Genomic DNA, 55,324 nt, shown 5'->3' with positions numbered 1-55,324 from the left:
AAAGGGCAAGCGCCCCGTGGCCAAGCTGCTGGACTTCGGCGTGGCCAGCGTGGACCGCTCCAGCCTCACCGAGCAGGGCACCTGGATGGGCACGGTCAGCTACATGGCCCCGGAGTACCTGGAGAGCGGCAAGGCCGGCCCCGCCTCGGACATCTTCGCCGCCGGGGTCATCATCTTCGAGATCCTTTCGGGTGGGGACCGGCCCTTCACGGGCGACGGCCCCACCGCCATCCTCAACGCCATCCTCCACAAGCCCCCCCGCGAGCTCCCCCCGGACCACCTTCGCGACGTGCCCCGGGCGGTGGTGGACGTGATGGACAGGGCCCTGGCCAAGGACCCCGCCCTGCGCTACGCCCACGCCGAGGACCTGGCCTCGGCCCTGCGCGAAGCCCTGGCCGCCCCGCCCCAGGCCCCGGCCCCGCCCCAGCGCATCGTGGTGGGCCGGGGCGGCGGAGCCACCTGCCTCAGCCTCCGGGTGGCCCTGCGCAAGGCCCGGAGCGGGGCGATCATCGAGGTGCTCCCGGGGGTCTACCGGGAGGCCCTGGTCATCGACAAGGAGCTCACCCTCCAGGGCGCGGGCGACCCCGCCCAGATCGTCGTGGCGTCCCCCGCGGGCCCCTGCCTCACGGTGGACGCGCCCCGCTGCGACGTGCGGGGAATCACCTTCCGGGGAGAGGGCTCCGGGCCGGCCGCGGACCTGCGTTCGGGGCACACAACCCTGACGTCCGCGCGCGTCACGGGCCCCGGCCTGGGCCTGAGGGTCCACGCCGGGGCCCAGGCCACGGTCCTGGACTGCGCCTTCGAGGACCACGCCGGCGGCGCGGTGGAGTTGGGGCCCCGCAGTTCCTCCCGGTTCACGCGCTGCGAGTTCAAAGGCAGCGGCTCGGCCGGGGTGCTGGCCTTGGAAGGGGCCGAGACCACGCTGGAGGACTGCCAGGTCACGGGCCATGGACTGGCCGGGGTGCACGCCACCGAGGGCGCCCGGGTCCAGCTCACCGGGTGCCGGGTGGCGGAGAACCCCGGGCTCGGACTGTGCGCGGTGGACGGGGGCCGGGTGGACCTGGCCTCCTGCGAAGTGGCCGGCAACGGCCAGCCCGGGCTCCTCCTGCACCGGGGCGGCTCCGCGCGGCTCACGGGCACCCGGGTGGTGGGCGGCGCGTCCCTGGGCATCGCCTGCCACCTGGAGGCCGCCCTGGCCATGGACCACTGCCTGGTGCAGGGCAACGCCGCCGGAGGGCTGCTTCTGGCCGCGGGTTCCCTGGCCCCGCTCCTGGGCGAAGGGAACACCCTCGAAGAGGTTTCCGTCCCCTAGGGCAGGAGTTCCTCCCATCCCGTGCCCGCCAGGGCCAGGCCCTTGTATCCGGGGTTGCCCAGGAGGTCCAGCATGGGGTCGGCCTCGCGGGTGACGAAGGCGATGGGCAGGTCCCCGAACGACCGCAGCAGTGGTTCCAGGCGGCGCACGGCGCCGACCGGCTCCAGGCCCTCGGCGCGGCTGGGCTCCAGGTCCACCACCAGGATCCGGATCGGCGCGGACCCGGGGTCCTTCCAAAGGGCGTGGGCCCCGTAGAGGTCCGGGGCGGTCTCGAACCGCCCGTACCCCGCGGCGCGCAGGTTGCTTTCGAGGCGCTGGCGGTCCTCGCCCGGGGGGCCGACCAGGAGGAGCCGGGCGCACCTGCGGTCCAGGGCGGCCAGGGCCTCCAAGCCCGGCGCGGGGGTCGCCGGAACGGGGGCCGGGGGCGCCGGCTCCCGTTCCGGCGCGAACGCCTCGATCAGGTCGGCCTCGGGGCGGTAGCCGCCCGAGGACAGGCCGCTCTGGCGGTCACGCAGTTCCAGGAACCGGGACAAAAGGAGCTTGTCGGCCTCGCCCATGCCCATGAACTGGATGCCCAGCTGCAGCTCGGAATCCGCCTGCTGCACCCGCACCACCTGCCCGCGGAGCTCCAGGCGATCGCCCTTGGGAAAGCCGCTGACCCGCAGCAGACTGAGGATCATCCCCTGGTCGACGAGCGCCGCGTGGGGCGAAAGGGGCATCCCGTCGTCGAGCCGGACCATGCGGTCCACCCGGAAGGCCAGGCCCCCCATGGACATGCTGAGCAGCGGCCCCGTGAAGCCGTGGCCGGGCACCTCCGAGTCCTGTCCGGCCACGTAGAAGTTCTCCCGCGGGCGGAAGGGGTAGCGCTTCCAGAGCCGGCGATCCGAGGCCGTCAGGGATGGCGGGCCCTGGAACCGGTACTGCAGGTAGCCTTCCCGTCCCACGAACCGCAGGCGCCCCTCCAGACGCTTGCCCAGGGTGGCGAACACCAGCTCGAAGAGGGCGCCCTCGGCCAGGGCCGGCGGCAGCGGCCTCAGCAGCTTCAGGACCAGGTCCCCGGACCCGGCCTCCACCTTCAGCAGGACGGCGGTGTACGGCAGGGTCCGGGTGCCCTCCACCTTGATGGGGAATTCCGCCCCGGTCGCCGCGAGGTCGCGGAGCGCCTCGGCGATGCGGGCGGGATCGCGGATCTGGGCGCCGGTGGACATTCAGCCCTCCGCCGCCCGGAGCGTGGCATGGGTCGGGCCTGCAAGGATTCGCACCGATCCACGATACCCCGCCCCGGCGTTGTCCGCCACCCGCCGGCGAGGTTCAGAGCGTCCGGAGGGAAAAGGTCACGTCGAGCCGGATGGGGGCCTGGGCCCGCATGCGCTCGGGCACGTGGAAGCGCCAGAGGAGCACCGTCTCCACGATCTTGGGCCAGGTCGCGGGGGGGCCCCCCAGGGGCGTGGCCGACAGCGGCACCCCGTCGGCCCCGATGGAAAGGCGCACGAGGACCGAGCCCGTGAGGCCGCGGACGGTCCCCTTGACCACCGGGATGGGCTGGGAAACGATGCGGAACTCGTCGTCGTCCACGGGCGTGGCCAGGATCCTCCGGGCCGGGGAGGCCGCGGAGGAGGATCTGGGGCCGCCGCCGTCCCCCCGGGCCATGCCGTTGCCGCCCCGGGCCAGGGGCAGGCCCGGGGGCACGTCCAGGACGGTGGCTTCCGTGGGCAGGCCCCGGGGCGCCAGGTCGAGATCCGGCGTGAAGCTGGAGGCCCGGGCCAGGCCCGGCTGGAGGTCCCGGTACCTCAGAAGGTCCGGATCCACGGTCCCCGTGCCGGCGGGGTCCCCGGGCCGGCTCGACGGCGGGGCTTCCGGCGGGACGCGCCCCGCGGGGGCGGGTTCCACCACCTGGTCCGGCGCGAGCCGGACGCCCAGGGTCCGGATCCGGTCCGGGCCCACGACCCGCATGCGCGCGGCGCCCAGCGCCCACACCAGGGCCAGGGTCAGGCCCGCGGCCAGGGTCAGGCTCAGGCCCCGACGACCCTCTCCGACGCCCGAGAGGGCCAGCTCCAGGTCGAGATCCGGCTCGAAGAGCTTTTCCATGGGTTCATTAGGCCACCAAACGGCGCATCCGTCATGGCCGGTAGATGGCGAACAGCGTGATGTCGGGGTTCGTGAAATTGCCCGCGTCCTCGGAGATGCCGAAGCGCCACCGGGGCAGGTCCCGGTGGGCCACCACCCAGTGCTGCTGAACCCCGGGCAGGTCGATCCAGGCCACGCCGGTCTTGTAGGGGCTCTGGTGGTACTGCAGGGTCACGTCCAGGGCGAAGCCCCGCCAGAAGCCGGGCCCGTCGTCCCGGTACCCGAGGCCCACCCAGCCCCGGCCCAGGGTGCGCCGGGGGATGGCCTCCCGGAAGGCGCTTCCGGCGGGAAGACCCAGGTACACGCCCTCCAGTTGGCCGTGCAGGGTCCAGCGGCCCCAGGCGCGCCAGCCGGCCACCCCGGCCATCCCGTTGATCCCGCCGTCCGTGGACCAGTCCCGGTCGCTGCCGGTGGGAAGCTGGAGACTGGCCCCCACCCGCCCGCCGGCGGTGCGGTCTCCGAAGCCCACCGCGTAGGCCACGTCGGTCCCCAGGAGGCGCGTCGCGGGCCGCCGCAGCTCCGCCACGGTGCGTCCGTTCGCCACCAGCTCATAGTCCAGGCGGTTCCGGGGCACCTGGTTCCGGCCCCCGTCGGGCAGCGACAGGGCCTTGTGGAAGGCCGCGACGGCCGCGTCGCCGATCCCCCCGGAGCTGTTCACGCCGCGGAAGCGCACGTTCACCCGCCCGGGTCCCAGGGGCCAGGCCAGGTCGGCGGTGAGCTGCCAGTCCTCCCCGTCCAGCACCGCCCTGGAACGCCCGTCCGCACTGGTCTCGCTGCCCGTGCGCAGGAACTGGCTGCTGGCCTCCAGCGCCAGGGAATTCACCCCCTCGGGCAGCGGCTCGGGAAAGATTCGGAACCACACCGCCCGGTTGTTCATGGGCGTCTCCTGCCCCGCCGCCGCCAGCCCCGCCAGGGCCAACCCCGCCGCGCGCGCACAGGTCCATGTCATGGGCCACTTCCACATCCGCCGACCTCCTGGGCGGGCGCCGGCCCGCGCCGGGCACCCCGCCTAGCAGGGTAGCGGCCCACACCGCTGGCTCGCCCGTGCCTGTGACGGGAAGCACAAGGCGACCCCAGGGTCTTGTATTTGAACCGTCTTGATGGTGAAGTTGAGATTCAGTCGCTTTCGCAATCAGAAACCAACCGCTTTCGTACCAGGAGATGCGCCATGAAGCGCCTCGGCCTCGCCCTGTCTGCCCTGCTCACCGCCTCGCCCCTGGGGGCCCAGACGCCCCCCGCGGACCCCGTTCCCAAGGCCTGCCGCCCCCTGTTCAGCACGTCGGCGGGCCTCACGGACCCGGGCGTCGTGGAACTGGAGATGGGCGTCCAGCGCATCTCGAACCGGGACGGCTCGGAGGACCGGTTCGTCCCGACCCAGCTGAACTTCGGCATCAACTCCTGGTTCGACCTGCGCCTGGGGTGGAGCGGGCCGGCCCTGCGCAAGGACTCCCAGGGCGAGCGGAAGTCGGGCGGCAGCGACCCCGTGATCGGCGGCCAGGCCCTGTTCCTCAGCCAGGCCCGCCACGGGGTGGACCTGGGCTTCGCCCACTGGCACAAGCTGCCCCGGGCCAGCGTCGCCAAGGGGATCGGCACCGGCCGGCACGACGACACCCTGCTCCTCACCGCGTCCCGCGTCCAGGGGAGGTGGCTCCTGGACCTGAACGCGGGCGCCAACTGGATCGGACGCTGCTCGGGCGAAGGGCGCATCCGGCAGGCGGCCCTTTCCCTGGCGGTCACTTACGCCGTGACGCCCCGTTGGAACGTCACCCTGGACACCTACGCCCTGGCGGCCACGGAGCTGGGGCCCCACGCGGTCAGCAGCGTCCTGGCGGTGCGGCGCGACCTCACCTCCGACCTCTGCGTGGACCTGGGCGTGGAAGCGGGACTCACGCAGGGGGCGCCGCGGCTGTCCCTGAACGCGGGCCTGGCCTGGCGCCTGGGCCGGATCTTCTGACGGTGCGAGAAAAGGAGTAGCGACATGGCGATCGTGGCCCTGGCGGGCAACCCCAATTGCGGCAAGACGTCCCTCTTCAACGCCCTCACGGGCGCCCGGCACCACGTGGGGAACTGGCCCGGCGTCACGGTGGAGAAGCGCAGCGGCACCTTCGAGCAGGCCGGCCTGCCCCTGGAAGTGGTGGACCTGCCCGGCACCTACTCCCTGTCGGCCCGCAGCGAGGACGAGCGCATCGCCTCCAGCTTCCTGGCGGAACCGGCGGTGGACGTGATCCTCAACGTCCTGGACGCCTCCAACCTCGAGCGCAACCTCTACCTCACCACCCAGCTCCTGGAGCTGAAAAAGCCCATGGTGTTCGCCCTGAACATGATGGACGACCTGGAGCGCCAGGGGACCCGGGTGGACCTGGAGGCCCTGGCGGCCCTGCTGGGCGGGCCGGTCATCGCCACCGTGGGCAACCGCGGGGAAGGCATCGCGGAGCTGAAGGCGGCCCTCCACCGCGTCGCCACCGGGGCGGATCCCTCCCTGGACCCCAGCCTCTGGCCCCCCCGCGTCACCTACGGGGAGGACCTGGAATTCGAAGTGAGGCGGCTGGCCGAGGAGGTCAGCCGGGATGAGCGGCTCGCGGAGCACCTCCCCGCGCGGTGGCTGGCCCTGCGGCTCCTGGAGGGCGCCACCGACGCCCTGGAGCAGGCCACGGCCAGCCATGCCCGGCAGGCCATCCGGCAGCAGCTGGAGGCCAGCACGCGCTTCCTCGAAGCCCACCTGGGGGCCGACTGCGCCACGCTCATCGCCGAGCGGCGCTTCGGCTTCGCCCGGGGCCTGATGGCCGAGGTCATGGTCCGGAAGGACCGCCAGGGCCGCACCCCCACGGACCGCATCGACGCCGTGCTCACGCACCGGTTCCTGGGAATCCCCATCTTCCTGGGGCTGATGGTGGCGATGTACGCCCTCACCTTCGTGGTGGGCAGGATCCCCCAGGACTGGATCGCCGGCGGGTTCGCCTGGCTCCATGACGCCGCCGCGGCCCGGCTCCCGGCCGGCGAGCTCACCAGCCTCCTGGTGGACGGGGTGATCCCGGGCGTGGGCTCGGTGGTGGTCTTCCTGCCGGTGATCATGATCCTCATGGGGTGCGTGTCCTTCCTGGAGGACACCGGCTACATGGCCCGGGCGGCCTTCGTCATGGACCGGCTCATGCACCTCATGGGCCTGCACGGCAAGAGCTTCATCCCCCTCATCATGGGCATGGGCTGCAACGCGCCGGCCATCCAGGCCACGCGGACCATCGAGGCCCGCAGCGACCGCTTCATCACCATCCTGGTCTCCCCCCTCATCTCCTGCTCCGCGCGCCTGCCGGTCTACATCCTCCTGGCCGGGGCGTTCTTCAGCCCCATGGGGGGCGCCGTGGCCGTGGTGGCCATGCACCTGCTGGGCTTCGTGCTGGCCATCGCGGCGGGCAAGGCCCTGCGCCTGAGCCTGTTCCGCAACGAGAACACGCCCTTCGTCATGGAGCTGCCCCCCTACCGGCTGCCCGTGCTGCGCACCACGCTCCTGCACATGTGGGAGAAAGGGTCGGTCTTCCTCCGCAAGGCGGGCACCGTGATCTTCGCGGGGGCCACCCTGGTGTGGTTCCTCAGCAACTACCCGGGCCTCACCAACCGCGCCTGGGCCGCCGAGCTGCGCGCCCAGGAGGAGGCCGTCCTGGCCCAGGGCCTGCCCGAGGCCGAAACCCAGGAGAAGCTGGAGGACCTGGCCTTCGCCCACAAGGGCCGCATCATGAACTCCAGCCTCGCCGCCCGCTTCGGCCACGCCCTGCGGCCGGTGTTCCGCCCCATCCTCGACCCGGACCACACGCGCCCCGAGGCCTGGAAGGACGGCGTGGCCCTCACCGCCGGGTTCGTGGCCAAGGAGATCGTCGTGGGCACCATGGCCGTGGTGCACCAGGCCAAGGCCGAGGCCACCGAGGGCCCGGACGGCAGCCCCCTGCAGCGGACGCTGCGGGAGCGCTCCGGCCTGACCCCCCTTACCGCCCTGGCCTTCATGATCTTCACCCTCATCTACACGCCCTGCCTGGGCACCGTGGGCATGATCCTCAAGGAGACCCGCAGCTGGCGCTGGACGGGCTTCAGCGTCGCCTACGGCCTAGTGCTGGCCTGGCTGCTCTCCTGGGGCACCGTGACCGTGGGCCGGGCCCTGGGGTTCGCATGAGCGGACAGATGATCGGCGTCCTGGTCCTGGCGGTGCTGGCGGTGTGGCTGCTGGCCAGGAAAGGGAGGAAGAAGGGCTGCTGCGGGGATTCCTGCGCCTGCGGCAGGAAGCCGGGGGCGCGGTGAGCACGGCCGGGGAGCGCGTTCCATGCTTCAATGGAGTGTGGTCACGATGACGGAACCCGCCCCGGAATGGCGCGGCCAGCCCGGAGACCCCGCCCTGCGCGGGGCCCTTGGCGCTGGGCTCCCGGGGGGCGCGGCATGAGGCGCCTCGTGGCCATCCTGCTCCTGTGCCTGGCCTCCGTCTACCTGGGGGCCACGAGCCTGGATCCCTGCGCCGAGAGCGTGAGGGACGACTGCGCGCCGGTGTGCCATATCTTCTGCGCCGACGGCTGCGCCACGGTTCCGGTGCCCGAGGCCCCGGTCGCCCCCGCCCCCGACGCGCCGCCGCGCCCCCGCTACGAAGCGGAGCGGGCCGAGAACCTCGTCGACCTGGTCATCGAACCGGAGAAGGAGCCGCCCCGGATCTGAAGGATCCGGCCGCCGACCCACCCCGGCAGGGCCTCGCCCTGCCCGCTCCCAACCCATTCGATGCTGGAGGATCCCGTGCGGACCCTTTCCCTCACCCTGCCCTGCGTGCTCCTGGCGCACGGGGCGGCCCAGGCGCCCCTCACCTACCCGGATATCCAGGCCAAGGCCCGGCCGGCCCCCGCCCAGGGGCGCGCCGACGCCCTGCTGGCCGAACATCACCTTCGCCTGCAGGAAACCCGGGGCTTCCTCCGGGACGGGCCCACCCTTTCTCTCTTGGCGGGACCCCGCCGCACGCCCGGCGAACCGGGAACCACCGACAAGGCCGTGGACGTGGATCTCCCGCTCTTTCTCTCCACCCGCGTCCGGGCGGAGCTGGAACGCGCCCTCGGCCAGGCGCACCCCGTGCTGAGGGAGGCCGCCCACCGGGAGGGGATGTTCCGGCTGCGGTCGGCCTACCTGGACGCCTGGCTCGCCTCCCGCCTGCGGGGCCTCAGGGAAGCGGACTGCGCCACCGTGGAGCGTTGGCTGGGCACCGCCCACGCCCGCTTCGAAGCGGGCTCCGATCCGGCCTTCCAGACCGCCCTGGTGGAAGGGGAGCTGCTGAAGGCGCGGCAGGACCTGGATGAGGCCTGGGCCCAGGAGGCGCGCTCCTGGGGCGCCCTGGCGGCCCTGGCCGAGCTGCCGGCGCTCCCCCAGCCCCTGGCCGACCCGGGTCCCCTCCCACCGGTTCCCGCCGCGGACCTCCAGGCGCGCCTGCACGAAGGCCCGTTGCGCAAGGCCCTGGAGGCGGAAGCCGGGCTGGAGGAGCGGGGCCTCCGCCTGAAGGAGGCCCAGGACCTGAGCCGCTGGAGCCTCCGGGGCGCCTATGCCGCCGAAGGTCCGGAAAAGGTCGCCCGCATCGGTGTAGCCGTTCGCCTGCCCCGGCCGGGGGAGGCCCGCGCCATCCGCAGCGCCACCGAGGCCCGGATCCAGGCCAACCGCGCCGCGTCCCGCCAGGCCCTCGCCGAACTGGACGCCCGCGCCCAGGGGGCCGTCACCCGCCTGAAGGCAGCGGGCTCCGGCCCGGACGTCCCCGACTTCGGCGCGGCCATCGAGGCCGTGGGCCTTCGCCTGCGCGAAGGGCGCGAGCGCCCCTCCGAGGCCCTGCCCATCCGCCGCCAGCTCCTGGAATCCCAGATGGCCGCCCTGCGCCGCCACCACGCGCGCCAGCTCCTGGCCGCCGAACTCGATGCCCTGCTTGCCGAGGTGAACCGATGAACCGCCATGCGATGAGCATTCCGATGACCCTGCTGCTGATTGCGGGGATCGGATGTTCCAAGAGATCCGGAGCGATCCAGGAATCCGCCAAGCACGAACCCGAGGACGAGCACGCCGGCGCGCACCTCCCCCTGAAGGACATCCGCGGCCTGCGCTTCCTCGTGGTTCCCGAACCCCGGGCGGAAGGGGCGTGGTACCCCGCCGAGGCCATGGGGGACGAGGCGGCCCAGGCCATCCTCAGCAGCCCCGTGAAGGGCATCGTCACCGGGATCCAGGCCGCCCCGGGCCAGCGGGTCGCCGCCGGCGTCGGGCTCATCACCCTCCAGAGTCCCGAACTGGCGCGCCTCAAGGCGGACTGGTTGTCCAGCCGCGCGAAGCGCGAACGGGCCGACGCCGAACTGGCCCGGGAGCAGCGGCTCTTCGAGGCCCAGGCAGGCGCCCGGCGGGACCTGGAGGCGGCCCGGAGCGAAGCCGCCACCGCCCGCGCGGATGAGGATGCCGCCCGGCTTGCCCTGGAGGCCCGGGGACAGAAGCCGGAGGCCGCGGGGGCCACCCTGATGGTGAGGGCCCCCAGGGCGGGCACCGTGTCGGCCTACCGGGTCCAGCTGGGACAGGGGGTGGAGGCCGGCCAGGACCTGGGAGGCTTCCAGGCCTCCGCCGCGGCCATTGCCCGCCTGGAGCTTCCGCTGCCCGCGCCGCAGAACTGGCGCCCCGGCACCACCACCGAAGCCCGGAAAGCCGACGGCCAGCGCTGGGTCGCCCGCCTCGAAGGCGTCCCCATGACCCTCACCGCCGACACCCGGCGCCTGAGCTACCGCCTTCGCCTGTCGGGAGGCCCCCTGCCCATCCCCGGCACGCCGCTGGAGGTGCGGGTTCCCCTGGCCACGACGGTCGTCCTGCCCCAGGGCGCCCTGCAGCAGGTGGAAGGCACCTGGGGCGTCTTCGTGAAGGAGGGCGAGGAGGCGGAGTTCCGCCCGGTGCGCCGGGGCCCCGAACTGGGCACCGACGTGATGGTGCTGGAAGGCGTAAAGCCCGGCGAGACGGTGGTGGGCGAAGGCGCCTACCTCCTGAAGTCCCTCCAGATCAAGCGCAGGAGCGGAGGTGAGAGCCATGACCACTGAACCCACCCCGGTCCACGCGCCCCAGCACCGCTCGCTGATCCGCCTGTGGTTCGACTGGATGCTGCCCCGCAAGGGCTGGGTCTTCGCCCTGGCCCTGGTGTGGGCCGTCGCCGGCGTGGCCAGCTTCGCCACCCTGAAGCGGGATCTCTTCCCGGACCTCACGCTTCCCAGCCTCAACCTCCTCATCCAGAGCCCGGGCCGGGCCGCCACGGAACTGGAGCTCACGGTCGCCCAACCCATCGAACAGGCCATCGGCGGCTTGCCGGGCGTCCAGCGGGTGGTGAGCACCGTGCAGGCGGAAGTCGTACAGGTGGTGGTGGCCTTCGAAGGGGACACGGACCCCTGGAAGGCCCGGCAGCTCATCGCCGAGCGCCTTTCCGGGGTCACCGGCGGCTTCCCGGACGGGACCCGGGCGCCGCTCATGTCCAGCGCGGCGGGGCGGCTCCAGGAGATCATGGAGGTCGTCCTGGAGGGGCCCGCCACGGACCCCATGACGCTGCGGGACCAGACGGAGCGGGTGCTCATTCCCCGGCTCCAGGCCGTGCCCGGCGTGGCGCGCGTGGAGCGGCTGGGGGGCGAGGAGCGCCAGCTCCAGGTCATCATCCAGCCCGAGCGCATGCGCCTCCAGGGCGTGACCCTGGACCAGGTCGTCCAGGCGCTGGAGGGCAGCAACCAGGACACCGCCGCCGGCGTCATGGAGATCCAGGACAAGGGTTGGTTCATGACCGTCGCGAGCCTGGCGGCCGGACCCGAGGCCGTGAAGAAGCTCCGGCTCAAGACGCCCCGGGGATCCATCCTCCTGGGCGACGTGGCCGAGGTGCGCGAAGGCGCGGCCTTCCGGCGCGGCCTGGCCCGCCACCAGGGCCACGAGGACGTCAGCCTGCGGGTGGTCAAGCAGCCCACGGCCGAGGTGCTGACGGTGGCCCGGGACACCCGGAAGGCCCTGGACGAGCTCCGGCGGAGCCTGCCCGAGGGCATGGAACTGACCCTCATGTACGACCAGGGGAACCTGGTCACCCACGCCCTGGACGGCGTGACGCTGGCCCTGCTCCTGGGCGGGATCTTCGTGGCCCTGGTGCTGGTGGTCCTGCTGGGCAACCTCCGGGGCGCCCTGATCGCCATCGCCGTGCTCCCGCTGGCCACCCTGGGCGCCGCGCTGCCCCTGCGGGCCGCGGGCCTGGGCCTGAACGCCATGACCCTGGGCGGGCTGGCCATCTCCGTGGGCCTGCTGGTGGACGCCGCCGTGATCATGGTGGAGAACCTGGCCCACCGCCTGCACGCGCACCGGGACCACCTGGAGCCCCGCCGGGTGGCCCTCACCCGGGCCGCGGCCGAGGTGGGCGTGCCCATCCTCACGGCGGTGATGGTGATCCTGGCCGTCTTCATCCCCCTGCTGGCCATCGGCGGCCTCGCGGGCCGGCTCTACGCGCCCTTGGCCGTGGCCATCGCGTCCGCCATGACCCTCAGCCTCCTCCTGAGCTTCACCCTGGTGCCCGCCCTGGTGGAACGGTTCCTGCCGCCGGGCTCCCGCCTGGAGGAACCGGGCCTGGTGAAGGCGCTCAAGCGCCTCTACCGGCCGTGCCTGGAATGGGCCATGCGCCACGGCGCCATCGTCCGCGTGCTGGCCCTGGGCCTCACGGTCCCGAGCCTGTGGCTGGCCATGAACCTGGGCACCAACTTCCTGCCCACCCTGGACGAAGGCGCCGTGCTGCTCAACAGCCTCCTCCCCGCCGAGACCAGCCTCGCCGCCGTGGACGAGGCCAACGGCCAACTCGAGCAGAAGCTGGTGCGCCTCCAGGGGGTGTCATCGGTCTACCGGCGCACAGGCCGCTCCGAATTGACCGAGGACCCCATGCCCCACACCATCTCGGACGTGCTCGTGGTCCTGGACGGACGGCGCCGCACCTCCGAGGTCCAGAAGGAGGTGGCGGAACTGGCGGAGGAACTGCCCTACCCGGTGGAACTGACCACCCCCATGCAGCTGCGCATCGCCGAAGGCATCGGCGGCACCCCCGCCGACATCCAGGTGAAGTTCTTCCACCCCGACCTGGCCTCGCTCCAGGCGGCATTGCCTGCCGTGCAGGAGGTGCTCGCGAAGGTGCCCGGCGTGGCCTCCGTCACCCCCGAGGGGGCGGGAACCCTGCCGAAGTGGACCGTCGTGCCCGACGAGGACGCGCTGCGGCGCCTGGACGTGCCCAGGCCCCTGCTGGCCAGGACCCTGAAGGCCGCGCTCCAGGGGTGCGAAACCGCCCCGCGCTTCGAGGGGCCCCAGCGCATCGAGCGGGTGGTCCGCTTCCCGGATGACGGACGCACCAGTCCCGAGAACCTGAAGCGCCTGCCCCTGGTCCTGGACGACGGCCGGGTCGTGGAACTGGGCCAGGTGTCGCGCTTCGAGGAGACGGGAACGCCGAGCCTCATCCGGCGCGAGGCCGCCCAGAGGCGCCTGGCCCTGAACGTCCGCACCACCGGCGACCTGGGCGGCACCGCGGACCGCATCGATTCGGCCCTGAAAGGGATCACCCTCCCCAGGGGCACCGTCGTGAAGCTGGGCGGCAAGATCGAGGAGGCCCGGGAGACCCAGAAACGCCTCGGGGTGGCCATCGGGGCGGCCCTCGTCCTGGTGGTGGGCCTGCTCTACACCGCCCTGGGCCGCTGGCGGGAGGTCATGGTGGTGGTGCTGACCCTGCCCGACGCCTTCGCCGGAGGCCTGTTCGCGCTCTGGCTCGCGGGCGAATCCTGGAACATCAGCTCCATCGTGGGCATGATCGGGCTGTTCGGGGTGGCGGTGCAGAACAGCCTGGTGCTAATCACCCAGGCCAAGCACCTGGCCGCCTCAGGCCTGCCCTTCCACGAGGCCCTCAAGGAGGCCAGCCTCGGCCGGGTGCGCCCCAAGCTCATGACCGCCGGCGCGGCCATCCTCGGCCTGATGCCCATGCTGTTCGGCATCGGTGGCAGCGAACTGGAGCGCCCCCTGGCCATCGTCATGGTGGGCGGCCTCGTGACCAGCACCCTCTTCACCCTCCTTGCGCTGCCGAGCTTCTACGCCTGGGTGGGGAGGCCGCGGCCGGAGGCCGGAGTCAGCAGTTGAAGGTGCCGAGACAATCTGTTTGAGGCGAAGGCCAAGATGCTCTTGGATAGGGGCTTGGGACGGGTGGTCGAAGGCCGTCCTGATCCCGTCTTCGAGGCCGTTTGAAATGGAAAGACTATCGCCGAGGCGCCGGGACGCCGAGGTTCGCCGGGAAAAGATCTTCTTTATTTCGGCGATCCTCGGCGTCTTCGGCGCCTCGGCGATAGGCCCTTTGATGGAGTTTGCCGGATTCACCGGGTAACAGGTCGGCAGCAGCAGACTTCAGGCATCTGGTTGCTGAGGCTCTCCCCGGCTTGCTTTGAAGTTGGAAACCCTCGGCCAGAAGACGCTCCAGGGCCGGCGCCACCGAGGGTGCCAGGAGCGTACCGTCGCTGCCGTACCGCGGCTCAAGCCCCACGCTGACGGCGAACCGGTCCCAGGTGCGCGCGAAGGCGGCCCAGCCCCCGGCATGTCCCCGCATGACCGACACCGCCGCCCATTCGTTGGCCAGGAGGAAGTGGACCGGTTCCCTGCCGCAGGACAGCAGGAGGGTGGCCGCATCGGCGTAGTCCGCGGGAAGCCACAGCCCACCCTGGCGATGGAGGCGCAGCAGCTCGTTGCGGATCCGGCCTCGGTTCCAGGCCGAAAGACGGACCCGGCCCAGGGCATCCAGGCGTGGGCGGACGACGCTGCGGGCGGGGTCGGTCTCCCAGATAGCCTTCCCCGTTGCGTCGGCCCGGGCCCGGCCGTGGGCCTCGATGACGGGCCAGGCGGCCTCCCCGGCCTGGGCGGGACCGTGGGTAGCCGCGAGCCCCAGAGGTGGAACCATGCAATCCAGTCGCAGGCTGTCCGTCACCGACCAGGGGCCCCGATCCACCTCCCGCAGGTCCAGGTGCGGTTCCGGCCCCCCGCCGTACTGCGTGCCGAACCGCTGGGGCCGCCCCAGCCTCTGAAGCAGCCGGTCCTCGGCGCAGGCCATGATGCCCGAACCGCGGCCATGGAAGGCTGAAAGGAGGCCCATCTCGCGCGCCACCAGGGTGTCGTCCACCGTGTCGCCGTGCTGGAAGATCACCGAGACGTCGTGAAAGGTATGGGGGTCGCGGATCCGGTCCTGCAGATAGGCCAGGGCCGCCCGGCACCGGCGGATCTTGTCCTCCCGCAGGAACCCCTGGGCGCGCGCAGGGTCGTCGTAGGCCCCGGAGATTCGGCAGGTCTGGTCCTCGGCCAGAAGTCGGCGGATCTCCTCGTCCCCGTCCTCGGAGCGGCCCGGCATGGCCGCCGCAAGGACCAGGAGAAGGATGCGGGCGGGGCTCATGGCCGCCCCCGTTCCAGGACACCCACCAGTTCGGCAAGGATGGGCAACCCAGTTTGCCCCTCGATCCAGCCGAACTGTCCCGACGGGTTCACCTCCAGGAACACGTAATCGCCCACTGGCGTCACCACCAGGTCGAGCGCACCAAAGACCAGTCCCAGGGCTCGCATGAGGGCCCGGATCCGCCCGGCCACCTCCGCGGGCAGTTCGTGGACGGCGTGGAGAAGAGCCGCCGGATCATCGGCCAGGGCCAGGCGGAAATCCACCAAGGCCCTTGGATCATCCTGGGAGTGGATCTCCACCGGGAAGAGGCGATCTCCCACCACCGTGACCCGCAGATCGAAGCGCTTCGGGATCCTCCGTTGGAAGATGCCCGGGCAGTGACGCAGGGTTTCCAGGGCCTCCAGATCGCCGGAATCCAGGAGCCGGGTTCCGATCCATGCGGCCCGGTCCCCATAGTCGATCCGTGGCCTGTTCAGGAGCTTGAAGACGGTTTCGGGGTGGCTTGAGCAGAAGGCCCTGGCCTGGTCCGGGTCGTTCGTCACCAGCGTCTCCGGAATGGCCAGGCCCACCGCCGCCGCCGTGCGCAACTGCAGGCCTTTGTCGTCGGCACGCAGCTCTGCCCCCGGGCGGTTGACCACGAAGGCATGGTCCTCAAGCCACTCCCCCAGCAGTCGCCATGCGCATCGACAGGCCTCGTCGACGAAGGCCGCCTGGGCCGTTTCCAGGCCCGGCAAGGGGCGGAACGTCTGGGGATGCCAGATCCAGGCCGCAGTGATCTCGTTCAGACACACCTGATCCCCATCAGGATCCTTGATTCCGCATCCGGAAGGATCCAGCGGATCGAACGTCATGCTGGCGAGCTCCGGAAAGTCGGCGAGGTTCAGACGTGCCCAGGGCGTGCCCCGCTGGTGAAGGGTCGCCACGACCGCGTTGGCCGTGTCGTCCTGGGCGTCCGTAACCACCAGGACCCGGGTCACCGGTTGTCCAGGACGTGCGTGGTGTCGACCCGGGTTACATCGGAGCGTCCGCCGAAGTTGGTGATGGTCCCCGTCGTGTGCACCGCGGTCAAGCCGCAAGCGATGCCGCCCTTCGCGAGTGCCAGTTCCTCCTCGCTCATCCGGGACAGTCCCTTGAGGGTCGGGAGCCGCCGCCAACCCGAACGGTCCTCGAACGGAAGGGGACGCTGGGCAAACCGAAAGGGGAAGGGAAGGTCGGATCGTTCCATGGCGCCTCCTGGCACGGGGGCGGGTCGCCCCGGCTCCCACCCAGATGGCGCCTGGGTCCCGAAGGTTCTCCCTCCACCGCCCAGAACTTTCCTCCGGCTGGACCCACCCAGCGGTGGAAGACCGGTCCGCGGGGCCTCCCTGGGAGATTGCGATGGACGAAGGGAGCGGCCTGTTTCGCCCCGAGGCCCTGGAACACTACCTGGACCTGGAGGAGGGGCGCACCCTGGCGCGGGTCTCGCCGCCCTGGACCTGGATCCTGCTCTGGATCCTCCTCGCCGGCATCGGCGCACTGGTGGTCCTGGCCTGCGTGGGCCGGGTGGAGGTGAACGGCCGGGGCCGGGGCATCCTCCATCCCGAGGCGGGCATCCCCATGCTGCTCTGCCAGGTGGAGGGCACCGTAGCCGAGGTGCGGGTCCACTCCGGCCAGGAGGTCCGGGCCGGGGACCTGCTGGCGCGCATCGACGCGCCGGGAGTGCAGGCGCGGCTGTTCGAGGCGCGCCAGGGCGCCCAGGCGGTGCGCAATCACTTCCGGGCTTCCAACCGGAGCCAGGATCTGGCTTGGGACCGCCAGTGCCGGAACCTCCAGGCCCGCATGGCCCGCCTGGAGGACCAGATCGCCAACCAGGGCCGGAGCGTTGCCCGCTTCGACCAGCGCCTCGGGGCAAGCCAGGTGCTGGAGCGGGAAGGGATCCTGAGCCACGCCCAGGCCGACGAGGCCCGGGAGGCCCAGGCCCAGGCCCAGCGCACCCTGGGCGCCCTGGAACAGGCCCTGGAACTCGCGCGCCAGGAGCTGGCGAACCTGGAGCACCAGCGCCAGGACTGCCTGTGGTCGCGCACCCGCACCATCCGCGAGGCCGAGACCCGGGAGCGGAGCCTCGCCTACGCCCTGGCCCAGACCGAGGTCCGGGCGCCCCGGGACGGCGTCGTGGAGGCGCTGCTGGTGCGCCCCGGGGACGTGGTCGCCCCCGGCCGGGCCCTGGGCAAGGTCGTGCCCCAGGACCTGCCCCTGCGGGCGGTGTGCTTCCTGGCGGAGAAGGACCGGGCCTTCGTCAAGGAGGGCGACGAGGCCCGCCTGGAGATGGACCAGCTGCCCTACGCCGAATACGGCACCGTGCGGGCCCGGGTGCGGCGGATCAGCGCGGACCTGGCCTCGCCCTTCGAGGTGGCCGAGGCCCTGGGCGAGGCTCAGGCCCTTGCGGGGCCGGCCTTCCGGGCCGAGATGGACCTGCTGGACGCCGCCGCGGCGCGGCGGGCCGGGGTGCCCCTGCGCTCCGGCATGCTCATGAACGCCCGGTTCACCCTGCGCCGCCAGCGCCTCGTCACCCTGGTCCTGGAACCCCTGCGGAAGTGGCTGTCGTGAGGCGGAGGCGCAGGGTGGCTTTCGTGCCCCAGATGGAGGCCACCGAGTGCGGCGCGGCCAGCCTGGCCATGGTCCTGGGCTGGCACGGGCACCACGCCGCCCTGCCCGAACTGCGCGCGGCCTGCGGCGTCTCCCGGGACGGCGCCAGCGCCCTGGCCCTGGTGCGCGCCGCCCGGACCTACGGCCTCGAGGCCGTGGGCGTCAAGGCGGGCCTGGCCGATCTGCCGGGACTCCCTTGCCCGGCCATCCTCCACTGGGGCTTCGACCACTTCCTGGTGCTGGAGCGGGCCTCGGCCAGGGGCGCCGTGCTGGTGGATCCCGCCTCGGGCAGGCGCCGGGCGTCCCGGGCGGAGCTGGACCGGAACTTCACCGGCGCCGCCCTCCTGTTCCAGCCCGGGCCGGCCTTCCGCACGCGGCCCCGCACCCGGCCCAGCCTCGCCCGGTACCGCCGGGTGCTCCGGGAGAGCCTTCCCGCCCTGGCCCAGGCGGCCCTGGCCGCCCTGGCCCTCCAGGTGGTGGGCCTGGCCCCGCCCGTGGCCAGCCAGATCCTGCTGGACCGGGTGATCCTGCCGCGCCAGGAGGCCTGGCTCTGGGGCCTGGCGGCGGTCCTGGGACTGGCCGCGTCGGCCTCGACGCTGCTGGCCCTGGTGCAGGGCCGCGTTGTCCAGTCCCTGGCGGCGCGCCTGGACCTGGCCCTGGGCACCGGGTTCGTGGGCCACCTCCTGCACCTGCCCTGGGCGTTCTTCCTGCAGCGGGAGACCGGCGACCTCCTGGCCCGGCTGCGCAGCAACGCCGCGGTGCGCGACTTCCTGGGGGGCCAGGCGATGCGGGCCCTGCTGGACGGGGCCCTGGCGGTGGCGGCAGCGGCCCTCATGGTGGCCTACAGCCCCCGCCTGGGCGGCCTGGTGATCCTCTTCGGCCTGGTCCAGGCGGCCTTCCTGCTGGGGATCCGGGACCGCACCCGCCAGCTGGCCGCGTCGGAACTGGCGTCGGCGGGGCGGGAATCGGGGGCGCTGGTGGAGGCCCTCTCGGGCTTCGAGGCCCTCAAGGCCTGCGGCGCAGCTCCGCGGGCGGTGATGCGCTGGGCCCACCGGATGACCGCGCGCATGGACCACACCGTGGCCCGGCACACCCTCGACCTGGCCTTCGGCACCTTCATGACGCTGCTGCGGAGCGGCACCGGCGCCGTGGTGTTCCTGGCCGGGGGCCGGGAGGTCCTGGCCCAACGCATGACCCTGGGCGTCTTCACCGCCTTCCTGGCCCTGCAGGGCCTCTTCATGGCGCCGCTCATGGCCCTGCTGGAGGCCCTGGACCATCTGCTCTTCCTGGGCGTCCACCTCCAGCGCCTGGACGACGTGCTGGACACCCCTGCGGAACCTTCGGGAACCCGCGACCCGGGCCGGCTCCGCGGCGCCGTCCACCTGGAGGACGTGCGCCTTCGCCACGCCCCGGGCGCCCCCGAGGTGCTCCGGGGCATCACCCTCGACCTGCGCCCCGGGGAGAAGGTGGCCCTGGTGGGACCTTCGGGCGCCGGCAAGTCCACCCTGGCCCGGGTGCTCCTGGGCCTGCACCGGCCCACCGCCGGGCGCGTGGCCCTGGACGGCATGGACCTGGCCGGTCTCAACCTGGCCAAGGTGCGGGCCCAGATGGGGGTGGTGCTCCAGGAGCCCTTCCTCTTCGACGCCACGGTGGCCGAGAACCTTGCCCCCGGCGGATCGGTCCCGCCGCCGGACCGGATCCGCGCAGCGCTCCGGGCGGCCTGCGTGGAGGACGTGGTGGACGCCCTGCCGGGAGGCTGGCACTGCCGCCTGGGCGAAAACGGCGCGATCCTCTCCGGAGGCCAGCGCCAGCGCCTGTGCCTGGCCCGGGCCCTGGCCTGCGACCCGGCCATCCTGCTCCTGGACGAGGCCACCAGCTCCGTGGACCTGGCCACCGAAGCCCGCATCCACGCGAACCTGGCGGCCCTGGGCTGCACCCGCATCGTCATCGCCCACCGCCTGGCCACGGTGCGCGACGCCGACCGGGTGCTGGTGATGGAGGCGGGACGGATCGTCCAGGAGGGTTCCTTCGAGGCCCTGCGCCGGGCGCCGGGGCCCCTGCGGGACCTTGCGGCCGCGGCGGGCACCGATGCCTGACGCCCCCGGGCTGCCCCCGGGCGAGGCCCTGGCGGGCCTTCTGCGGCTCCTGGGACGGGACGCCGGCCCCGCTCCCGGGGACGGCGAGGACCTGGCCGCCGCCCTGGACCGCCGGGGCATCCAGGCCCGGCCGACGCGGATGCCCGCGGCCGACCTGGCCTGCCTGGCCATGCCCACCCTGGCGCGGCGCAAGGACGGCACCTGGCTGGTGCTGCGCGGCCGGGCCCGGCGGGGCTGGCGGGTCCTGGGCGCGGAGGGGCCTTCGGTGCTGGACGCCGCGGCCCTGGAGGCGGCCCTGGACGGCCTGACCCTGGACCTATCCCCCGGCCTGCCCCGGACCGGCAGCCTGTGGCGGCGCATCGCCGGCCTCATGGGCGGATTCCGCGGGCCCCTGGCCCTGGGCATCGCCGCCACGGTGGCCATCCAGCTGCTGGGCCTGGTGGCGCCGGCCCTCACCCGCGTCGTCATGAACCGGGCCCTGCCCGACGGCGACGGGCAGCTCCTGGTCCTGGTGGCCGCCGGCACCGTGCTCATGGCTCTCTTCCACGCCTGGATCGCCTGGGTCCGGGGCCGGGCCCTGCTGTTCTTCTCCCAGCGCGTGGGCGCCGCCGCCGAGCGCGGCTTCCTGGAGCACATCCTGGCCCTGCCCTTCCCCCGGCTCCGGGGGCGGTCCCTGGGGGAATGGCTCCAGGCCTTCGGCGCCTTCGCCTCGGCCCGGGACCTGCTGGCCGAGGGCACCCTGGGCGCCCTTCTGGACGGGGCCCTGGCCCTGGTGCTGCTGGCCGCCATGACCTGGATCCTGCCCGGCGCCGCCGCGACGGTGGCCCTGGCCGCCCTGGCCGCGGCCGCGGCCACGCTGGTCTCGGGCCGCGCCCAGGCGTGGATCCTCGAGCGTGAGACGGAAGCCGCCGTGGCGGAACAGGGGTTCCTCTCCGAGTGCCTCGCGGGCATCGCCACCCTCAAGGCCGCCGGGGCCGAGGACCGGGCCCTGGGCCGGTGGGCCCGCATGAACCGGCGGATCCTGGCCCTGGGCCTGCGCCGCGGCCGCATCGGCCTGGGCGTGGGCACCGCCCTGGGCGGCCTGGGCCACGGCGTCGACGCAGCCCTCCTGATCTGGGGCGGCCTTCAGGTCGTCCGCGGCTCCCTCGACCTGGGCACGTTCCTGGCCTTCCTCCAGCTGGCCTCCGCCTTCACCGCCGCCGTCCTGGCCCTGTCCGGCACCTGCCTGGCCTTCATGGCCCTGCGGCCGCAGCTGGCCCGGGCCTCGGACGTCCTGTCCCTGGAGGTCCCGGCGCCCCCGCCGCGCCAGGCGCCGTCGCCGCGCCCGGAACGCCTGGTCATGCGGGACGTGTGGTTCCGCTACGCCCCCGACCGGCCCTGGATCCTGAAGGGGTTCGACCTGGAGGTGGCGCCCGGGGAAAAGCACCGCCTGGCCCAGCCCTCGGGCTGGGGCAAGACCACCCTCCTGCGCCTCCTGGCGGGCCTGGAAGCGCCCACCCGGGGCGAGGTGCTCCTGGGGGATCGGCCCCCCGCCGCGGTCCCCCACGCCCTGCTCTACCTGCCCCAGTTCGTGGAGCCCTTCGGCGGCACCATCCTGGAGAACCTCGCCCTCCTCTCGGGCGGCGCCCCCCCGGAGGCCCTGGTGCGCGCCGCAGCCGCCTCCGGCTTCGACACGATCCTGGCCGGCCTGCCCATGGGCCTGAAGACCCCCCTGCCCCACCGCGGCCGCAGTCTCTCAGGGGGCCAGCGCCAGTGGCTGGCCCTCACCGCGGCCCTGGGGGCCGGCCGGGGCGTGCTGATCCTGGACGAGCCCCTGGCCAACCTGGACCCCGCGGCCGCCGCCGCCCTCCTGGGTCTCCTGGAGGCCGGCCCGTGGACGCTGGTGATGGCCGGCCACACAACGCCCCGCCCGGAACACCGGAGCGCCCCCGCATGACCGGCGGGAATCAGGCCTTCCCCCCCAGGGGAGGCGGATCCGGCTGGAAGGCCACACCGATGCGGTTCCAGCTGTTGATGAGCGCGATGGCGTGGGTGAGGTCCACCAGCTCCTTCTCCGTGAAGTGGGCCCGCACCTCGGCGAGGAGGGCGTCCGTGACGCCGTGGTCCGGAAGCCGCGTTAGCGCCTCCGTCCAGGCCAGGGCCGCCCGCTCCCGGGCCGTGAACCACGGGGCCTCGTGCCAACCCGGGAGGGAGTTCAACCGCCGCGGCGATTCCCCCCCTTCCAGGGCCTCGGTGGCGTGCATGTCCATGCAGTAGGTGCAGCCGTTGATCTGGGAGGCGCGGACCTCCACGAGGGATAGGAGCCCGTGCTCGAGCCCGCAATTCCGGGTGTAGCGCCATTGGGCCAGGAGATTCTCGTACGGGGCGGGGGCAAGGTCACGGTGGGATCGGGAAAGACGCAATTGAGACTCCTTTGCAGCCTCTACAGGATCGGACCTTCCGGGTCAGGAGGGAAGGGGTCTTCTGGGAGTTGCTGGAGCACGGGGCGTGCAATTATGCCTACGTCTCTCTTCCGGCCGTCACTCCAGCAACCCCCAAATCCCAGGGAACGCCATGGACCCCTCCGAATCCTCCCTCCCGGAACCCTGGATCCTGGCCGTGCGCGAGCAGGTGCGGCTTCGCCCCGCCATGGCCCTCGGGCTCATCTTCTCCCTGGTCGCCCTGGTCGGGCTCCTGGTCCAGGGACTGGGGGATCTGGTGCTGGGCGGGGGGCCGCCCTTCCTGCGGTTCGCCGTCCTGGGCGGCTTGGCCGGGCTGGGGGCCACCGCCCTGGGCGCCCTGCCGGCCCTGGGATTCCAGACGCTCCGGCAACGGACGGAGGACATGCTGCTGGGGGCGGCGGCAGGCATGATGCTGGCGGCCACGTCCTTCTCCCTCCTCCTCCCGGGATTGGAAGCCGGCGGAAACCTCGCCGGGAGCAAGGGGCTCGGAGCGGCCACCGTCGTGTTCGGCATGGCCCTGGGCGTGCTGCTCATGCTGGGCCTGGACGCGCTCACGCCCCACGAGCACGACCGAACGGGCCCCTGCGGGCCGGGGCACGCCCGCTGCGGCCGGGTATGGCTCTTCGTCTTCGCCATCGCCCTCCACAACCTGCCCGAGGGCATGGCCATCGGGGTGGGCTTCGCCCGCGGGGACCTGTCGGTGGGCCTTCCCCTCGCCACCGCCATCAGCCTTCAGGACCTGCCGGAGGGCCTCGCCGTGGCCCTGGCCCTGCGGGGGGCGGGCCTGACCCCCCGCCGCGCGGTGGGGGTCGCGGCGGCCACGGGGTGCCTTGAATTCCTGGGCGCGCTCCTGGGCATCGGCCTGGCCTCCGGCTTCCCCCTGGCCTACCCCGTGGGGCTGGGCCTCGCGGCGGGCGCCATGCTCTTCGTCGTCTCCCACGAGGTCATTCCCGAGACCCACCGCAACGGCCACCAGACCCCGGCCACCCTTGGCCTCATGGCCGGGTTCGCCCTGATGATGGTGCTGGATATGGCCCTGGGCTGACCCGCCGGCCCGGCGAAAAGCCTGCACTTCCCGGAGTTTCAAGCATTGCTGTTGAACGAGGCCGGGAAGAAGGGTTCAGGGGCTTCCAAGGGCCTCAGGGTTCTGTGCCCTCTGCTAGCGTCTTCAAAACCCTCTCGTAGGCGAACAACCGGTTTCGTTGCCCCCCCGTGATCTCCTTCAGCAGCCCGACTCCCACCAGGTGGTCCAGGGCCTTGTTCACCGTGGCCGGGGAGAGGCCCTCGGCCTTGCAGATCGCGCCGGAGGAGGCGATGGGGTGGCCCTGGAGGTAGTGGTGAATTTGAATGACCGAGGCCGCCACCCGGGTGCTCTGGATGGCCTTGCGGTCGTCGTTGAACAGGGAGAGGAGGCTCTGGCCCATTGCTCGATGCTCTATTCAAGGGCACCTCACGACACGCCGGCGATGGTCGCCCATCTAGGAAAACTTGGGGCCTATTGGGTGGTCCTCCTACTCATGATGCAGATGGCATCCCTGGATATGCTGCGCCGAATCCGCGCAGATAGGGAACTCAGCCTGATGAACACGGCTTTGGAACGCCGGGTAGAGCAGAGAACGTCAGAACTGCAATTGGCCAACACCCGGTTGGAGTCAGAAATCGTAGTTCGGAAGCAGGCCGTCAAAAAGGCCCAGGCAAACCTGGAAAGACTGAACCTCCTCGAACACATCACACGTGCAATCTGGGAGAGACAGGATCTGGGCAGCATCTTTCAGGTCGTGATTCGAAACCTCGAGGAGCAATTGCCCGCGGATTTCTGTTGCGTTTGCCTCTACGAAATGTATACCCGGACTTTCACAGTGATGAAGGTAGGAGTGCACAGTCTACCGCTCGCAGCCGAACTCGCTCTAAGTGAAGCCTCAACCTTTTCAATCGATGAGAACGGTCTTTCCCGATGTATACAAGGGGTATTGGTGCATGAACCCGAAATCGGTTCAATCGACATGCCCTTCCCGCGTAGGCTTGCCCAGGGTGGCTTGAACGCAATTGTGCTCGTTCCGCTGATGGTAGAGGATGCTGCCTATGGCCTTCTCCTCGTTGGCCGTCAGCCCGGCCAAGCATTTCTGAGTGGCGAATGCGAATTCCTCCATCAACTCGGAGAGCATGTGGCCTTGGCGATCGGGCAGATACAAATGTTCGGACGGCTTCAACAGGCGTACGACGATCTTAGGCAGACCCAGAAAGCGGTGTTGCAGCAGGAACGGCTGCGCGCCCTTGGGGAAATGGCCAGTGGGATCGCACATGACATCAACAATGCACTTTCCCCGGTATCGATGTACCTCGACCTTTTGGGGCAGGATCTTACCTTAGGGGGTAAATCCCGAGAAAGGCTCAGCACCATTCAGGCCGCCATTGAGGACGTCGCGGAAACCATCCACCGGCTCAGCGATTTTTATCGGCAGCGAGAGCCGGGCCAACCTCTAGCGCCTATCCCCCTTAACGATCTGGTTGGACAGGCAGCTGAGCTCAGCCGTGCCCGGTGGGAGAATATGCCGCAGGAGCGCGGTGTTGTCGTCCAACTCCTCAAGGAGCTTGATCCAAAAGTTGGCACCATTCTCGGCGTGGGCAGCGAGTTGCGCGAAGTACTCACGAATTTGATTTTCAACGCAGTGGACGCGATGGACGAAGGCGGGGTGATCACGCTTCGAACGAAGCTCGTCCAGGGCGAAGAAAGCCAGGACAAGATTTCTCTGGAGGTTGTAGACAATGGCCATGGGATGACCGAAGAAACACGCCAGCATTGCCTTGAGCCGTTCTATACCACCAAAGGTGATCGGGGCACTGGTCTCGGTCTGGCCGTGACTTATGGGCTTGCACAGCGCCACGGAGCAGACTTGCAAATCGACAGCATTCTCGGCAAAGGCACGACAATCCGCCTTGTGTTCCCTGTACCGGACCAAAAGGCAGTGACGGTTGCCGCATTTGCCGAAGGGATAGGAACCCCTCGGAGGCTCCGGATCCTTGTCGTCGATGATGACCCAATCGTCCTAAAAGCCCTATTTGAATCCCTCGAAGCCGAGGGGCACGAGGTCACCGCCGCGGATGGGGGTGAAGCTGGGATCCAGGAATTCAAAACCAAGAGGTTTGGGGCAGACGCCTATCAGGCTGTCATCACAGACTTGGGGATGCCGCGTGTAGACGGTAGGAAGATGGCTGCCGCGATCAAAGCGATTGATCCTGCAGTTCCAATCATTCTCCTGTCGGGGTGGGGCCAGCGGCTGCTTGCAGATCTCGTCGTTCCGCCCAATATCGATAGAGTCTTAGCCAAACCGCCCAAAATAATTGAGATCAGGACCGCCTTAGTGGAGTTGGCCGGGGGTGACGGTTAAGCATGTAACCATCAAAAATTCAGCAATTAGCTGGAATACATTGAGCTAAACAGGTTCTCAAATGTCTGGAGGACGGAATTCACCCGCTTCTTCTGAGATGTCGATGAATAATTGAATGAATCTGGAGGAAGGAGCGGAGGCCAATGAGCAAGAACTCTGAACACAACCTGGTGCAACGGTCCAAAGCCCTTTCCGCTGGCCTAGGTGTATCGGTATTCTTGCTGGGGATCCTAGTCTTGGCGGGCTGGGCGTTAGACGTTCCCCTGCTAAAGGGCGGTATTCCCACCATAGGCACGACCATGAAAGCCAACACAGCTCTCGGTTTTGCCCTCAGCGGAGCATCCCTCTGGCTCGTAAAGGAAAACCGCGGCAGTGGTTCTCGAAGGTGGGCCTTGGCACTCGGAATAGGTTTGATCTTTGGTGCAGGCTTAACCTTGCTCGAGTCTATCCTAAAAATCAATCGCGGAATTGCTCAAAGCCTTTTCGTTGGCCCAGCGGGAGTGGGGGTGCCTAGTCCAGGGCGCATGAGCCTTATTACCGCGCTGGCCTTCTTGTGCTCTGGGCTTTCCCTCGTCCTCATGGACGTCAAAACTCTTCCTGGTCGTTTGCCATCACAGCTCTTTGCCTGTTTGGCAGGGGCCGTGGGCTTTGTGACCATTGCGGGCTATGCATACCGAGCAGAATTCTTATTCGGTCCCCAGAATTACCCCCAGATAGCATTTCACACCGCCGGCGCTTTCCTGGTTTTGTCAGTGGGGCTTCTGCTGGCACGGCCGGAGACCGGCATCATGGAGGTTGCCACCAGCGATTCTCCCTCCGGGAGGATCTTCCGACGAATGGCACCAGCAGTGCTTCTGGTCCCTCTTTGCTTGGGTTGGCTTCGGCTGGAAGGGGAATCTGACAAGCTTTTCCATGCCAGGACGGGTTTGACCTTCCTTGTCTTCAGCACCGCCAGCCTGCTCTTCGCTTTGGTCTGGGCCAGCGCTGGCCGGATCCATATCATGGAAACCCAGAGCCGCGGAGCCAGGAAGGCCCTAGCTTCCGCAGAAGAGAAAGCGAGGATTCTCTTCGAGATGGCCGGCAGCGGGATGGGGGTGGTTGATTTCGAGGGGCGGATCCGGGAGGTGAATCGGCGATGGGAAAAAATTTTCGGAATGGACCGGGGCGAGATACTCGGGAAAACCGTATTCGAATTTCTGTCGACCAAGGATAGACCTTTCCTGGAAACGCGTTTCCGGAGACTGGCGGTAGGCGAACAAATTCAAGCGACCGAATGGGAGTTGCTTCGCCCAGACGGCGACTCCGTTATCGTTGAAAGCTATCCGGCCAAGGTAGAGATCGACGGAACGCCGTTTATGGTCGTCGCGCTCAACGATGTGACGGACCGTGCCCGGGCGCGGAAGCAGGCAAACCTTAACGATAAGCTCGCAACGGTGGGTACTCTTGCAGCTGGTGTTGTCCACGAAATCAACAACCCAACTGCCAGTGCCATCCTCAACCTGGAAATTCTGGCTGAGCTGTTCGGGCAATTTCCAGAAGACCCTTCACGGAAGGATCTAGTCCGTTGGACCAATCACTTGGCACATGCCCTGGAGGCCCTGTTCCGCATCAAGGAAATCGTTTCTAGCATCAAAGGCTTTGCTCGAATGGATGCGGAGGATCTGTTTCCTGTTGACATCAACGCCATCCTGGACTCCTCGATCGTCATGACCGCTCATGAGACGAAATTCAAGACTCAGGTCATCCGGGAGTACGCAGATGATCTACCCGCTGTCCCCGCGAATCGTGGTCGCCTGCAACAACTTTTCGTAAACCTGATCGTCAATGCCGCGCAGGCAATGGACACGGCCCCAACTCGTAACCGCATCATAATTCGCACCCGATCAGAGGAAGACCATGTACGGGTGGATTTTGAAGACACCGGCGGAGGGATTCCCAAGGAGGTTCAGCCCAAAATCTTTGACCCCTTCTTCACCACGAAGCCAGAAGGCGTCGGAACCGGCTTAGGGCTTCCGATCTGCCACGAAATTGTCCGCCAGCATGGTGGGGAGTTCTCAGTCGAAAGCGAAGTGGGGAGAGGAACGCGTTTCAGCCTCACGCTATCCCTGTTCGCTGGAGCAGCACATGTTTCAGAGCGGCGCGCACTGGACACGGCCTTGCCAAGGCTACTGCTTGTAGATGACGACCCCCTGGTGTTGGCGGCCCTTCGCCGCAATTTAATTCGATCCTTCCATGTTCTCGTCGCCCAAGGAGGGCGTGCGGCCATTGAGCTATTGGGTCGCGAACCGGTTGACGCCATTGCCACAGATTTGAATATGCCCGAAGTCTCTGGCCTCGATTTGTACCGCCACATCGCGAAGGCCGTTCCGTCAATGGAGCGGCGCCTTGTCTTTTTCTCTGGGGCGGACCCGACCCCACAGTTCAGAGAGTTTCTGGAATCTTCAAGGAAAGTTTGCCTCGCGAAACCTTTTTCGGCCCCTGAGCTCAAAAAAGCCATTGAGGATGCGGTCGCCCAGGGATGACCCTGTCTTCCGGCATGCCCACCAGCTGGGCTGCCTGAATTCCTAACTGTAATCCCATAAGCTCAGACCCATGCGAGAGGGAGCGTCATTGGACGACACTTACGAGATGCCCTGCCGGCTGGGGTTCAGGAGACTCGGGAGCGATTCGATGCCTGGCGGATGTCTCGTGGACGCGGGGCACCCTATCCTGCCGATGTCTGGCCCGAGGCCGTGGAATGGGCTAACTGCGTTTATAATTTAGCTTAAATACAGTTTTCACAAACCCCAGGAAAAGGTTCGGCAAATGCCGAACCTTTTCGATTGGTAGCGGGGGCAGGATTTGAACCTGGGTTCGCTGGCGCTCACCCCGCGGCACTGGCTGCGCACGGGGATCCGCCTGCGGCGGACCGGCGGGGAACGCTCACGCGTCCCCCGCCTTCCCCTACCTGCGCGCCATTGCCGATCGCAGGTCCAAATCCTGCCGGCTCCGATTTGGGCCCAGAAATGAGAAAAGGTTCGGCAAATGCCGAACCTTTTCGATTGGTAGCGGGGGCAGGATTTGAACCTGGGTTCGCTGGCGCTCACCCCGCGGCACTGGCTGCGCACGGGGATCCGCCTGCGGCGGACCGGCGGGGAACGCTCACGCGTCCCCCGCCTTCCCCTACCTGCGCGCCATTGCCGATCGCAGGTCCAAATCCTGCCGGCTCCGATTTGGGCCCAGAAATGAGAAAAGGTTCGGCAAATGCCGAACCTTTTCGATTGGTAGCGGGGGCAGGATTTGAACCTGCGACCTTTGGGTTATGAGCCCAACGAGCTACCGGACTGCTCCACCCCGCGCCGGAAAAGTAATCCTATCACCGGTGGGGGACCAATGCAAAGGCGGATTGCGCTAATCTCAAGGCCGATCCGAGGGAACACATGCGGCGACTGGTGAAATTGGCGTTATTGGCTTTGGGGTGCTGGAGCCTGGGGGCTTTCGATCCTGGGCACTGGTTCGACAAGCCCAAGTCGCCCAGGATCGCCAATTACCGCATCGAGGCGGCGCTGGATTGGCCGGGGAAGACGCTGGAGGGGCGGGAGACGCTGTCCTGGCGGAACACGGGCACGGCGCCCACGGCGGAGTTCCCGCTTCACCTGTACCTCAACGCCTTCAAGGGGCCGCAGTCGATCCTGGCCAAGGAGGCGCAGGGGGATCCGGAGTTCCGGGGGTTCGACGCGCGCAATCCGAGAAGCTACGGCTATTGCCGGCTCCTGTCGGTGACCCTGGACGGGCGGAGCCTGGACGGGCACTTCGGGGAGGACGAGACGGTGTACTGGGTGCGCCTGGGGCGTTCCGTGGCGCCGGGGGAGACGATCCGCCTGGAGATCGCCTGGGAGAGCCGGTTCCCCAAGGCGCTGGCGCGCACGGGGTGGAGCGGGGAGGGCTCGGGGAACTTCCTCATGGGGGCCCAGTGGTTCCCCAAGGCGGGCGTCTACCAGGGGGACCGGTGGACCTGCGCGGCCTACCACGCCCGCACCGAGTTCTACGCCGACTTCGGCACCTACGACGTGGAGCTGTCCCTGCCCAACGCGCTGCTGCTGGCGCACGTGGGCACGCAGACGAACTTCAGGACCCAGGACGACGTCACCCCCGACCCCAAGCGCAAGCTCAACGTCATCTGGAAGCTCCACGCGGAGGATGTGCACGACTTCGCCTGGGCGGTCATGCCCGCGCGCAGCTGGAGCTTCAAGAGCTTCGAGTACCGGGGCGTCCAGGTGTTCTGCTACTACCAGCCCGAGAACAAGACCAACCTCGAGCGCCAGATGTTCGCCGCGCGGGTCGCCCTGCGCCACGGCGCCGAGTGGTTCTTCCCCTACCCCTACCCCGTGCTGACGGTGGTGGACGTGCCGGCCGAGGCCCGGGGCGTCAACGGCATGGAGTACCCCACCCTGGTGACGGCCTCCTCCAAACGCTTCGACCCCATCGGATTCCGGCTCGACCCGGAGATGACCACCGTCCACGAGATCGGCCACCAGTGGTTCCACGGCATGGTGGCCTCCAACGAGGTGGAGGAGGCCTGGCTGGACGAGGGGCTCACGACCTGGTTCACCCAGCGGGCCATGGAACGCGCCTACCAGAGCATCCTCGGCGGCCGCCGGTTCCAGGTGGGCACGGACGCCCTGGAGAACATCGAATACTGGCTGGATCCGTCCACGGATCCCATCTCGCGGCCCAGCTTCCAGGCCCGCAGCTTCCTGTCGTACGCGGTGGCGGCCTACGCCAAGCCCGCCCTGGTGCTGGCCCAGCTCGAGGCCATGGTCGGACGGCCCCAGATGGAGCAGGTGATGCAGACCTACGCGCGGGAGTTCGCCTTCCGCCACCCCACGGGCCGGGATTTCCGGCGCGTGGCCGAACGCGTCACGGGCCGGGACCTCTCCTCCTTCTGGCGGGACTGGCTGGACGGCACCGACGTGCTGGACATGGCCATCGCCAAGGTGGAGGTGCGCGAGGTCATGGAGGGCGGCTGGATGGATTCCCCCAAGGGCGCCGTCTTCGCGGCGCCCCAGCCCGCGGCGCCCGGAAGGCGCGGCGTGATCACCCTGGAGCGCCGGGGCGGGATCCGCGTCCCCATCACCCTCTGGGTGAGGCTGGAAGACCGTTCCGAAAGGCGCCTCACCTGGGACGGGCAGGACCGCTGGGCCACCTTCGAGTTCGAAAGCCCGGTGACCGCCGCGGTGCTGGATCCGGACGGAAACTACCCCCTCCTCAAGGACCGGCTCCACGCAAGCTATTCCTCCAAGCCCCTGCGCCGCGGCTTCCACTACTGGGCCCAGATGGTGGTGGGCGCCCTCACCGGGCTGCTGCAGGGGGCCGGGATCGGTTGATGCGCGCGGCTCCGGATCTGACAGAATGCTCCAAGCGGGGGTGAGCGCATGACCGTGGCCCAATCCATCATCGACCGGCTCGTCGTGGCCCTGGACGTTCCCACGGGCGCGGAGGCGCTGGCCCTGGCCCGGACCCTCTCGGGCAGGGCGGGCATGTTCAAGGTGGGGCTCGAACTGTTCTGCGCGGAGGGACCGGCCTTCGTGCGGGAGGTCCAGAAGGCCGCGCCGGTGTTCCTGGACCTGAAGCTCCACGACATCCCCAACACCGTCCACCGGGCCATGGATGCCCTGCTTCCCATGGACCCCTCCCTGGTGACCATCCACACCCAGGGCGGACCGGCCATGATCGAGGCGGCGGCGCAGGCCGTGAAGGCCCACCGCCAGCGGGGCGGCAGGACGCGGCTCCTGGGCGTCACCGTGCTCACCAGCCTGGACCGCGAAGCCTTGGCCCGCCTGGGTTCCACCGCCGAACCCGGGGACCTGGCCCTGCACCTGGCCCGCCTGGCCAAGGAATGCGGCTGCGACGGCGTGGTGTGCTCGGCCCAGGAGGCCGCCCAGGTGCGGGAGGCCTGTGGCGCGGATTTCCACCGCCTGACCCCCGGCATCCGCCCCGGCGGGGTCGCCACCCAGGACCAGGCCCGGGTCGTCACGCCCGCCCAGGCCCTGCGCGCGGGCGCCACCTGGCTGGTGGTGGGCCGGCCCATCACCCAGGCACCGGACCCCGCCGCGGCGGCCCAGGGCATCCTCCTGGAAATGGCCGGCGCCTAGCATGTCGACGACGTCCCCCCTGGTCTTCCGCCCCAGCATGGCCCAGCGCGCCCTGGCGGTGCTCCTTTGCGCGGGGAGCTGGCTCGTGGGACTGCGGGCCATGAACATGCTGGTGGACGCCGTGCAGGGGCTCACCGCCATCCTCCACCAGGCCCTGGCCCTGGGCGAACCCACCGCGCGCATCTGGCTGGTGCTGGTGGTCTCGGTGCTGCTGTGCCTCCTGGGGGGGCTCCTGCTGCTCTTTTCCACCCTGGGCCTCGTGCTCATCGAAGGCACCCATGTGCTCGTGGACGAAATGGGGGTCACGGTGGAGCACCAGGGCCTTCCGCGTCAGCTGGCGCGCCGCCTGGGAGCCGGACACCTGCCCTGGAAGTACCTCGCCCGCATGGAGAAGGGGCGGATCTTCTTCCTCCTGAAGGGGGGCCTGCCGCCCCTGGAGCCCCCTTCCGACCTGGCCCAGGCCAGTGCCCGGACCACCCTGAAGCTGCTCATGGTCGATGAGCTGGAGCGGCTGGTGCTGGTGATCCTGGAAAAGAGCCCCAACCTCACGTTCAAGGACTAGGCATGGACCCGATCCACCACCGCCGCCGCTGGTACTACGTCCTCTGGTCGGTCCTGCTCCTCCTGAGCGCCGGGGCCCTGGTGCTGTGGGAAACGCCGGCGCGCACCGAGCTGGCCTCCCTGCAGGTGCTGCCGAACATCATGGGCGCGCCCGGGGGTTCGCGGCTGCAGGTGTGGGCCGGTCCACAAAAGCGATGGCCGGGGTCGGCCTGGTCCGGCCAGGGCGCCTTCGCGGACGTGGCCCTTCCCGGGTCCGGCGCGGCCGCGGTGCCCCTGATGCGCGTCCCCATCGCCCGCCGGCGGTGGATCCAGGACTACCTTCCCCGGGGCACCTGGGATCTGGTGATGCTGAGGGTCGTGCCCCCCTCCGGCCCCCCAAGGTTCTTCGCCCTGCCGCTGGCGGGCGACATCCGGTCGGGCCTGCTCAGATCCAAGCGGCGGCTCACGGCTTCTATTGACGTTTCATGGGAAAACCTCAAGGTCGATGCGGACCCCGCAAATCGGGTACCCTGATTCCTTCCCTTGATTGGAGCCCGCATGCGAATCCACCCGTTTTTGACCCTTGCCATGGTCCCCGCCGCCCTCGTGGCGCAGGCACCCGCCAACGTCGACTATTCCGCCGTCCTGAAGGCCCAGGCCCCGGCCGTGGAGGAGCTCCTCAAGGACTTCCATCCCGTGGAGGCCATGCAGAAGGCCGAAGCCCTCCTGCCCGAGACCCTGCCCGCCTTCGACAAGAGCAACCCGGGCGCGGCCATGCAGGCCTCCCTCTCCTTCAGCGGCCTGACCCGCCTCTACCTCCTGAACGTCAAGGCCGCGGCCATGGCCGGCGAGTGGGAGAAGACCCTGGACTTCCTCCTCAAGGCCCAGGCCTGCGCCAAGGTCAACTACGAAAGCACCAAGGAGGCCCTGACCCCCCTGCAGAACAACTGGACCACGGCCATCGAGCAGGCCCAGAAGGGCGTGGCCGACGGCGCCGCCCGCATCGCCGCCATCAACGCCAAGCCCGGCCGGAACGCCGCCGAGGAGGCCGAATACCAGACCTTCCTGGCCAAGGACAAGATCTACAACAACCCCAAGACCCCCGCCGAGAAGAACGAGGCCGCCAAGTACCTCAAGGCCAACCTCCCCCGCTTCCAGGAGCTGGAGGCCAAGGCCCTCACGCCCCAGGACCAGCAGGACCTCGCCGCCTACAAGCAGTGGCAGACCAACATCACCAACGGCCCCAAGGCCATCAAGGCCATCCAGGAGAGCATCGACGCCACCAAGGCCGAGTATGACGCCTGCGCGCCCAAGATCGCGTCCTTCCAGAAGAGCCTCAAGGACGAGTCCGACGAGATCGCCAAGGGCGTCGCCGAGGTCAAGGTCAAGGGCAAGGTCGTCAAGGAGACCAGCGGTCCCAAGTACGACGAGAAGCGCATGACCTACTTCGAGAACGTCATGAAGACCAAGGCCAACTACGAGACCCGGACCACCAAGCAGGACAAGCTGAACTTCCTCTTCCGCCTGCGCCACAACGTCATGGGCACGGCCACCGAGAGCAAGGTCAACGGGATCATCGACCGCGTCCGCGCGGACCAGGATCCCCTCCCCACCGAGAAGAAGGCCGCCGCCAAGGGCAAGAAGGCCAAGTGATGGCGAAGGCCCAGGCTCTCCTCCCCTCCCTGCTGGCCCTGTCCCTCCCGCTGTTCGGCCAGAACCTGCCGGAGAAGTTCAAGGACAACCGCGCGGCCTGGGAGGAGAACCTGGCCAAGGGGGTTTCGGCCCCCGTGCGCAAGGCCACGGAAGCCGTCCTCGCCCAGGACGGCCCCGCGGTGAACCCCTCGGACTACAACGCCATGCACGCCATGGTCGCCGTCATGAGCCTGGCGGCCCGGTCCTGCGTCCTGGAAGGGGCCTGGGAGGACGCCGTGGCCCACCTGCAGAAGGCCGCCCGCACCGCAGCGGACAACGTTGCGGCCGCGGAGGGGACCTTTGGCCGCATCCGCCACCAGCACGACGAGAACCTCAAGACCTGGCGCGCGGAGGCGGCCAAGCTCGACCAGCGCCTGGCCGACATGGACACCCTGGGCGGGCTCACCTCCGACCAGATCAAGACGCGCACGCAGATCCGCGCCCAGCTCGACGAGTACCGCAACGCCATCGCCTCGAGCGAGCGCTCTCTCAGGGAGATCGACACCCTCACCGAGCAGCTGCGCAAGGAGCAGGAGGTGTACGCCGCCTCCCTCGCCGAGTGGCAGGGCTTCCTCGCCAAGGAGAAGGCGGACGTCGCGCGCAAGGGCTCCGTCGAAGCCTACGTCGCCGACAAGCTGGAGCAGGTCAAGGGCGACGACGCCAAGCCGGTGCCCGAGCGCTTGGCCTACGCCCGCAGGCTCCTGCAGCTGGACCCCGAAAACGCGGGCTGCAGGCGCCTGCTGAACGGCCTCATGGGCAAGGACGATGATCCCCCTGCCCCCAAGCCCAAGGCCAAGGCCGCGCCCCGGAAGAAGCGCAAGGCCCGGGCCAGAGGTTAGCTAGAAGGTTACGCCCGCCCCCAGGCGGATGAAGTCGGCCGCGGGAGGATCGCCCGCGCCGGTGTCGTGCGAGGTGAGCGTCTTGTGGTAGGTGGCCTCGAAGTTCCAGCGCCACCGGCCCACGTAGCGGACGCTGTGCCCGATGCCCACGTTCAGGCCCAGGCGGCTCTTGTTGATGGTGCTGTCGGGGTAGAAGCTGGGGTCGTCGTAGCTGGCGGTGAAGCGCTCCAGGTCCAGGGCGAGGCCGCCGATGAGGTAGGTCCCGAGGTGCCGCTGGGCGTTGCCGGTGCCCAGGAAGATCTGCGCGTCCCCGCCGATGCTGAACATGGCGTCCTGCGTGTTGAGCCGGTCGCGGTAGGCGGGATCGTCGGCGTGACCGGAGAAGGTCTGGCCCGAGAGGTTCAGGCGCCACGCCAGGGACCGGTCCACGGGGAAGCTCGCGGTGAACTGCAGGCCCAGGGCCGATTCGTAGGTCTCCGTGGTCCCCGAGGGGTAGGTGGTGCTGTTGAAGGCGCCGGTGGGCACGCCCACGGTCAGGCCGATCCCGAAATGGGGTTCCTGGGCGGCGAGGGGGGCGCCCGTGACCAGGGCCAGGGTCGCTGCTGCAAGGATCCAGTGTTTCATGTGAGCCTCCGGGAGCTTAGAGCATCCAATTCCGTGCCAGGTTGAATTTCACATCTGCGTTCAGGTTACACGGAGGAAGGCCCCCGGATCCGTGCCGCATTTTGCTTCAGGTGTGGCAACTCTGCGACAGAGGGAGCTAACCTAGGAAAAATGGAGTCGGTCATGGTCTGGAAGAAGGATCTCGAAAAGCTGAAGAAATCCCTGGCGGAGGATCCGACGCCCCCCAAGGCACCGCCCCCCAAGCCCAAGCCGACGGAATTCAAACCCATGGAGGAGGAGGACGCCGTCTTCCTGAGCGCCATGGGCAAGCGCCCCAAGGCCGCCCCCTCCATCACCACCCCGGCGGCGCCGGCCCCCGCGGCCCCGCCGCCGCCGGAACCGGCCGTGGATTTCGCCGCGGCCATGGGCGGGCTCAAGGGCATGGTCTCCCTTCCCGCCGGCCGCCTCGCCCCCAAGGCCGCACCCAAGCCCGAGCCGAAGCCCGAACCGAAGCCCGAGCCCCCGGCGCCCGTGGCCCCGCCCGAGGCCGCGCCGGCCCCGAAGCCCCCCTCGCCCCCGGAGCCCCCCGAACCCGCGGTGGCCGAGGCCCAGCCCGCCCTGCCCGTGCAGATCAACCTGGCCGCGGGCATGGCCATCGACGTGGACGGCAGCCTGGACCTCAAGGGCCACGGGCGCAACGACGCCGAGGAGCGCCTCAAGGAACGGATCCTCGACGGGCATGCCCTGGGCTGGCGCACCCTCCACGTCGTCCTGGGCCCCGCGGAGGACCTGCGGAGCATGTTCCTGGAGGTGGTGGCCCGCTCGGGGCGCATCGCGCGCTACGCCCAGGCCCCTATCCCCATGGGCGGCAGCCAGGCCTGGATCGTCTATTTCCGTGGCCCCGGAGCCCCGCCCGAAGGCAATTGACGGGTTTTCCATTCGCCATTTTCCCAAGGGCGTGTGGGCAGTGCATAATATTAAAGGCACCAACCGACCCCATGTCCTATAATCCCTACCAACCTTCCCGGGAGAACCTGATGCATAAGCGGACAAGGCTCCATGCGTTTGCGGTCATCTCTTGCCTGGCCATGGGGCTGTCCGCCCAGGAGCCCGCTGCCGCGCAGCCCGGCAAGACCACCGCCGAACCCATCAAGGTCGCCGCCCATTCCTCCCGCTGGGATTACCCCAAGGAGATCACGCCTCCCGCAGGCTTCAGGGTGCACATCGTGGAGAAGGGCGACACGCTGTGGGACCTGGGCAACAAGTATCTGGGCAACCCCTTCTCCTGGCCGCAGATCTGGGAGCTCAACAAGTGGGTCAAGGACCCGCACTGGATCTACCCCGGCGACCCCCTTCTCGTCGACGCGTCCCGCTCCGCCGTGGCTCCGGGCAAGGAGGGCGAAGCCGCCCCCTACGAAGTGGCCACCCTCAAGCCCGACCTGCGCAGCCGGCCCAAGCCGACCCTGGACGAATACGCGTACTCCTTCCAGGACTTCATCCAGCTGCCCTTCCTGACCGCCCGGGGCGCCGACGCCTACTTCCAGAAGACCGGCGGCTTCCTCATCCACGGCCACCAGGACCGCACCCGCGGCATCCTCTCGGACGGCGACACGGTCTACTTCAACGGCGGCTCCAACCAGGGCGTGAAGGCCGGCGACCGTCTCGTGGTCACCAAGGTGCTCACGAAGGGCTTCTATCATCCCGACGACGTCACCCACCGCACGAAGATGGGCGACGTGCTCCAGCAGCAGGGCGTGTTGCGCGTGACCACCCTGTACCCGGATTCCTCCGTGGCCGTCATCGAGCACGCCCTCGACGGCATCTACGAGGGCGCCTACGCGGTGCCCTTCACCGAACCCGCCAACATGGTCGCCAACCTGCGCAAGGACGTGGCCAGCCCCGTGCCCCTCAAGGAGCCCCTGGCCAAGATCATCTTCCTCCGGGAGAACCGCCCCGTGGCCGCCGCCGGGGACATGGTCATCATCGACCAGGGCGCCGACCAGGGCCTCAAGGTGGGCGACGTCCTCATCACCGCCCGCCGCAGGCCCATCGACAGCGCGACCATCACGGGCGATCCCGTCAAGGACGCAACGCAGCCCTCCACCAACTACTTCCTGGGCCAGATGGTCGTGGTGCGCACCGAGGAGGCCACCGCCACCTGCCGCATCCTTCGCACCAAGGAAGAGGTCTTCGTGGGCGACATCGTCACCCGCTGACGGCCCGGCTCAGCTCCAGCACCGCCCGCCGTCCCCGCGTCGGCAGGCGGTAGCCGTGCGCCGTGACGGCGTAACCGGGAGGCGCCGCTTCCGGGGCGGCCTTGAGGGCCAGGAAGGCGCCGCCGGGGGTGCCGTGGCGCTCCCACCAGCCCAGGAGCAGGTCCAGGGTGCCCACGGCCTTGGCGACGCCCAGGTGGGCGCCCAGGGGCGCGAGCTCCTCGGCCCGGCCCGCCACCGGCCGCAGGTTCGAAAGGCCCAGTTCCAGGGCCGCCTGCTTCACGAAGGCGATCTTCTTCCTGGACTTGTCCAGGGCGAAGACCGTCAGGTCGGGCCGGCCCAGGGCCAGGACGAGGGCGGGGATGCCCATTCCCGTGCCGAAATCCACGACCTTGCTCCCCGGCGCCAGGCGATCCAGGAAGGGCAGGAGGATGGCGGAATCCAGGATCAATTCCTCGAAACGTTCGTCCATCTCAAGGGATGTCAGCGCGTGGGTGCGACTCCATCGATCCAGGAGATCCAGGTATTGCGCGACGGGTTCCTTCATCCAATCCGGGAGTAGCGGTTCCATTTCTTCAAAATACACTTTCGGAACGACACATGACAGAAAATTGAGGTATTCACATAGGTTATGGTTTCATGACCTGGAAAATCCATAGGGTGACATGGCAGATCGCGTGCGCAAATGAGAGCTTAGGTTCCCTGAATATTCAGGGAAATTTGTCAATTTCAGTGACCGTATTGACAAGGGTATTCAGCTCACAAATACTGGACAGATCTAGCAGACTCTCTTTGAGCGAGGACCATATGAGCGGAGCACAAAAACCTTTTAAGATTGATTGGTCGAGTCGCAGCAAGCTCCGGGGCCCTGGCGATCGTTCCCTTGGGGATCTATTGCTAAAGCTGCGGGACCGCCTGGCGCCAAAAGCCGAGGGCATTTCCATCTCGTACCTCGACGATCGCGCGATGCGCAAGCTCAACAGGGAGCACCGCGACATCAATCAGACGACCGATGTGCTGAGCTTCCCCGCAAATCCGGAAAAAGGAGCCTTCCAGCACCTGGGCGACCTGGTCGTCAGCCTTCCCATGGCCGAGAAGATGGCCAAGAAGCTGGGCGTCAGCCGGCGGCGGGAGGTGGAGACGCTGATCATCCACGGCTTCCTGCACCTCTGCGGCCACGACCACGAGCAGGACAACGGCGAGATGCTGACCCTGCAGGGCGAACTGGAGCGGGAATTCCTGGAGGCCGAGCCCCTGCCCATGGCCGTCAAGCGCGGCCGCAAGCCGGGCAGCAAGGTCAAGCGACTCAAGGACGGCAGCCGGGTGGTGGTTACCGGCCGCGCGGCCAACGCCCTGGTGCGCAAGGAGGCCGCGAAGAAGGCCAAGCCCGCCAAGAAGGTGGAGAAGGCCCCCCGCAAGGCCGCCGAGAAGCCCAAGCGCGCCCCGGGACGCCCCCGCAAGGTGGTCGAATCGGCCCCGGCCCCCAAGCGGGTCGTGCGCCGCAAGCGTCCCCCCCTCCGGTCGGGCGTGCTGGGCTGAAAACCGAGCCTGGAAGAGGGGGCGGATCCCTTGTAAGATAGACCTTCGGCCGTTTTGCGGCCTTGGACTGGAGCCCCTGTGCTGAATCTTCTAATGGGCCTTGGCGCCGCCATCGGCGTGGTGCTGATCCTCCTCCCGCTGAGAGTTACGCTCTGGATCGGGGTGCCCCTGGGCCTGGCCTGCGGGATCGGCCTCTTCATCTGGCGCTCCCGCCAGGTGCAGAACCAGCTGGAGGCCATCTTCAACCGCGCCGGCGAACTCATGAAGAAGCAGCAGTTCGATCCCGCCATCGAGGTGATGAAGGAAGGCTACGCCCTCTCCCGCTGGCAGTTCATGGTCAAGGGCTCCATCGACGGGCAGATCGGCGTCGTTCAGTACGTCCGCAAGAAGAACGACGAGGCCGAGCCCCTCCTGCGCACCGCCAGCTACCAGCACTACATCGCCAAGGCCATGCTGGGGATCCTCCAGTGGAAGCGCGGCGAGAAGAAGCAGGCCAAGGAGACCTTCACCCTGGCCATCAAGGCCGGCAAGAAGGAGAGCCTCCTCTACGCCGTGTACGCCTGGGTGCTCAACGAGATGAAGGAGCGGGACAAGGCCATCGAGGTGGTGAACAAGGGTCTCGCGATCTGCCAGGGAGACGAGCGGCTGGCGGCCCAGCGCACCTGCCTCCAGAACAACAAACCCATGAAAATGAAAGTCTACGGCGAACAGTGGTACCAGTTCATGCTCGAGCGGCCCATCATCCGGCAGGAGCCACCCCCCTTCGCCCGGATCTCCAAGCGCTCGATGAGAGGCTGACCTTCCCCTTTTTCGGAGTTTCCATGTCAGGCCACAGCAAATGGTCCACGATCAAGCACAAGAAAGGCGCCGCTGACGCCAAGCGGGGCAAGGTCTTCACCCGGATCCTCAAGGAGATCACGGTTGCGGCCCGCCTGGGAGGCGGGGATGTGGGCGCCAACCCCCGGCTGCGCCTCGCGGTGGACACCGCCAAGGCCGCCAACATGCCCAAGGACAACTGGGAGCGCGCCATCAAGAAGGGCACCGGCGAGCTGGAGGGGGTGACCTACGAGGAGGTGGTCTACGAGGGCTACGGCCCCGGAGGCGTGGCCATCATCGTGGAGGCCCTCACCGACAACAAGAACCGCACCACCCCCGAGGTGCGCAGCTACTTCTCCAAGTTCGGCAACGAGCTGGGCGCGGCGAATTCCGTCTCCTACATGTTCACCAAGCAGGGCGAGATCGTCGTGGACGGCGAGGTGGCCGAGGACCAGGTCATGGAAGTGGCCCTGGAGGCCGGCGCCGACGACGTGCAGGGCGAGGAGGGGGCCTGGATCATCAGCACCGACCCCGCCCAGTACCAGGCCGTGAAGGACGCCGTGGACGCCGCCAAGCTCCCCGTGCTGGAAGCCAAGATCATCCGCACCTCCGCCGTGCGGGTCGACATGAACAACGACAAGCTCAAGAGCTTCCTCAAGCTCATCGACCTGCTGGAAGACAACGACGACGTGCAGAACGTCTGGACCAACGCGGACTACGACGAGCCCGAGGAGTAGGGTTCCACAATCCTTGGAAGGGGGCGGCGCCGGGCAACCGGCCCGCCCCTTTCCATATCCATTATTAGACGAGGGATTCGCTTCCCATCAACGTTCCGGGTGATGGGACGGTATAAGTAGGCATGGACCCATGGAAAGCATACCTATGGCACCGGATGCCCTGGTGATGGACGGCCTGGATATGGCCACGGCCGCGGCCCCTCCTGCCGGAACGGATCCGGCGGACAGGGCGGTGGCGCAGGTCCGGGCCGGTGACACCGAGGCGTTCGGCCTCTTGGTGGACCTGACCCAGACGCGCGTGCTGGGCCTGGCCTGGCGCCTCCTGGGGGACCGGGACCAGGCCCGGGATGCGGCCCAGGAAGTCTACCTCCGGGCTTTCCGTTCCCTGGGAACCTTCCGCCTGGGGGAAAGCTTCCCGGCCTGGGTGCACCGCATCACCGTCAATGTCTGCATGGACCAGGTCCGGAAACGGGGGCCGGCGACGGCGGTCGTGGACCTCGCCGACGCCCCTGCAAACGCGGGGAATGGGCTGGAGCCCGCAGAGGAGGCCGTGCTGCGCGCGGAACGCAGGGCGCTTGTGTTGCGGGCCCTTGGCGGGCTCACGCCCGGGGAGCGTGCCGCCCTCGTCCTGCGGGACCTGGAAGCCCACTCGACCGAGGAGGCCGCCAGCATCCTGGGGGTCAAGGCCGTGACGGTGCGCAGCCAGATCTGCTCCGCCCGCGCCAAGGTGCAGGCATTCTGCGCAGAAGCCGTATGGATGAAGAAGGAGGGGTCGAGATGAACTGCGAAACCGTCATGGCACTCCTTCCCCTTTGGATCGAAGGCGATCTGGACAGCTCCGGGGCCGGAGCCCTGGCGACCCATCTGGACCGATGCGAGCCCTGCCGCGCCGCCGCCACCGCCCTGCGCGAAAGCCAGACCTGGCTCCGGCGCGGAGCTGAGCCTCCGTTCGGCCCGGCGGACTTCTCCGCCCTGCGCGCGGAGGTCATGACGGTGGTCCGCCAGGAACCTGCGCCCCGCTCCGCGCGCCGGCGCTACCTGGTGCCTCTGGCCATGGCCTCCGCGGCGGTGGCTGCGATTTCCCTCCACCACCGACCCGTTCGCTCCATGCCCTCCGCCCAACCCGCAAACGTTGTCCCGGAACCGCCCCAAGCCCCCCCCGTGGCGTCACGGAAGGTCGCCGGCCCCCCCCCGCATCCGCCACGGGCGAAGCCCATCGCCCCAGCCGCCCCCGAAGCACCCGCCATCAGCCGCATTGAATACCAGACCGCCGATCCGACCATCCGCATCATCTGGCTCGCCCAGGCGGATAGGCCCGGCCCCGACGCAATCCCCACCACCCGTTAGGAGGAAACATGCCTTTACGCATGCCCCTGCGCATCCTCGCCATCGCCGCCCTGTCTGCGTTCCCGGCCTTCAGCCAGGCCCCTGCTCCGAAACCCGCCGAGGTCCCGGCCGAAGCCAAGGACTCGGAGTTTGTCACCACGCGGGAATTCACCGGCAAGCTGTTCATGGTCAAGAACCAGTCCGCGGGAATCCTTCATGGCGCTCTGCGCCCGCTCCTTAGCGGCTTCAAGGGCAGCCGGATCGTGCCGTTGGACCGGGACGGCCTGCACCTCATCACGGTCCGGGATTTTCCGGAGAACGTCGCCGCCGTGGAAGCGGCCCTGGCCCGGCTCGACGTGCCGCCCCCGCCCCGCAAGGACGTGGACATCACCATCCAGGTGCTTTTCGCGTCCCGCCAGGAACTGCCGGGTACCGGCGTTCCCGACGAGCTCAAGGACGTGGTCGCCGCGCTGCGCTCCACCCTGAACTACCGCGGGTTCACCTCGGCAGCCTCCTTCCATCAGCGCACCCTCGATGGCGCCTCAAACCTGTATGGCGTGGGCCAGACGCCCTTGCCGGCCCTGGATGGGAAGGGCGAATTCACCCCGCTGGAATTCCGGTGGCAGGTGGGCTCGGTGCGCCTGGCCCAGGTCCCCGGCGCTGCCCCGACCTTGACCTTGCACGGCTTCAACCTGCGCAGCATCGACTTCAATACCCGCAGCGAACTCGCCAGCATGAGCACCGACCTCACGCTGAAGGCCGGGGAAAGGGTCGTGGTGGGCACGTCCCTTCTCAAGGGGCGCGGGCTCGTCGTCATCGTCACCGCACGCCAGGTGGATTAGTTCCGTTCCGTCGCCTTCTGGAAGCGGAACTTCACCCGCCTCTGCAGGGCCCTGCCCTCGGGGGTGCCGGGGTCGCCCTCCATCTGGGCGTCGCCGTGGGCCTCGGCGGCCAGGAGGGCCGGGTCCATGCCCAGGGCCACCAGGTGGCGCACCGCGGTCATGGCGCGCTGGGAGCTGAGCTCCAGGGCGTCCTGGCCCTTGGCCCGGCCCTGCTCGCCCGGGGCGGCGTGCCCTTCGCACACCAGGGCGTAGCCGGGGTACTGCAGGGCGATCTCCGAGATGCGCTTCATCATGGGTTCGAAGGTGGGGTCGAAGGCGGAGCCGCCCTCGCCGAAGAGGAGGCCGCCCCGGAAGCGCACCACCTGCATCTTCACGCCGTGGTCCTGGCCCTCCACGGGCTTGAGGTCGTTGAGGAGCTTCTCCAGGTCCGCGGCGCGTTCCGGGGCGATGCCGGTGTGGCCGGGGAGGACGCCTTCGCCCTTGGCGCCCAGTTCGTGCTGCAGGGCCAGGAGCACCTCCTGCACCTTGCGCTGGTCCTGGGAGGTGAAGGCGTAGATCACGGCGAAAAAGGCCATGAGCTGCACCATGAGGTCCGCGAAGGTGATGAACCACAGGCCCTCGAAGTCGTCCTTCCGGCGCAGGGACCGGCTGAGGATCCTAGCCACGGGGGGCTCCGGCCCGCCGGGTCTTGAACCGCGGAGCCAGGGACGCGTTGAGCTGCTCCTCGAGCTGGCCGGGGTTCATCTCGTCGGCGATGCCCAGGACGCCTTCGAGGATGAGCCGCTTGCGCTGGGCCTCCTCGCGGCTGCGCAGTTCCAGCTTGCCGGAGATGGGCAGGGCGAAGAGGTAGGCGATGACGGCGCCGTAGAGGGTGGACAGGAGCGAGAGCGCCATGCCCAGGCCGATGCCGCTGGGATCCTTGAGGCTCGCGAAGAGGTGCACCATACCGATGAGGGTGCCCACCATGCCGAAGCTGGGGGCGGCGGTGGCGATGAAGCGGAAGATCTCCTGGCCAAGGGAATGGCGCTCCTGGGTGGCGAAGATCTCCTGGCTGAGCACGTCGTTGATGTGCTCCCGGTCCACCCGGTCCACCACCATGCGGATGCCGGCCTGCATGAACAGGTCCGCCGGCAGGTGCCGCTCCAGGCCGAGGATGCCCTCCCTCCGGGCCCGCTGGGACAGGCCCACCAGCTCGTTGACGATCTCCTGGTGGGCGGCGGGGTGGGTGAAGAACGCCTGGGTGGCCACGCCGAAGGCCCCCCGCACCGCGCCCAGGGGAAAGCGGATGAGGGTCGAGGCGATGACGCCCCCCACCACCACGATCATGCTCTCCGGGTGGAGGAAGTACCGGGGATTGGGCCCCAGGGAGATGGCCAGCACCAGAAGGCCGAGGCCCAGGAGCAGGCCGATCAGGGTTCCACGATCCATGGGGCGCCTCGAAGGGATGGATGACAGCTAGAGGTTATCAAGGAATTCCCGTGCCGTTTCAGCCCGTCGCGAGGCCGGGGGGAAACCCCATGGCCAGGCGGACCCGGGCGATGGAAGGATCCACGCTGCCGTCGCGCCTGCGGATGGTGATCGGCGGCGCCACCGCGGGGAACCCCGCGGCCTCCCCGAACCCTTCGGGCAGGTCGCCCTTCCGGCACCCCGCGAACAGCGCGATGCCGTACGGGTCCCCCTCCTTGAACACCACGTCCTGGCGGTGCATGAGGAGCAGGCCCGCCTCCTGGTAGGCCCGTTCGGCCCGGTCGATCTGGTCCGAGGGGAAGACGCAGGCGAAGATCCCGCCCGGCGCCAGGATGCGGGCGGCGGCCTTGGCGTAGTCGCCGATGTCCCCCCGCACCTCCAGCCGGGCCGGAATGGCCTGGGGATGGGCGGCCTCGGCCTTGGATCCCACGGGCCAGTAGGGCGGCGACCCGGTCACCAGGTCGAAGGGCGCCTCGTCCTGGAACAGGGCGGGGTCGCGCAGGTCCCCTTCGTGGATGGTGTACCGGTCCTGGAGGCCGTTGTAGGCCACGCTCTTGCGGGCCAGGCGCGCGGAGATGGCCTGGGCCTCCACGGTGTGGATCCGGGCGCCCGGGCAGCGCCAGGCCACGGAGGTGGCCACGCTGCCGATGCCCGAGCCCAGGTCCGCCACCCGGCCCGGCCTCGGGCACCAGGTGGTGCCGTACCAGGCGGTGAGGATGTCGTCGGTGGAGAAGCGGTGGCCGCGCTTGTACTGGAACAGCCGGTAGTGGCCGGTGATGAAGTCCAGGGTCTCGCCCTCCTCGGGCTCGATGCCGCCGGGGGGCCTGGGGCCGGGCCGGGTCCAGCCCTTGTACACGTCGTCAGTCATCGGTCTCCCCGGATTCGTCCCCGACGCCGTCGAAAAGGCCCCCTTCGGGCAGGGGCGGCTCCAGGCGCGCCAGGGCCAGGGCCTCCAGGTTCGCCTCGCCGAAGTCCCCCAGCCGGGGCAGGTCGTTGAGGCTGCGCAGTCCGAAATGCACCAGGAACTTCATGGTGGTGGCCCACATCATGGGCCGGCCCACCACCGCCTTACGGCCGGCGGGGGTGATGAGCTCGCGCTCGGCCAGGCTCTTCACCTGGGTGGAGCAGCTGGTGACCCCGCGCAGCTCGTTGATCTCGGGGATGGTCACCGGCTGGCGGTAGGCGATGATGGCCAGGGTCTCGATCTGGGCGGGGGTGAGCTTGCCGCTGCGGGTGATGGTCACCAGGCGGCTGATCAGGGCCTGGTACTCCGGGGCCGCCGCCATGCGCCAGCCTCCGCCCACTTCCAACAGCCGCAGGCCCCGGGGAGGCACCAGGCGCTCCGCGAGCTTGTCGAGGCCCAGGCGGAGGGTTCCTTCGCCCAGCCCGGTGAGCTCTTTCAGCCGGGCCATGTCCAGCACCTCGCCGCTGGCCACCAGCACCGCCTCCAGGGCGCCGGGCAGGTCCCCGCCGGCCTCCCACAGGGGCTCGGAATCCTGGAAGATCCCGGTATCGTCCGTCACCGGAAACGCCCCAGGCGCTGACCCACGCGCACGGGGCCCGCCACCGGCGCCGGCTCCCACCGGGCGGCTCCGGGCCCGCCGATGAGCAGCACCACGGTGCTCCCGAACTGGAAGGTTCCCAGGTCGTCCCCGGGGGCGCAGGGCAGGAGGTCCACGGGAAGCGAACCGTCCCTGGGCAGGGACCGGCCCCCGAGCCACCGCCCGTCGATGATCACGCCGCCCACGTGGGTGGCGCCCACCGCCACCGCGGCCACTTCCAGCCCCTCGTCGGGGCCCGTGCCCAGGGCCACCCACGTGGCCCGGCGGTTGCGTTCGTAGAGGCGGGGCACGTGGGCGGTGCTGGCGCCGTTCACGGGCCAGAGCTCGCCCTCCACCCGGCCCACGGCCGTGACCAGGCCGCGGATGGGCACGTGGATGCGGTGGTAGTCCCGGGGGGAAAGGTAGAGGGTCAGGTAGTGGCCGCCCTCGAAACGGGCCGCGGCGGGGTCGTGCTTGAGCAGTTCGCCGATGGCGTAGGGCAGGCCCTTGGCCTGGATGGCCTGGCCGGCCTGGATCCGGCCCGAGGCGATGAGGGCGCCGTCCACGGGGCTGTTCACGCACCCGGGGACCTCGTCGGCCTGGGGCCGCAGGCCGGGCTTGAGGCGCCGCGTGAACAGGGCCTGGAGGCTTGGATAGTCCGCCAGGGGCCGCTCGGCCTCGGTCATGTCCAGCCCGTAGGCCCGCACGAAGCGCCCCAGGACCGCCTGCCGGAGGCCTCCGGGGAGCGCGCGCCCCGCGGCCCACCCCGCCGCGGCCGAGCCGAGCTTCTTGGGGTACACGCGCAGGAGGGAAAGGGAAAGGGGCCAGGAAGTCATTGCCAACCAAGTTATCACGCCCAAGGCACAGCCCAGGACCAGGAGGATCCGGAGCCGTCCGGAGCGCAGAATCAATTTGCCCATGGACTTAAATTAACCTACCTGATTAGTCATGTTATATTCGATCTTTTTTTATTGATTGGAGTCACATTTCGGACGTCCATGCCTTTAAACCAGTGATAATCAAGGTTCCCCGCACCCCTCGGCCCCTCTCCACCAAGACGGCTCAAGGCAGACACCCGGGGAAACCCCAGTCCCTCCAACGACGTAGGAGACGCCCATGTCCAGTGCTCCCCATGCACCCGCCCCAGGGGATTCCCTCGCCGCCCGCCTTCGCCATGAGGCCGGCATCAACCTCAACCACTGCTACCAGTGCGGCAAGTGCGCCGCCGGGTGCCCGGTGGCCGAGGACATGGACAACACCTCCTGCCAGACCCTGCGCCTCCTCCAGATGGAGCGGCCCGAACTGGACCGGCGCGTCCTGGAAAGCGAAGCCATCTGGCTGTGCCTGGGCTGCGAGACCTGTTCCACCCGCTGCCCCCAGGAGGTGGAGGTGGCCAAGGTGATGGACTACGTCCGCGAAGCCTCCCTGGCCCTGGATCTGGCCCATCCCAGGAGCCGGGACATCCTGGCCTTCCACCGGGCCTTCCTGGACTCCATCCGCACCACCGGCCGGCTCTACGAGATCGGCCTGGTGGCCAACTACAAGCTGCGCAGCCGCCACCTGCTGAAGGACGTCAACCTCGCCCCGAAGATGTACGTGCGCGGCAAGCTCCCCCTGCTGCCCCACTTCATCAAGGGCCGCAGCGGCATGAAACGGATCTTCCAGCTCACGCTGGGAAGGAAGAGGTGACCCCATGAAGATCGGCTACTACCCCGGGTGTTCCCTCCTGGGCTCCTCCAGGGAGTTCGACGAATCCGTCAGGGCCCTGGCCCAGGCGCTGGACCTCGAGCTGGTGGAGGTCCCCGACTGGAGCTGCTGCGGCGCCTCCAGCGCCCACGTGCTGGACCACAGGCTCGCCCTGGCCCTGCCCGCGCGCATCCTGGCCCAGGCCGAGGCCGCCGGCCTCACGGAGATCCTGGCCCCCTGCGCGGCCTGCTACAACCGCCTCGCCACCGCCCGGGACACCCTGGAGAAGGATCCCGCCCTGGCCCGGGACATCGAGGCCGTCATCGGCCAGCCCGTCACCGGCAACGTGCGAATCGTCAACGTCCTGGAAGTGCTGGACCGGTTCAGGGACGTCATCCCCGGCAAGATCACCAAGCCCTTCGCCCACAAGGTGGCCTGCTATTACGGGTGCCTCCTGGTCAGGCCCGCCAAGGTCCTGAAGTTCGACCGCCCCGAGGACCCCCGGTCCATGGACCGCCTCATGGCCGCCGCGGGCGCCGATCCCCGGGAATGGAACTTCAAGACCGAATGCTGCGGCGCGGCCTTCTCCGTCACCCGCACCGACCTGGTGGCGAAGATGAGCGGAAAGATCGTGGCCGACGCCGTCAGGCACGGCGCCGAGGCGATCGTCGTGGCCTGCCCCATGTGCCAGTCCAACCTGGACATGCGCCGGCCCGAAATCAACGCGCGGCTGGGCGCCGAGCACACGATCCCCGTCCTGTTCATCACCCAGGCCCTGGGCCTGGCGATGGGCATCGACGCCACCAAGCTGGGGCTGCAGCGGCACATGGTGCCCGCCGTCATGACCCCCGCGGCCGTCTGAGGAGCCTAGGATGTCACGTATCGGCGTATTCACCTGCCACTGCGGAGAGAACATCGGCGCCACCGTGGACTGCGCGAAGGTCGCGGAGCGAACCCGCAGCGTCCCGGGCGTCGTCCACAGCGTGGACTACAAGTACATGTGCTCGGACCCCGGCCAGTCCATGATCAAGGAGGCCATCAAGGAGCACGGCCTCACCGGCGTGGTGGTGGCGGCCTGCTCCCCCCGCATGCACGAGCCCACCTTCCGCAACGCCGTGGAGGAGGCCGGGCTGAACCCCTACCTGTGCGAGATGGCGAACCTGCGTGAGCACTGCTCCTGGGTGCACGAGAAGGGCGACGCCACCACCGACAAGGCCGCGGACCTCATCCGGGTCATGGTGGAGAAGGTCAAGCACAACACGCCGCTCCACCCCATCCGCGTGCCCGTCACCAAGCGCGCCCTGGTGCTGGGCGGGGGCATCGCCGGGATCCAGGCGGCGCTGGACATCGCCAACGCCGGCCACAAGGTGGTGCTGGTGGAGAAGTCGCCTTCCATCGGCGGCCACATGAGCCAGCTCTCGGAGACCTTCCCCACCCTGGACTGCTCCCAGTGCATCCTCACCCCCCGCATGGTGGAGGCCGCACGCCATCCCAACATCACCCTCATGACGTACTCGGAGCTGGAGAAGCTGGAAGGCTTCATCGGCAACTTCAAGGCCACCATCCGCCGGAAGGCCCGGCAGGTGGACGAGAAGCTCTGCACCGGCTGCGGCCTGTGCATCACCAAGTGCCCCAACAAGAAGATCCCCGACGAATTCAACGAGGGCCTCGGGAAGCGTTCGGCCATCTATGTCCCCTTCCCCCAGGCGGTGCCCAACAAGCCCGTCATCGACAAGCTCAACTGCACCTTCTACAAGTCTGGCAAGTGCAAGGTCTGCGAGAAGATGTGCCCCACCGGCGCCATCCGCTTCGACCAGCAGGACGAACTGGTCACCCTGGACGTGGGCGCCATCGTCCTGGCCACGGGCTTCAAGGTGATGCGCACCGACAAGTTCCCCGAGTACGGCTACGGGAAGTACGCGGACGTCATCGACGGCCTGCAGTTCGAGCGCCTCGCCTCGGCCTCCGGGCCGACCCTGGGCGTCATGAAGCGCCCCAGCGACGGCAAGGAGCCCGAGACGGTCGTGTTCGTGGCCTGCTCGGGCAGCCGCGACCGGGCCAAGGGCGTGCCCTACTGCTCGAAGATCTGCTGCATGTATACCGCCAAGCACGCCATGCTCTACAAGCACAAGATGCACCACGGGAAGGCCTACGTCTTCTACATGGACATCCGCAGCGGCGGCAAGGACTACGACGAGTTCGTGCGCCGGGCCATCGAAGAGGACGACGTGAAGTACATCCGCGGCCGGGTGTCGCGCATCTACGAGGAGGACGGCCAGCTCATCGTCAAGGGCGCCGACACCCTCATGGGCGGCGAGCCGGTGGAGATCAAGGCCGACATGGTGGTGCTGGCCACCGCCGTGCAGGCCCAGGACGGATCGGAGGAGCTGGCCCAGAAGCTCCACGTGAGCTACGACCCCTACCACTTCTTCGCAGAGAGCCACCCCAAGCTCAAACCCGTGGAGACCAACACCGCCGGCATCTACCTCGCCGGGGCCTGCCAGGCCCCCCGGGACATCCCCGAGACCGTGGCCCAGGCCTCGGGCGCCGCCGCCAAGGTCGCCGCCCTCTTCAGCCGGGACGAGCTCACCCGCGAACCGGTGGTGGCCGTCGTGAACCGGCTTCCGGCCCCCACGTTCTCCTACTGCGTGGGCTGCTTCCTGTGCCAGAGCGCCTGCCCCTACCAGGCCATCGAGGCGGAGGAGATCCGCGGCCGGGACGGAACGCTGATCAAGACCCTCGCCAAGGTGAACGCCGGCCTCTGCCAGGGCTGCGGCACCTGCGTGTCGACCTGCCGCACCAAGGCCATCGACATCCAGGGCTTCAGCAACGAACAGATCTTCGCCGAACTCATGACCCTCTGAGGGGATGAAAAATGACTGAACCCTTCGAACCGAAAATCACCGCCTTCGTGTGCAACTGGTGCACGTACGCCGGCGCCGACCTCACCGGCACCAGCCGCATCAAGTACCAGTCCAACGTGCGGGTGCTGCGCCTGCCCTGCACGGGGCGCATCGACTTCATGCTGCTGGCCAAGGCCTTCGCCCGGGGCTCGGACGGCGTGATCGTCTCGGGGTGCCACCCCAACGACTGCCACTACACCTCCGGGAACTACCACGCCCGGCGGCGGTGGATGATCTATCGCGACCTCATGGACTTCATGGGCATCGACACGCGCCGGGTGACCTTCTCCTGGGTGTCGGCCGCCGAGGGGGCCCGCTGGGCCGAACTGGTGAACGAGGTCACCACCTCGGTGCGGGAACTGGGCCCCTACACCGAGTATAAGGAACTCGCCCTGACCGGCGTGGAGTGAGGGGACCATGGACCTGAGAGAAAAATCCCGGCAGCTCCTGGAAAGCGGCGACGTGAAGGCCGTCATCGGCTACGAGCGGGGCACCATGGACACCCGGCGCCCGGCCTTCATCCGCAAGGCCGAAAGGGCCGGCCGCCTCGTCTTCGACGAGGCCTGCGCCCAGAACCTGGCCACCTACCTCACCCGCCCCGAAGTCAAGAAGCTCGGCCGGGTGGCCATCGCCGCCCGGCCCGACACCCTGCGCGCCATCCTCCAGCTCATGGCCGAGCGCCAGGTCAAGGAGGAGAACGTCCTCGCCCTGGCCGGGGACGGCACGGTGGAGCTCGCCACGGCCCAGGCCATCGAGGAGCACCTGGCCACCTGCGCCAAGGAGCTTCCCGCCCGGGACCGCGAGATCCTCGAGCGCCTCTCGAAGATGGACCGCGCCCAGCGCTGGGCCTTCTGGCAGGCCGAGCTGAGCCGGTGCGTGAAATGCTACGCCTGCCGCAACAGCTGCCCCATGTGCTACTGCGGCCATTGCACCATGGACTGCAACCGCCCCCAGTGGGTCCCCGTGGCCAGCCACGCCCTGGGCAACCTGGAATACCACATGGTCCGGGCCATGCACCTGGCGGGACGCTGCGTGGAGTGCGGCGACTGCGGCCGCGCCTGCCCCGTGGGCATCCCCATCCACCTCCTCACCTTCAACTGCGAGGAGAGCGTGCACCTCCAGTTCGGCCAGAGGGCCGGGGCCAGTTCGAAGCTGGACTACGCCCTTTCCACCTTCCGTCCCGACGACAAAGAGTCCTTCATCCGGTAGGGTGCCATGGCAGACAACTTCTTCCTCCCCCAAGCCTCCCTCGACGCGCTGTTCGCGGCCCTCGCCGGGGACGGCCGGCGCATCCTGGCCCCCACGGACCGCGACGGGCGCACGGAGCTGAACCCCGTGACGAGCCCGGGCGACGTGGCCAAGGACTACCTCCAGACCATCCTTTCCGCCAAGGAGGCCGCCTTCCCCAAGGTGGAGCGGCTCATGAGCTTCACCACCGGCTCCGGATCGGTGGACCTCAAGGACGCTGAGCCCCACGCGATCCCCACCGTCCTCTTCGGCATCCGCCCCTGCGAGGCGTCCGGCTTCAAGGCCCTGGACGCGGTGTTCAACTGGGACACCCGGGACCGGTTCTTCAACGCCCGCATGGAGGCCCTTTCCATCATCGGCGTGGGCTGCACCCGGAAGGACGACGCCTGCTTCTGCACCAGCGTCGGCGGCGGACCGGGTTCCACGGCGGGCAGCGACATCCTGCTCACCCCCGTGGAGGGCGGCTTCCTGGCCGAGGTCCTCACGGAAAAGGGCAAGGCGATGGTGGCCCTGGCCCCCGGGGCCTTCAAGGCCGATCCCGGACTCGAGAAGAAGGTCGTGGAGGTCCCGGTGGCCTTCGACCAGCCCGGCCTCACGAAGCGGCTCAAGGACCGGTTCGAGGACGGCATCTGGGTCGAGCAGAGCCTCCGCTGCGTGGGATGCGGCGCCTGCGCCTACGTGTGCCCCACCTGCGTGTGCTTCGACATCGTCGAGGAGGCCGACGCCAAGGGCGGCCACCGCCTGCGCACCTGGGACTCCTGCGGCGGGCACATGTTCACGCTCCACGCCTCCGGCCACAACCCCCGCGAGACGCAGGCCCAGCGTTGGCGCCAGCGGGTCTACCACAAGTTCTCGTACTACCCCGAGCGCTACGACATGCTCGGCTGCGTCGGGTGCGGCAAGTGCACCCGGGCATGCCCGGTGGACATGAACCTCCAGGAGCACCTGGCGGAAGCGGCCCAGGCCTGAGGGAGACACGACCATGACCGACACCAACATCTATCTCCCCCACCTCATGCGGATCGCGAAGATCACGCAGGAGGCCCCCGCCGTGAAGACCTTCCGGCTGGAATTCATGGACGCGGCCGCCGCCGAGGCCTTCACCTTCGAGACGGGCCAGTTCGGCCTCTACAGCGCCTTCGGCGAAGGCGAGTCCACCTTCTGCATCGCCTCCTCCCCCACCCGCAAGGGCTACATCGAGTGCACCTTCCGCGAGGCGGGCCGGGTGACCGCGGCCCTGGCCGACAAGGAGGAGGGCGACGTGGTGGGCTTCCGCGGCCCCTACGGCAACCGCTTCCCCATCGAACAGTGGAAGGGGAAGAACCTGGTCTTCATCGCCGGCGGCATCGCCCTGCCCCCCCTGCGCAGCGTCATCTGGAACTGCCTGGACCTGCGGGACTGGTTCAAGGACATCACCATCGTCTACGGCGCCCGGAGCGTCGCGGATCTGGTGTACAAGGACGAGCTCAAGGAATGGGAGGCCCGGCCCGACGTGAACCTGGTGGTCACCGTGGACCCCGGCGGCGACGTCCCCGGCTGGACCGGCAAGGTGGGCTTCGTCCCCCCCGTGGTGGAGGCGCTCAACCCCAGCCCCGACAACACCGTCGCCCTGGTGTGCGGCCCCCCCATCATGATCAAGCTCACGCTTCCCGTGCTGGCCAAGCTGGGCTTTTCCCCGGAGGCCATCTACACGACCCTGGAGAACCGCATGAAGTGCGGCCTGGGCAAGTGCGGCCGGTGCAACACGGGCAGCAGCTACGTGTGCAAGGACGGGCCGGTCTATACGCTTGAGCAGCTGAACAGCCTACCGGCCGAGTACTAGAGGGCTGTCTGGCCTTCGGGGCGTGGTCCGCCCCTGGACACTGGAGCGAAAGGCCGTTCGCAGTATCATATAACGATGCCATCCCCAAGGTATGGCCAGGAGGAAGCATGCTTCGGTCGCTGACGCTGTCCCTGCTCTGCGGGACCATGGCCCTACCCGCCGTCGCGGCGGGGCCCCACCCCATATCCATCCACGATCTCCTGGCCATGGAGCGCCTGGGGGATCCGCGGGTCTCGCCCGACGGCGCGACCTTCGCCTTCGCGGTGGGCACGCCGGACCTGGCCGCCAACAAGACCGCCCACGACCTGTACCTGGGCGACGTGGCCGGCACCTGGACGCGGCGCATCACCGCGCCGGGCACCTCCAATTCCCAGGCGCGCTGGGCCCGGGACGGCAAGGCCCTGTTCTTCGTGTCGAGCCGGTCGGGTTCGTCGCAGGTGTGGCGCCTGCCGCTGGACGGGGGCGAGGCGGTGCAGGTGACGAAGCTGCCGCTGGACGTGGACGCCCTGGAGGTGGCCCCGGACGGCAAGTCGCTGCTGCTGGGCATGGCCGTCTTCCCGGGCAAGTCCCCCGCCGAGACGAAGAAGCTCATGGAGACGAAGGAGGCCGCCAAGGCTTCCGGCATGGTCTTCGACGCCCTCATGGCGCGCCACTGGGACACTTGGTCCGACGGCACCCGCAACCACGTCTTCACCTTCGACCTCGCCAGCGGCAAGGCCCGCGACCTGATGCCGGCCATGGACGCCGACTGCCCCACCAAGCCCTTCGGCGGCGCCGAGGACTTCGCCGTCACCCCCGACGGCAGGGAACTGGTCTTTTCCGCCAAGGACATGGGCCGGGCGGAGGCCTGGACCACCAACTTCGACCTCTTCTCGGTGCCCATGGACGGCTCCGCGGCGCCCCGGCGCATCACCACCAACCCCGCCTGGGACGCCCAGCCCCGCTTCTCCCCCGACGGCAGGACCCTGGCCTACCTGGCCATGAGCCGCCCCGGCTTCGAGGCGGACCGCTTCGACATCGTGCTGCGCGACTGGGCCACGGCCAAGGAGCGCAAGTTCACCCTGCGCGTGGACGCCACGCCCCGGGGTGACCGGTCCGCGGGCACCATCGCCTGGTCCCCGGACGGCAAGACCCTCTACTGCCTGGCCGAGAACCTGGGCCAGCGGGCGCTGTTCGCGGTGGATCCGGCCACGGGCAAGGCCTCGCTGGTCGTGGGCCAGGGCACCCTGGACGGGATCGAGTTCGCCAAGGGCGGGCGCATCCTCTACGGCATGAACTCGCTCAAGGGCCCCACGGAGTTCTACACCGTGGACGCCGCGGGCAAGGACATCCGCCAGGTCACCCACTTCAACGACGCGCGCATGGCCGCGGCGAAGACCGGCAAGGCCGAGCAGTTCACCTTCAAGGGCGCCAAGGGCGACACCGTCTACGGCTATCTGGTCTACCCGGTGGACTTCGACCCCGCCAAGAAGTACCCCGTGGCCTTCCTGGTCCACGGCGGCCCCCAGGGCACCTTCGGCAACGACTTCCACTACCGCTGGAACCCCCAGATCTACGCGGGCGCCGGCTACGCCGCGATCTGCGTGGACTTCCACGGCTCCACCAGCTACGGCCAGGCCTTCACCGACGCCATCCGCAAGGACTGGGGCGGCGCCCCCTTCGAGGACCTCATGAAGGGCCTGGACCACATGCTGGCCAAGCATTCCTTCCTGGACAAGGACCGCGTGGGCGCCCTGGGCGCGTCCTACGGCGGCTTCATGATCAACTGGATCGCCGGGCACACCGACCGTTTCAAGACCCTGGTGTGCCACGACGGCAACCTGGACGAGCGCATGGCCTACTACGACACCGAGGAACTGTGGTTCCCCGAATGGGAGCACGGCGGACTGCCCTGGGAGAATCCCGAGGACTACGCCAAGAACAGCCCCATCGAG

General features: G+C 69.1%; 51 protein-coding genes and 1 tRNA gene (2 of these 52 only partly in view). 36 read left to right on the top strand and 16 right to left on the bottom strand.

Annotated elements, in window-relative coordinates; all coding sequences use genetic code 11:
* On the top strand, positions 1–1,312 hold the 3' portion of the coding sequence (locus tag ACZ5LB_RS17290; RefSeq protein WP_464603449.1) for a protein kinase domain-containing protein. The gene continues 419 nt to the left of window position 1, outside the view; only the last 1,312 of its 1,731 coding nucleotides appear in the window; the start codon falls outside the window, past its left edge; it ends in the stop codon at positions 1,310–1,312.
* On the opposite strand, the gene ACZ5LB_RS17285 is transcribed toward ACZ5LB_RS17290, so the two are convergent.
* The 3 genes from ACZ5LB_RS17285 to ACZ5LB_RS17275 all read right to left on the bottom strand — a co-directional run bounded on the left by ACZ5LB_RS17285 (position 1,309) and on the right by ACZ5LB_RS17275 (position 4,388).
* Positions 1,309–2,520, bottom strand: coding sequence for a PilZ domain-containing protein (locus tag ACZ5LB_RS17285; protein ID WP_464603448.1), 1,212 nt, complete (start codon positions 2,518–2,520; stop codon positions 1,309–1,311). The genes ACZ5LB_RS17290 and ACZ5LB_RS17285 overlap by 4 nt on opposite strands.
* 103 nt (positions 2,521–2,623) lie before the next feature.
* The gene (locus tag ACZ5LB_RS17280) at positions 2,624–3,400 is read right to left on the bottom strand and encodes a hypothetical protein (RefSeq protein WP_464603447.1); all 777 of its coding nucleotides are present in this window, start codon (positions 3,398–3,400) and stop codon (positions 2,624–2,626) included.
* Between the two features lie 31 nt (positions 3,401–3,431).
* Complete coding sequence (locus ACZ5LB_RS17275; protein ID WP_464603446.1) at positions 3,432–4,388, bottom strand: DUF3187 family protein; 957 nt, start codon at positions 4,386–4,388, stop codon at positions 3,432–3,434.
* Between the two features lie 219 nt (positions 4,389–4,607).
* Here ACZ5LB_RS17275 and ACZ5LB_RS17270 point away from each other — a divergent pair, with 219 nt between their 5' ends.
* From ACZ5LB_RS17270 to ACZ5LB_RS17240, 7 genes are all read left to right on the top strand, one after another.
* Complete coding sequence (locus ACZ5LB_RS17270; RefSeq protein WP_464603445.1) at positions 4,608–5,393, top strand: transporter; 786 nt, start codon at positions 4,608–4,610, stop codon at positions 5,391–5,393.
* A gap of 24 nt (positions 5,394–5,417) precedes the next feature.
* Positions 5,418–7,601, top strand: coding sequence for a ferrous iron transport protein B (gene feoB / locus ACZ5LB_RS17265; protein ID WP_464603444.1), 2,184 nt, complete (start codon positions 5,418–5,420; stop codon positions 7,599–7,601).
* Complete coding sequence (locus tag ACZ5LB_RS17260; protein WP_464603443.1) at positions 7,598–7,726, top strand: hypothetical protein; 129 nt, start codon at positions 7,598–7,600, stop codon at positions 7,724–7,726. Before feoB ends, ACZ5LB_RS17260 begins: the two co-directional genes overlap by 4 nt.
* Before the next feature lie 135 nt (positions 7,727–7,861).
* Positions 7,862–8,131: a hypothetical protein gene (locus ACZ5LB_RS17255; RefSeq protein ID WP_464603442.1), complete on the top strand. Its 270-nt coding sequence runs from the start codon at positions 7,862–7,864 to the stop codon at positions 8,129–8,131.
* 75 nt (positions 8,132–8,206) lie between these two features.
* Complete coding sequence (locus tag ACZ5LB_RS17250; protein ID WP_464603441.1) at positions 8,207–9,388, top strand: TolC family protein; 1,182 nt, start codon at positions 8,207–8,209, stop codon at positions 9,386–9,388.
* Between the two features lie 23 nt (positions 9,389–9,411).
* The gene (locus ACZ5LB_RS17245; protein WP_464603440.1) at positions 9,412–10,509 is read left to right on the top strand and encodes an efflux RND transporter periplasmic adaptor subunit; all 1,098 of its coding nucleotides are present in this window, start codon (positions 9,412–9,414) and stop codon (positions 10,507–10,509) included.
* On the top strand, positions 10,499–13,597 hold the full coding sequence (locus tag ACZ5LB_RS17240; protein WP_464603439.1) for an efflux RND transporter permease subunit: 3,099 nt from the start codon (positions 10,499–10,501) through the stop codon (positions 13,595–13,597). Before ACZ5LB_RS17245 ends, ACZ5LB_RS17240 begins: the two co-directional genes overlap by 11 nt.
* A gap of 115 nt (positions 13,598–13,712) precedes the next feature.
* Here ACZ5LB_RS17240 and ACZ5LB_RS17235 read toward each other — a convergent pair whose 3' ends face one another.
* Genes ACZ5LB_RS17235 through ACZ5LB_RS17225 form a run of 3 tightly spaced genes read right to left on the bottom strand, consistent with a single transcriptional unit; the run spans position 13,713 to position 16,116 of the window.
* Positions 13,713–14,891: a hypothetical protein gene (locus ACZ5LB_RS17235; RefSeq protein WP_464603438.1), complete on the bottom strand. Its 1,179-nt coding sequence runs from the start codon at positions 14,889–14,891 to the stop codon at positions 13,713–13,715.
* On the bottom strand, positions 14,888–15,868 hold the full coding sequence (locus ACZ5LB_RS17230; protein WP_464603437.1) for a hypothetical protein: 981 nt from the start codon (positions 15,866–15,868) through the stop codon (positions 14,888–14,890). The genes ACZ5LB_RS17235 and ACZ5LB_RS17230 overlap by 4 nt, the downstream gene beginning before the upstream one ends.
* On the bottom strand, positions 15,865–16,116 hold the full coding sequence (locus ACZ5LB_RS17225; protein ID WP_464603436.1) for a hypothetical protein: 252 nt from the start codon (positions 16,114–16,116) through the stop codon (positions 15,865–15,867). Before ACZ5LB_RS17225 ends, ACZ5LB_RS17230 begins: the two co-directional genes overlap by 4 nt.
* Before the next feature lie 152 nt (positions 16,117–16,268).
* Between ACZ5LB_RS17225 and ACZ5LB_RS17220 the strand changes: the two genes are divergently transcribed.
* Genes ACZ5LB_RS17220 through ACZ5LB_RS17210 form a run of 3 tightly spaced genes read left to right on the top strand, consistent with a single transcriptional unit; the run spans position 16,269 to position 21,548 of the window.
* Positions 16,269–17,477, top strand: a complete 1,209-nt coding sequence (locus tag ACZ5LB_RS17220) for an HlyD family secretion protein (protein WP_464603435.1) — start codon at positions 16,269–16,271, stop codon at positions 17,475–17,477.
* 14 nt (positions 17,478–17,491) lie between these two features.
* Complete coding sequence (locus tag ACZ5LB_RS17215) at positions 17,492–19,612, top strand: peptidase domain-containing ABC transporter (protein WP_464603434.1); 2,121 nt, start codon at positions 17,492–17,494, stop codon at positions 19,610–19,612.
* Complete coding sequence (locus ACZ5LB_RS17210) at positions 19,605–21,548, top strand: ATP-binding cassette domain-containing protein (protein ID WP_464603433.1); 1,944 nt, start codon at positions 19,605–19,607, stop codon at positions 21,546–21,548. The genes ACZ5LB_RS17215 and ACZ5LB_RS17210 overlap by 8 nt, the downstream gene beginning before the upstream one ends.
* 10 nt (positions 21,549–21,558) lie before the next feature.
* Here ACZ5LB_RS17210 and ACZ5LB_RS17205 read toward each other — a convergent pair whose 3' ends face one another.
* Positions 21,559–22,014 carry a carboxymuconolactone decarboxylase family protein gene (locus ACZ5LB_RS17205; protein WP_464603432.1) on the bottom strand — a complete coding sequence of 152 codons (456 nt, stop codon included), beginning with the start codon at positions 22,012–22,014 and terminating at the stop codon, positions 21,559–21,561.
* Positions 22,015–22,165: 151 nt separating this feature from the next.
* On the opposite strand from ACZ5LB_RS17205, the gene ACZ5LB_RS17200 reads away from it, so the two are divergent.
* Positions 22,166–23,098 carry a ZIP family metal transporter gene (locus tag ACZ5LB_RS17200; protein WP_464603431.1) on the top strand — a complete coding sequence of 311 codons (933 nt, stop codon included), beginning with the start codon at positions 22,166–22,168 and terminating at the stop codon, positions 23,096–23,098.
* Between the two features lie 94 nt (positions 23,099–23,192).
* Here the strand turns inward: ACZ5LB_RS17200 and ACZ5LB_RS17195 are convergent, their stop codons facing one another.
* Entirely contained in the window at positions 23,193–23,477 is a 285-nt protein-coding gene (locus ACZ5LB_RS17195; protein WP_464603430.1) for a hypothetical protein, read from the bottom strand.
* Between the two features lie 96 nt (positions 23,478–23,573).
* Between ACZ5LB_RS17195 and ACZ5LB_RS17190 the strand changes: the two genes are divergently transcribed.
* Positions 23,574–25,442, top strand: coding sequence for a hybrid sensor histidine kinase/response regulator (locus tag ACZ5LB_RS17190; protein WP_464603429.1), 1,869 nt, complete (start codon positions 23,574–23,576; stop codon positions 25,440–25,442).
* A gap of 143 nt (positions 25,443–25,585) precedes the next feature.
* Entirely contained in the window at positions 25,586–27,964 is a 2,379-nt protein-coding gene (locus tag ACZ5LB_RS17185) for a two-component system sensor histidine kinase NtrB (protein ID WP_464603428.1), read from the top strand.
* A 739-nt stretch (positions 27,965–28,703) separates the two neighbouring features.
* Here ACZ5LB_RS17185 and ACZ5LB_RS17180 read toward each other — a convergent pair.
* A tRNA-Met gene (locus tag ACZ5LB_RS17180) sits at positions 28,704–28,780 on the bottom strand.
* An 81-nt stretch (positions 28,781–28,861) separates the two neighbouring features.
* Here ACZ5LB_RS17180 and ACZ5LB_RS17175 point away from each other — a divergent pair.
* The 6 genes from ACZ5LB_RS17175 to ACZ5LB_RS17150 are packed head-to-tail and all read left to right on the top strand — an operon-like array spanning position 28,862 to position 34,647.
* Entirely contained in the window at positions 28,862–30,808 is a 1,947-nt protein-coding gene (locus tag ACZ5LB_RS17175; protein ID WP_464603427.1) for a M1 family metallopeptidase, read from the top strand.
* 48 nt (positions 30,809–30,856) lie between these two features.
* On the top strand, positions 30,857–31,576 hold the full coding sequence (gene pyrF / locus ACZ5LB_RS17170; RefSeq protein WP_464603426.1) for an orotidine-5'-phosphate decarboxylase: 720 nt from the start codon (positions 30,857–30,859) through the stop codon (positions 31,574–31,576).
* Between the two features lies 1 nt (position 31,577).
* A complete protein-coding gene (locus ACZ5LB_RS17165; protein ID WP_464603425.1) occupies positions 31,578–32,138 on the top strand; it encodes a hypothetical protein in 561 nt (186 codons plus the stop codon).
* Between the two features lie 2 nt (positions 32,139–32,140).
* Entirely contained in the window at positions 32,141–32,650 is a 510-nt protein-coding gene (locus ACZ5LB_RS17160; RefSeq protein WP_464603424.1) for a hypothetical protein, read from the top strand.
* Positions 32,651–32,674: 24 nt separating this feature from the next.
* Complete coding sequence (locus ACZ5LB_RS17155; protein ID WP_464603423.1) at positions 32,675–33,769, top strand: hypothetical protein; 1,095 nt, start codon at positions 32,675–32,677, stop codon at positions 33,767–33,769.
* Positions 33,769–34,647, top strand: coding sequence for a hypothetical protein (locus tag ACZ5LB_RS17150; RefSeq protein WP_464603422.1), 879 nt, complete (start codon positions 33,769–33,771; stop codon positions 34,645–34,647). Before ACZ5LB_RS17155 ends, ACZ5LB_RS17150 begins: the two co-directional genes overlap by 1 nt.
* Here ACZ5LB_RS17150 and ACZ5LB_RS17145 read toward each other — a convergent pair whose 3' ends face one another.
* Positions 34,648–35,271, bottom strand: a complete 624-nt coding sequence (locus tag ACZ5LB_RS17145; protein WP_464603421.1) for an outer membrane beta-barrel protein — start codon at positions 35,269–35,271, stop codon at positions 34,648–34,650. It abuts the gene before it with no gap.
* A 162-nt stretch (positions 35,272–35,433) separates the two neighbouring features.
* Here ACZ5LB_RS17145 and ACZ5LB_RS17140 point away from each other — a divergent pair, with 162 nt between their 5' ends.
* Positions 35,434–36,177, top strand: coding sequence for a Smr/MutS family protein (locus ACZ5LB_RS17140; RefSeq protein WP_464603420.1), 744 nt, complete (start codon positions 35,434–35,436; stop codon positions 36,175–36,177).
* 110 nt (positions 36,178–36,287) lie between these two features.
* A complete protein-coding gene (locus ACZ5LB_RS17135; protein WP_464603419.1) occupies positions 36,288–37,466 on the top strand; it encodes a LysM peptidoglycan-binding domain-containing protein in 1,179 nt (392 codons plus the stop codon).
* Here the strand turns inward: ACZ5LB_RS17135 and ACZ5LB_RS17130 are convergent.
* The gene (locus ACZ5LB_RS17130) at positions 37,456–38,010 is read right to left on the bottom strand and encodes a 16S rRNA (guanine(527)-N(7))-methyltransferase RsmG (RefSeq protein WP_464603418.1); all 555 of its coding nucleotides are present in this window, start codon (positions 38,008–38,010) and stop codon (positions 37,456–37,458) included. The genes ACZ5LB_RS17135 and ACZ5LB_RS17130 overlap by 11 nt on opposite strands.
* 347 nt (positions 38,011–38,357) lie before the next feature.
* Between ACZ5LB_RS17130 and ybeY the strand changes: the two genes are divergently transcribed.
* The 6 genes from ybeY (at position 38,358) to ACZ5LB_RS17100 (ending at position 42,723) form a co-directional block, all read left to right on the top strand.
* Complete coding sequence (gene ybeY / locus ACZ5LB_RS17125; RefSeq protein ID WP_464603417.1) at positions 38,358–39,002, top strand: rRNA maturation RNase YbeY; 645 nt, start codon at positions 38,358–38,360, stop codon at positions 39,000–39,002.
* Between the two features lie 78 nt (positions 39,003–39,080).
* On the top strand, positions 39,081–39,800 hold the full coding sequence (locus ACZ5LB_RS17120) for a tetratricopeptide repeat protein (RefSeq protein WP_464603416.1): 720 nt from the start codon (positions 39,081–39,083) through the stop codon (positions 39,798–39,800).
* A 23-nt stretch (positions 39,801–39,823) separates the two neighbouring features.
* On the top strand, positions 39,824–40,555 hold the full coding sequence (locus ACZ5LB_RS17115) for a YebC/PmpR family DNA-binding transcriptional regulator (protein ID WP_464603415.1): 732 nt from the start codon (positions 39,824–39,826) through the stop codon (positions 40,553–40,555).
* Positions 40,556–40,700: 145 nt separating this feature from the next.
* The gene (locus ACZ5LB_RS17110; protein WP_464603414.1) at positions 40,701–41,336 is read left to right on the top strand and encodes an RNA polymerase sigma factor; all 636 of its coding nucleotides are present in this window, start codon (positions 40,701–40,703) and stop codon (positions 41,334–41,336) included.
* Entirely contained in the window at positions 41,333–41,902 is a 570-nt protein-coding gene (locus ACZ5LB_RS17105; RefSeq protein ID WP_464603413.1) for an anti-sigma factor family protein, read from the top strand. The genes ACZ5LB_RS17110 and ACZ5LB_RS17105 overlap by 4 nt, the downstream gene beginning before the upstream one ends.
* A gap of 8 nt (positions 41,903–41,910) precedes the next feature.
* The gene (locus tag ACZ5LB_RS17100; protein WP_464603412.1) at positions 41,911–42,723 is read left to right on the top strand and encodes a hypothetical protein; all 813 of its coding nucleotides are present in this window, start codon (positions 41,911–41,913) and stop codon (positions 42,721–42,723) included.
* On the opposite strand, the gene ACZ5LB_RS17095 is transcribed toward ACZ5LB_RS17100, so the two are convergent.
* The 5 genes from ACZ5LB_RS17095 to asd are packed head-to-tail and all read right to left on the bottom strand — an operon-like array spanning position 42,720 to position 46,567.
* On the bottom strand, positions 42,720–43,388 hold the full coding sequence (locus ACZ5LB_RS17095) for an OmpA/MotB family protein (RefSeq protein ID WP_464603411.1): 669 nt from the start codon (positions 43,386–43,388) through the stop codon (positions 42,720–42,722). The two genes, ACZ5LB_RS17100 and ACZ5LB_RS17095, sit on opposite strands and share 4 nt — an antisense overlap.
* Positions 43,381–44,151 (bottom strand): motility protein A, encoded by a 771-nt coding sequence (locus tag ACZ5LB_RS17090; protein WP_464603410.1) that lies wholly within the window; start codon positions 44,149–44,151, stop codon positions 43,381–43,383. The genes ACZ5LB_RS17095 and ACZ5LB_RS17090 overlap by 8 nt, the downstream gene beginning before the upstream one ends.
* Before the next feature lie 58 nt (positions 44,152–44,209).
* Positions 44,210–45,058, bottom strand: a complete 849-nt coding sequence (locus ACZ5LB_RS17085) for a tRNA1(Val) (adenine(37)-N6)-methyltransferase (RefSeq protein WP_464603409.1) — start codon at positions 45,056–45,058, stop codon at positions 44,210–44,212.
* The gene (scpB, locus tag ACZ5LB_RS17080; RefSeq protein WP_464603408.1) at positions 45,051–45,713 is read right to left on the bottom strand and encodes an SMC-Scp complex subunit ScpB; all 663 of its coding nucleotides are present in this window, start codon (positions 45,711–45,713) and stop codon (positions 45,051–45,053) included. The genes ACZ5LB_RS17085 and scpB overlap by 8 nt, the downstream gene beginning before the upstream one ends.
* Positions 45,710–46,567 (bottom strand): archaetidylserine decarboxylase, encoded by an 858-nt coding sequence (gene asd, locus ACZ5LB_RS17075; RefSeq protein ID WP_464603407.1) that lies wholly within the window; start codon positions 46,565–46,567, stop codon positions 45,710–45,712. Before asd ends, scpB begins: the two co-directional genes overlap by 4 nt.
* A gap of 280 nt (positions 46,568–46,847) precedes the next feature.
* Between asd and ACZ5LB_RS17070 the strand changes: the two genes are divergently transcribed.
* From ACZ5LB_RS17070 to ACZ5LB_RS17035, 8 genes are all read left to right on the top strand, one after another.
* Entirely contained in the window at positions 46,848–47,420 is a 573-nt protein-coding gene (locus ACZ5LB_RS17070) for a 4Fe-4S dicluster domain-containing protein (RefSeq protein ID WP_464603406.1), read from the top strand.
* A 4-nt stretch (positions 47,421–47,424) separates the two neighbouring features.
* The gene (locus tag ACZ5LB_RS17065; protein WP_464603405.1) at positions 47,425–48,279 is read left to right on the top strand and encodes a CoB--CoM heterodisulfide reductase iron-sulfur subunit B family protein; all 855 of its coding nucleotides are present in this window, start codon (positions 47,425–47,427) and stop codon (positions 48,277–48,279) included.
* A 10-nt stretch (positions 48,280–48,289) separates the two neighbouring features.
* Positions 48,290–50,281 (top strand): 4Fe-4S binding protein, encoded by a 1,992-nt coding sequence (locus tag ACZ5LB_RS17060; protein ID WP_464603404.1) that lies wholly within the window; start codon positions 48,290–48,292, stop codon positions 50,279–50,281.
* Between the two features lie 11 nt (positions 50,282–50,292).
* Positions 50,293–50,730: a hydrogenase iron-sulfur subunit gene (locus ACZ5LB_RS17055; RefSeq protein WP_464603403.1), complete on the top strand. Its 438-nt coding sequence runs from the start codon at positions 50,293–50,295 to the stop codon at positions 50,728–50,730.
* Between the two features lie 7 nt (positions 50,731–50,737).
* The gene (locus ACZ5LB_RS17050; RefSeq protein WP_464603402.1) at positions 50,738–51,529 is read left to right on the top strand and encodes a hypothetical protein; all 792 of its coding nucleotides are present in this window, start codon (positions 50,738–50,740) and stop codon (positions 51,527–51,529) included.
* Between the two features lie 6 nt (positions 51,530–51,535).
* Entirely contained in the window at positions 51,536–52,537 is a 1,002-nt protein-coding gene (locus ACZ5LB_RS17045) for a 4Fe-4S dicluster domain-containing protein (protein ID WP_464603401.1), read from the top strand.
* 13 nt (positions 52,538–52,550) lie between these two features.
* Positions 52,551–53,390: an FAD/NAD(P)-binding protein gene (locus ACZ5LB_RS17040; RefSeq protein ID WP_464603400.1), complete on the top strand. Its 840-nt coding sequence runs from the start codon at positions 52,551–52,553 to the stop codon at positions 53,388–53,390.
* A 107-nt stretch (positions 53,391–53,497) separates the two neighbouring features.
* Positions 53,498–55,324, top strand: the 5' portion of a protein-coding gene (locus ACZ5LB_RS17035; RefSeq protein ID WP_464603399.1) for a S9 family peptidase. 222 nt of this gene lie beyond the right edge of the window; 1,827 of the gene's 2,049 nt are visible here — the first part of the coding sequence; it begins with the start codon at positions 53,498–53,500; its stop codon lies off the right edge, out of view.

The sequence above is a fragment of the Mesoterricola sp. MK458 genome, from assembly GCF_055384935.1.
The sequence above is the reverse complement of the archived record's forward strand: the minus strand, read 5'-3'. Positions and strand labels throughout refer to the sequence as shown.

Coding starts and splice junctions, on each gene's coding strand:
- ACZ5LB_RS17285 (WP_464603448.1), bottom strand. CDS start 2,520: ATGTCCACCGGCGCCCAGATCCGCGATCCCGCCCGCATCGCCGAGGCG.
- ACZ5LB_RS17280 (WP_464603447.1), bottom strand. CDS start 3,400: ATGGAAAAGCTCTTCGAGCCGGATCTCGACCTGGAGCTGGCCCTCTCG.
- ACZ5LB_RS17275 (WP_464603446.1), bottom strand. CDS start 4,388: ATGACATGGACCTGTGCGCGCGCGGCGGGGTTGGCCCTGGCGGGGCTG.
- ACZ5LB_RS17270 (WP_464603445.1), top strand. CDS start 4,608: ATGAAGCGCCTCGGCCTCGCCCTGTCTGCCCTGCTCACCGCCTCGCCC.
- feoB (WP_464603444.1), top strand. CDS start 5,418: ATGGCGATCGTGGCCCTGGCGGGCAACCCCAATTGCGGCAAGACGTCC.
- ACZ5LB_RS17260 (WP_464603443.1), top strand. CDS start 7,598: ATGAGCGGACAGATGATCGGCGTCCTGGTCCTGGCGGTGCTGGCGGTG.
- ACZ5LB_RS17255 (WP_464603442.1), top strand. CDS start 7,862: ATGAGGCGCCTCGTGGCCATCCTGCTCCTGTGCCTGGCCTCCGTCTAC.
- ACZ5LB_RS17245 (WP_464603440.1), top strand. CDS start 9,412: ATGACCCTGCTGCTGATTGCGGGGATCGGATGTTCCAAGAGATCCGGA.
- ACZ5LB_RS17240 (WP_464603439.1), top strand. CDS start 10,499: ATGACCACTGAACCCACCCCGGTCCACGCGCCCCAGCACCGCTCGCTG.
- ACZ5LB_RS17235 (WP_464603438.1), bottom strand. CDS start 14,891: ATGAGCCCCGCCCGCATCCTTCTCCTGGTCCTTGCGGCGGCCATGCCG.
- ACZ5LB_RS17225 (WP_464603436.1), bottom strand. CDS start 16,116: ATGGAACGATCCGACCTTCCCTTCCCCTTTCGGTTTGCCCAGCGTCCC.
- ACZ5LB_RS17220 (WP_464603435.1), top strand. CDS start 16,269: ATGGACGAAGGGAGCGGCCTGTTTCGCCCCGAGGCCCTGGAACACTAC.
- ACZ5LB_RS17210 (WP_464603433.1), top strand. CDS start 19,605: ATGCCTGACGCCCCCGGGCTGCCCCCGGGCGAGGCCCTGGCGGGCCTT.
- ACZ5LB_RS17200 (WP_464603431.1), top strand. CDS start 22,166: ATGGACCCCTCCGAATCCTCCCTCCCGGAACCCTGGATCCTGGCCGTG.
- ACZ5LB_RS17195 (WP_464603430.1), bottom strand. CDS start 23,477: ATGGGCCAGAGCCTCCTCTCCCTGTTCAACGACGACCGCAAGGCCATC.
- ACZ5LB_RS17190 (WP_464603429.1), top strand. CDS start 23,574: ATGCAGATGGCATCCCTGGATATGCTGCGCCGAATCCGCGCAGATAGG.
- ACZ5LB_RS17185 (WP_464603428.1), top strand. CDS start 25,586: ATGAGCAAGAACTCTGAACACAACCTGGTGCAACGGTCCAAAGCCCTT.
- ACZ5LB_RS17175 (WP_464603427.1), top strand. CDS start 28,862: ATGCGGCGACTGGTGAAATTGGCGTTATTGGCTTTGGGGTGCTGGAGC.
- pyrF (WP_464603426.1), top strand. CDS start 30,857: ATGACCGTGGCCCAATCCATCATCGACCGGCTCGTCGTGGCCCTGGAC.
- ACZ5LB_RS17165 (WP_464603425.1), top strand. CDS start 31,578: ATGTCGACGACGTCCCCCCTGGTCTTCCGCCCCAGCATGGCCCAGCGC.
- ACZ5LB_RS17160 (WP_464603424.1), top strand. CDS start 32,141: ATGGACCCGATCCACCACCGCCGCCGCTGGTACTACGTCCTCTGGTCG.
- ACZ5LB_RS17155 (WP_464603423.1), top strand. CDS start 32,675: ATGCGAATCCACCCGTTTTTGACCCTTGCCATGGTCCCCGCCGCCCTC.
- ACZ5LB_RS17150 (WP_464603422.1), top strand. CDS start 33,769: ATGGCGAAGGCCCAGGCTCTCCTCCCCTCCCTGCTGGCCCTGTCCCTC.
- ACZ5LB_RS17145 (WP_464603421.1), bottom strand. CDS start 35,271: ATGAAACACTGGATCCTTGCAGCAGCGACCCTGGCCCTGGTCACGGGC.
- ACZ5LB_RS17140 (WP_464603420.1), top strand. CDS start 35,434: ATGGTCTGGAAGAAGGATCTCGAAAAGCTGAAGAAATCCCTGGCGGAG.
- ACZ5LB_RS17135 (WP_464603419.1), top strand. CDS start 36,288: ATGCATAAGCGGACAAGGCTCCATGCGTTTGCGGTCATCTCTTGCCTG.
- ACZ5LB_RS17130 (WP_464603418.1), bottom strand. CDS start 38,010: ATGAAGGAACCCGTCGCGCAATACCTGGATCTCCTGGATCGATGGAGT.
- ACZ5LB_RS17115 (WP_464603415.1), top strand. CDS start 39,824: ATGTCAGGCCACAGCAAATGGTCCACGATCAAGCACAAGAAAGGCGCC.
- ACZ5LB_RS17110 (WP_464603414.1), top strand. CDS start 40,701: ATGGCACCGGATGCCCTGGTGATGGACGGCCTGGATATGGCCACGGCC.
- ACZ5LB_RS17105 (WP_464603413.1), top strand. CDS start 41,333: ATGAACTGCGAAACCGTCATGGCACTCCTTCCCCTTTGGATCGAAGGC.
- ACZ5LB_RS17100 (WP_464603412.1), top strand. CDS start 41,911: ATGCCTTTACGCATGCCCCTGCGCATCCTCGCCATCGCCGCCCTGTCT.
- ACZ5LB_RS17090 (WP_464603410.1), bottom strand. CDS start 44,151: ATGGATCGTGGAACCCTGATCGGCCTGCTCCTGGGCCTCGGCCTTCTG.
- ACZ5LB_RS17085 (WP_464603409.1), bottom strand. CDS start 45,058: ATGACTGACGACGTGTACAAGGGCTGGACCCGGCCCGGCCCCAGGCCC.
- asd (WP_464603407.1), bottom strand. CDS start 46,567: ATGACTTCCTGGCCCCTTTCCCTTTCCCTCCTGCGCGTGTACCCCAAG.
- ACZ5LB_RS17070 (WP_464603406.1), top strand. CDS start 46,848: ATGTCCAGTGCTCCCCATGCACCCGCCCCAGGGGATTCCCTCGCCGCC.
- ACZ5LB_RS17065 (WP_464603405.1), top strand. CDS start 47,425: ATGAAGATCGGCTACTACCCCGGGTGTTCCCTCCTGGGCTCCTCCAGG.
- ACZ5LB_RS17060 (WP_464603404.1), top strand. CDS start 48,290: ATGTCACGTATCGGCGTATTCACCTGCCACTGCGGAGAGAACATCGGC.
- ACZ5LB_RS17055 (WP_464603403.1), top strand. CDS start 50,293: ATGACTGAACCCTTCGAACCGAAAATCACCGCCTTCGTGTGCAACTGG.
- ACZ5LB_RS17050 (WP_464603402.1), top strand. CDS start 50,738: ATGGACCTGAGAGAAAAATCCCGGCAGCTCCTGGAAAGCGGCGACGTG.
- ACZ5LB_RS17045 (WP_464603401.1), top strand. CDS start 51,536: ATGGCAGACAACTTCTTCCTCCCCCAAGCCTCCCTCGACGCGCTGTTC.
- ACZ5LB_RS17040 (WP_464603400.1), top strand. CDS start 52,551: ATGACCGACACCAACATCTATCTCCCCCACCTCATGCGGATCGCGAAG.